Annotated in this window: 58 protein-coding genes (2 of these 58 cut by a window edge); 39 read left to right on the top strand and 19 right to left on the bottom strand. The window is 73.4% G+C overall.

The genetic code is table 11. From position 1 onward, the window contains the following. Positions 1–235, top strand: partial view of a winged helix DNA-binding domain-containing protein gene (locus JQT67_RS04425; RefSeq protein WP_208063682.1) — the final stretch only. The gene continues 815 nt to the left of window position 1, outside the view; the window shows 235 of its 1,050 coding nt (coding positions 816–1,050); the start codon falls outside the window, past its left edge; its stop codon occupies positions 233–235. 6 nt (positions 236–241) lie between these two features. Here the strand turns inward: JQT67_RS04425 and JQT67_RS04420 are convergent, their stop codons facing one another. The 4 genes from JQT67_RS04420 to JQT67_RS04405 are packed head-to-tail and all read right to left on the bottom strand — an operon-like array spanning position 242 to position 3,146. Further along, positions 242–1,000, bottom strand: a complete 759-nt coding sequence (locus JQT67_RS04420; RefSeq protein WP_208063681.1) for an anti-sigma factor — start codon at positions 998–1,000, stop codon at positions 242–244. After that, positions 984–1,553 carry an RNA polymerase sigma factor gene (locus JQT67_RS04415; RefSeq protein ID WP_208063680.1) on the bottom strand — a complete coding sequence of 190 codons (570 nt, stop codon included), beginning with the start codon at positions 1,551–1,553 and terminating at the stop codon, positions 984–986. The genes JQT67_RS04420 and JQT67_RS04415 overlap by 17 nt, the downstream gene beginning before the upstream one ends. A 29-nt stretch (positions 1,554–1,582) precedes the next feature. Beyond that, a complete protein-coding gene (locus JQT67_RS04410) occupies positions 1,583–2,335 on the bottom strand; it encodes a class F sortase (RefSeq protein ID WP_208063679.1) in 753 nt (250 codons plus the stop codon). 1 nt (position 2,336) lies between these two features. Further along, entirely contained in the window at positions 2,337–3,146 is an 810-nt protein-coding gene (locus tag JQT67_RS04405) for a DUF4397 domain-containing protein (protein ID WP_021011032.1), read from the bottom strand. A 177-nt stretch (positions 3,147–3,323) separates the two neighbouring features. Here JQT67_RS04405 and JQT67_RS04400 point away from each other — a divergent pair, with 177 nt between their 5' ends. The 4 genes from JQT67_RS04400 (at position 3,324) to JQT67_RS04385 (ending at position 6,640) form a co-directional block, all read left to right on the top strand. After that, positions 3,324–3,887: an A24 family peptidase gene (locus JQT67_RS04400; RefSeq protein ID WP_208063678.1), complete on the top strand. Its 564-nt coding sequence runs from the start codon at positions 3,324–3,326 to the stop codon at positions 3,885–3,887. Between the two features lie 82 nt (positions 3,888–3,969). Then, positions 3,970–4,878, top strand: a complete 909-nt coding sequence (locus JQT67_RS04395; protein WP_021011034.1) for a MetQ/NlpA family ABC transporter substrate-binding protein — start codon at positions 3,970–3,972, stop codon at positions 4,876–4,878. 74 nt (positions 4,879–4,952) lie between these two features. Continuing rightward, positions 4,953–5,984, top strand: coding sequence for a methionine ABC transporter ATP-binding protein (locus JQT67_RS04390; RefSeq protein WP_208063677.1), 1,032 nt, complete (start codon positions 4,953–4,955; stop codon positions 5,982–5,984). After that, positions 5,981–6,640 carry a methionine ABC transporter permease gene (locus tag JQT67_RS04385; RefSeq protein WP_021011036.1) on the top strand — a complete coding sequence of 220 codons (660 nt, stop codon included), beginning with the start codon at positions 5,981–5,983 and terminating at the stop codon, positions 6,638–6,640. The genes JQT67_RS04390 and JQT67_RS04385 overlap by 4 nt, the downstream gene beginning before the upstream one ends. Positions 6,641–6,675: 35 nt before the next feature. Here JQT67_RS04385 and JQT67_RS04380 read toward each other — a convergent pair whose 3' ends face one another. Genes JQT67_RS04380 through JQT67_RS04370 form a run of 3 tightly spaced genes read right to left on the bottom strand, consistent with a single transcriptional unit; the run spans position 6,676 to position 10,185 of the window. After that, entirely contained in the window at positions 6,676–7,176 is a 501-nt protein-coding gene (locus tag JQT67_RS04380; RefSeq protein ID WP_208063676.1) for a tetratricopeptide repeat protein, read from the bottom strand. Continuing rightward, positions 7,173–9,227, bottom strand: a complete 2,055-nt coding sequence (locus tag JQT67_RS04375; RefSeq protein ID WP_208063675.1) for a prolyl oligopeptidase family protein — start codon at positions 9,225–9,227, stop codon at positions 7,173–7,175. The genes JQT67_RS04380 and JQT67_RS04375 overlap by 4 nt, the downstream gene beginning before the upstream one ends. Before the next feature lie 37 nt (positions 9,228–9,264). Further along, the gene (locus tag JQT67_RS04370) at positions 9,265–10,185 is read right to left on the bottom strand and encodes an Lrp/AsnC family transcriptional regulator (RefSeq protein WP_021011039.1); all 921 of its coding nucleotides are present in this window, start codon (positions 10,183–10,185) and stop codon (positions 9,265–9,267) included. Between the two features lie 238 nt (positions 10,186–10,423). Between JQT67_RS04370 and JQT67_RS04365 the strand changes: the two genes are divergently transcribed. From JQT67_RS04365 to JQT67_RS04350, 4 genes are read left to right on the top strand one after another with little or no spacing between them, the layout of a single operon-like run. After that, a complete protein-coding gene (locus JQT67_RS04365) occupies positions 10,424–11,773 on the top strand; it encodes an MFS transporter (RefSeq protein ID WP_021011040.1) in 1,350 nt (449 codons plus the stop codon). A gap of 1 nt (position 11,774) precedes the next feature. Continuing rightward, entirely contained in the window at positions 11,775–13,442 is a 1,668-nt protein-coding gene (locus JQT67_RS04360; protein WP_208063674.1) for an amidohydrolase, read from the top strand. Continuing rightward, complete coding sequence (locus tag JQT67_RS04355; protein ID WP_307864210.1) at positions 13,439–15,070, top strand: thiamine pyrophosphate-binding protein; 1,632 nt, start codon at positions 13,439–13,441, stop codon at positions 15,068–15,070. Before JQT67_RS04360 ends, JQT67_RS04355 begins: the two co-directional genes overlap by 4 nt. Then, positions 15,067–16,635 (top strand): amidohydrolase, encoded by a 1,569-nt coding sequence (locus JQT67_RS04350; RefSeq protein ID WP_208063673.1) that lies wholly within the window; start codon positions 15,067–15,069, stop codon positions 16,633–16,635. Before JQT67_RS04355 ends, JQT67_RS04350 begins: the two co-directional genes overlap by 4 nt. 61 nt (positions 16,636–16,696) lie before the next feature. On the opposite strand, the gene JQT67_RS04345 is transcribed toward JQT67_RS04350, so the two are convergent. Genes JQT67_RS04345 through JQT67_RS04335 form a run of 3 tightly spaced genes read right to left on the bottom strand, consistent with a single transcriptional unit; the run spans position 16,697 to position 19,024 of the window. Beyond that, a complete protein-coding gene (locus JQT67_RS04345) occupies positions 16,697–18,100 on the bottom strand; it encodes a class II fumarate hydratase (protein WP_208063672.1) in 1,404 nt (467 codons plus the stop codon). 49 nt (positions 18,101–18,149) lie between these two features. Next, positions 18,150–18,791: a DUF4245 family protein gene (locus JQT67_RS04340; RefSeq protein ID WP_208063671.1), complete on the bottom strand. Its 642-nt coding sequence runs from the start codon at positions 18,789–18,791 to the stop codon at positions 18,150–18,152. After that, positions 18,788–19,024 (bottom strand): exodeoxyribonuclease VII small subunit, encoded by a 237-nt coding sequence (locus JQT67_RS04335; protein WP_021011046.1) that lies wholly within the window; start codon positions 19,022–19,024, stop codon positions 18,788–18,790. Before JQT67_RS04335 ends, JQT67_RS04340 begins: the two co-directional genes overlap by 4 nt. A gap of 102 nt (positions 19,025–19,126) precedes the next feature. On the opposite strand from JQT67_RS04335, the gene argE reads away from it, so the two are divergent. Together argE and JQT67_RS04325 are read left to right on the top strand one after the other, a co-directional pair. Continuing rightward, positions 19,127–20,317 (top strand): acetylornithine deacetylase, encoded by a 1,191-nt coding sequence (argE, locus tag JQT67_RS04330; protein ID WP_307864209.1) that lies wholly within the window; start codon positions 19,127–19,129, stop codon positions 20,315–20,317. Beyond that, a complete protein-coding gene (locus tag JQT67_RS04325) occupies positions 20,314–21,585 on the top strand; it encodes an MFS transporter (protein WP_208063670.1) in 1,272 nt (423 codons plus the stop codon). The genes argE and JQT67_RS04325 overlap by 4 nt, the downstream gene beginning before the upstream one ends. 13 nt (positions 21,586–21,598) lie before the next feature. On the opposite strand, the gene xseA is transcribed toward JQT67_RS04325, so the two are convergent. Next, a complete protein-coding gene (gene xseA, locus JQT67_RS04320; RefSeq protein WP_208063669.1) occupies positions 21,599–22,822 on the bottom strand; it encodes an exodeoxyribonuclease VII large subunit in 1,224 nt (407 codons plus the stop codon). An 83-nt stretch (positions 22,823–22,905) separates the two neighbouring features. Between xseA and JQT67_RS04315 the strand changes: the two genes are divergently transcribed. The 3 genes from JQT67_RS04315 to JQT67_RS04305 are packed head-to-tail and all read left to right on the top strand — an operon-like array spanning position 22,906 to position 24,465. After that, positions 22,906–23,928, top strand: coding sequence for a 4-hydroxy-3-methylbut-2-enyl diphosphate reductase (locus tag JQT67_RS04315; protein ID WP_374222118.1), 1,023 nt, complete (start codon positions 22,906–22,908; stop codon positions 23,926–23,928). A 44-nt stretch (positions 23,929–23,972) separates the two neighbouring features. Further along, entirely contained in the window at positions 23,973–24,284 is a 312-nt protein-coding gene (locus tag JQT67_RS04310; protein WP_021011051.1) for a hypothetical protein, read from the top strand. Positions 24,285–24,288: 4 nt separating this feature from the next. Continuing rightward, positions 24,289–24,465: a hypothetical protein gene (locus JQT67_RS04305; protein WP_208063668.1), complete on the top strand. Its 177-nt coding sequence runs from the start codon at positions 24,289–24,291 to the stop codon at positions 24,463–24,465. Between the two features lie 59 nt (positions 24,466–24,524). Here JQT67_RS04305 and fbaA read toward each other — a convergent pair whose 3' ends face one another. After that, on the bottom strand, positions 24,525–25,550 hold the full coding sequence (gene fbaA / locus JQT67_RS04300; RefSeq protein ID WP_208063667.1) for a class II fructose-bisphosphate aldolase: 1,026 nt from the start codon (positions 25,548–25,550) through the stop codon (positions 24,525–24,527). Between the two features lie 117 nt (positions 25,551–25,667). Here fbaA and JQT67_RS04295 point away from each other — a divergent pair, with 117 nt between their 5' ends. The 17 genes from JQT67_RS04295 (at position 25,668) to JQT67_RS04215 (ending at position 40,843) form a co-directional block, all read left to right on the top strand. Further along, positions 25,668–26,273 (top strand): DAK2 domain-containing protein, encoded by a 606-nt coding sequence (locus tag JQT67_RS04295; RefSeq protein WP_208063666.1) that lies wholly within the window; start codon positions 25,668–25,670, stop codon positions 26,271–26,273. A gap of 106 nt (positions 26,274–26,379) precedes the next feature. Continuing rightward, on the top strand, positions 26,380–27,366 hold the full coding sequence (glpX, locus tag JQT67_RS04290) for a class II fructose-bisphosphatase (protein ID WP_243755681.1): 987 nt from the start codon (positions 26,380–26,382) through the stop codon (positions 27,364–27,366). 133 nt (positions 27,367–27,499) lie between these two features. Continuing rightward, complete coding sequence (locus JQT67_RS04285; RefSeq protein WP_208063665.1) at positions 27,500–28,660, top strand: heparan-alpha-glucosaminide N-acetyltransferase domain-containing protein; 1,161 nt, start codon at positions 27,500–27,502, stop codon at positions 28,658–28,660. A 69-nt stretch (positions 28,661–28,729) separates the two neighbouring features. Then, the gene (locus JQT67_RS04280; RefSeq protein WP_208063953.1) at positions 28,730–29,086 is read left to right on the top strand and encodes a helix-turn-helix transcriptional regulator; all 357 of its coding nucleotides are present in this window, start codon (positions 28,730–28,732) and stop codon (positions 29,084–29,086) included. Further along, entirely contained in the window at positions 29,083–29,574 is a 492-nt protein-coding gene (locus JQT67_RS04275; protein ID WP_208063664.1) for an SRPBCC domain-containing protein, read from the top strand. Before JQT67_RS04280 ends, JQT67_RS04275 begins: the two co-directional genes overlap by 4 nt. Before the next feature lie 237 nt (positions 29,575–29,811). Further along, on the top strand, positions 29,812–31,023 hold the full coding sequence (locus JQT67_RS04270; protein WP_208063663.1) for a substrate-binding domain-containing protein: 1,212 nt from the start codon (positions 29,812–29,814) through the stop codon (positions 31,021–31,023). 13 nt (positions 31,024–31,036) lie between these two features. Further along, a complete protein-coding gene (locus JQT67_RS04265; RefSeq protein ID WP_208063662.1) occupies positions 31,037–31,792 on the top strand; it encodes an ABC transporter ATP-binding protein in 756 nt (251 codons plus the stop codon). Then, on the top strand, positions 31,789–32,496 hold the full coding sequence (locus tag JQT67_RS04260; RefSeq protein WP_026373955.1) for an ABC transporter ATP-binding protein: 708 nt from the start codon (positions 31,789–31,791) through the stop codon (positions 32,494–32,496). The genes JQT67_RS04265 and JQT67_RS04260 overlap by 4 nt, the downstream gene beginning before the upstream one ends. Continuing rightward, a complete protein-coding gene (locus JQT67_RS04255; RefSeq protein ID WP_026373956.1) occupies positions 32,493–33,371 on the top strand; it encodes a branched-chain amino acid ABC transporter permease in 879 nt (292 codons plus the stop codon). Before JQT67_RS04260 ends, JQT67_RS04255 begins: the two co-directional genes overlap by 4 nt. Before the next feature lie 9 nt (positions 33,372–33,380). Continuing rightward, positions 33,381–34,490 (top strand): branched-chain amino acid ABC transporter permease, encoded by a 1,110-nt coding sequence (locus JQT67_RS04250; protein ID WP_307864208.1) that lies wholly within the window; start codon positions 33,381–33,383, stop codon positions 34,488–34,490. Between the two features lie 4 nt (positions 34,491–34,494). Next, entirely contained in the window at positions 34,495–36,006 is a 1,512-nt protein-coding gene (locus JQT67_RS04245; RefSeq protein WP_208063660.1) for a class I adenylate-forming enzyme family protein, read from the top strand. Beyond that, complete coding sequence (locus JQT67_RS04240; RefSeq protein ID WP_208063659.1) at positions 36,003–36,668, top strand: TetR/AcrR family transcriptional regulator; 666 nt, start codon at positions 36,003–36,005, stop codon at positions 36,666–36,668. Before JQT67_RS04245 ends, JQT67_RS04240 begins: the two co-directional genes overlap by 4 nt. Continuing rightward, positions 36,665–37,411: a 3-hydroxybutyrate dehydrogenase gene (locus JQT67_RS04235; RefSeq protein WP_208063658.1), complete on the top strand. Its 747-nt coding sequence runs from the start codon at positions 36,665–36,667 to the stop codon at positions 37,409–37,411. Before JQT67_RS04240 ends, JQT67_RS04235 begins: the two co-directional genes overlap by 4 nt. Then, on the top strand, positions 37,408–38,352 hold the full coding sequence (locus JQT67_RS04230; RefSeq protein ID WP_307864207.1) for an alpha/beta fold hydrolase: 945 nt from the start codon (positions 37,408–37,410) through the stop codon (positions 38,350–38,352). Before JQT67_RS04235 ends, JQT67_RS04230 begins: the two co-directional genes overlap by 4 nt. Beyond that, positions 38,352–39,122, top strand: a complete 771-nt coding sequence (locus JQT67_RS04225; protein ID WP_208063657.1) for a CoA transferase subunit A — start codon at positions 38,352–38,354, stop codon at positions 39,120–39,122. Before JQT67_RS04230 ends, JQT67_RS04225 begins: the two co-directional genes overlap by 1 nt. A 27-nt stretch (positions 39,123–39,149) precedes the next feature. Then, entirely contained in the window at positions 39,150–39,779 is a 630-nt protein-coding gene (locus JQT67_RS04220) for a CoA transferase subunit B (protein ID WP_208063656.1), read from the top strand. Further along, positions 39,776–40,843, top strand: coding sequence for an alpha/beta hydrolase (locus JQT67_RS04215; protein WP_208063655.1), 1,068 nt, complete (start codon positions 39,776–39,778; stop codon positions 40,841–40,843). The genes JQT67_RS04220 and JQT67_RS04215 overlap by 4 nt, the downstream gene beginning before the upstream one ends. A 119-nt stretch (positions 40,844–40,962) precedes the next feature. Here JQT67_RS04215 and JQT67_RS04210 read toward each other — a convergent pair whose 3' ends face one another. From JQT67_RS04210 to JQT67_RS04195, 4 genes are all read right to left on the bottom strand, one after another. Then, complete coding sequence (locus JQT67_RS04210; protein ID WP_208063654.1) at positions 40,963–41,880, bottom strand: glycine betaine ABC transporter substrate-binding protein; 918 nt, start codon at positions 41,878–41,880, stop codon at positions 40,963–40,965. A gap of 64 nt (positions 41,881–41,944) precedes the next feature. After that, a complete protein-coding gene (locus tag JQT67_RS04205) occupies positions 41,945–42,904 on the bottom strand; it encodes a proline/glycine betaine ABC transporter permease (RefSeq protein ID WP_208063653.1) in 960 nt (319 codons plus the stop codon). After that, the gene (locus JQT67_RS04200) at positions 42,894–44,180 is read right to left on the bottom strand and encodes a glycine betaine/L-proline ABC transporter ATP-binding protein (protein WP_208063951.1); all 1,287 of its coding nucleotides are present in this window, start codon (positions 44,178–44,180) and stop codon (positions 42,894–42,896) included. The genes JQT67_RS04205 and JQT67_RS04200 overlap by 11 nt, the downstream gene beginning before the upstream one ends. Before the next feature lie 379 nt (positions 44,181–44,559). Then, positions 44,560–45,198 carry a 3'-5' exonuclease gene (locus tag JQT67_RS04195; protein WP_208063652.1) on the bottom strand — a complete coding sequence of 213 codons (639 nt, stop codon included), beginning with the start codon at positions 45,196–45,198 and terminating at the stop codon, positions 44,560–44,562. 75 nt (positions 45,199–45,273) lie between these two features. Here JQT67_RS04195 and JQT67_RS04190 point away from each other — a divergent pair, with 75 nt between their 5' ends. After that, on the top strand, positions 45,274–45,633 hold the full coding sequence (locus JQT67_RS04190; protein WP_208063651.1) for an SseB family protein: 360 nt from the start codon (positions 45,274–45,276) through the stop codon (positions 45,631–45,633). On the opposite strand, the gene JQT67_RS04185 is transcribed toward JQT67_RS04190, so the two are convergent. Both JQT67_RS04185 and JQT67_RS04180 read right to left on the bottom strand, forming a co-directional pair. Beyond that, a complete protein-coding gene (locus JQT67_RS04185; RefSeq protein WP_208063650.1) occupies positions 45,630–45,959 on the bottom strand; it encodes a hypothetical protein in 330 nt (109 codons plus the stop codon). The genes JQT67_RS04190 and JQT67_RS04185 overlap by 4 nt on opposite strands. A 19-nt stretch (positions 45,960–45,978) precedes the next feature. Then, positions 45,979–46,437, bottom strand: a complete 459-nt coding sequence (locus JQT67_RS04180) for a DUF3515 family protein (protein ID WP_208063649.1) — start codon at positions 46,435–46,437, stop codon at positions 45,979–45,981. Between the two features lie 154 nt (positions 46,438–46,591). On the opposite strand from JQT67_RS04180, the gene thiL reads away from it, so the two are divergent. After that, a complete protein-coding gene (gene thiL, locus JQT67_RS04175; protein WP_208063648.1) occupies positions 46,592–47,584 on the top strand; it encodes a thiamine-phosphate kinase in 993 nt (330 codons plus the stop codon). Positions 47,585–47,599: 15 nt separating this feature from the next. Here thiL and rsmD read toward each other — a convergent pair whose 3' ends face one another. Next, a complete protein-coding gene (rsmD, locus tag JQT67_RS04170; RefSeq protein ID WP_208063647.1) occupies positions 47,600–48,190 on the bottom strand; it encodes a 16S rRNA (guanine(966)-N(2))-methyltransferase RsmD in 591 nt (196 codons plus the stop codon). A 56-nt stretch (positions 48,191–48,246) separates the two neighbouring features. On the opposite strand from rsmD, the gene JQT67_RS04165 reads away from it, so the two are divergent. The 6 genes from JQT67_RS04165 to JQT67_RS04140 all read left to right on the top strand — a co-directional run. Then, positions 48,247–50,442, top strand: coding sequence for an ATP-dependent DNA helicase RecG (locus tag JQT67_RS04165; protein ID WP_307864206.1), 2,196 nt, complete (start codon positions 48,247–48,249; stop codon positions 50,440–50,442). A 134-nt stretch (positions 50,443–50,576) separates the two neighbouring features. Beyond that, positions 50,577–51,059 (top strand): pantetheine-phosphate adenylyltransferase, encoded by a 483-nt coding sequence (gene coaD / locus JQT67_RS04160; RefSeq protein WP_021011079.1) that lies wholly within the window; start codon positions 50,577–50,579, stop codon positions 51,057–51,059. After that, the gene (gene cofE, locus JQT67_RS04155; RefSeq protein WP_208063646.1) at positions 51,056–51,850 is read left to right on the top strand and encodes a coenzyme F420-0:L-glutamate ligase; all 795 of its coding nucleotides are present in this window, start codon (positions 51,056–51,058) and stop codon (positions 51,848–51,850) included. Before coaD ends, cofE begins: the two co-directional genes overlap by 4 nt. After that, complete coding sequence (locus JQT67_RS04150) at positions 51,840–52,820, top strand: AAA family ATPase (RefSeq protein ID WP_208063645.1); 981 nt, start codon at positions 51,840–51,842, stop codon at positions 52,818–52,820. The genes cofE and JQT67_RS04150 overlap by 11 nt, the downstream gene beginning before the upstream one ends. Then, entirely contained in the window at positions 52,820–53,932 is a 1,113-nt protein-coding gene (locus JQT67_RS04145; RefSeq protein ID WP_208063644.1) for a DUF58 domain-containing protein, read from the top strand. Before JQT67_RS04150 ends, JQT67_RS04145 begins: the two co-directional genes overlap by 1 nt. After that, positions 53,929–55,275, top strand: the 5' portion of a protein-coding gene (locus tag JQT67_RS04140; protein ID WP_208063643.1) for a transglutaminaseTgpA domain-containing protein. Its footprint extends 897 nt past the window's final position; 1,347 of the gene's 2,244 nt are visible here — the first part of the coding sequence; the start codon lies at positions 53,929–53,931; the stop codon falls past the right edge of the window. The genes JQT67_RS04145 and JQT67_RS04140 overlap by 4 nt, the downstream gene beginning before the upstream one ends.

Raw genomic sequence — 55,275 nt, 5'->3', positions numbered from 1 at the left:
GGGCTACGAGGCGCGCTCGCGCGACGTGAGCGAAGCGGTGCTGCGCGCCGCGGTGCCGGGCGGCAACGGCGTCTTCCGGCCGCTCGTGCTCGTCGACGGCGTCGCGGTCGGCACGTGGCGCATCCCCGTCGCGCGAGGCCGCGCGGCAGAGCCGCTGCTCGAGCTCGTCGAGCCGGTGCCGGATCGAACGCGCGCGGCGATCGCGCGGGCGCTGGAGCGCTGGCCGCACCGCTGACGCGGCTCAGCTCTCGAGCGCTCCCCGCCAGAGGCTGTCGCCCGAGTGCGTCGGGTCGCCGTCGAAGGGCTCGACCGAGACATCGACGATCGGGAACGCGTCGAGGTCGAGGCCGCCCGGCAGCGCGAGCTGCGTCGTCGAGGCGTCCATGACGCCGAGGCTCACCATCTGCTGCGCGTCCGGGTCGAGCAGCCACACGTCGAGGTAGCCCTCGACCTCGGGCAGCTCGTCGACGTCGACGACGAGCAGCCGCTGCCCGTCGCGCTCGACGACCTCGGCGCGGGCCGCCCCGACGGTCGTCGCGAGGGGGTCGAGCGTCGCCTGGGCGACGTTCGTCGACCGGGGGTCGCTGCCGAGCTGCGTGACGACGAGCACGGCGATGCTCGCCGCGACGGCCGCGGAGGCGAGCGATGCCGCGGCGAGCGCGCCGACGCCGAACCTGCGCCGCCGACGGCGCGCGACGTCGATCGAGGTCACGGGAGCGCCGGTCGATGCGGGCGCCTCGAGCGAGGCGGCGGATGCGTCGCTCGCGCTCGACGGCGCGGCGCCCGTCGCGCTCGGCTCGTCGAGCTCCGCCGCGATGCGGTCCCACACGCCGGCGGGCGGCGCGGCCGGCACGACGTCGGCGGCGCGGACGCGCTGCGCCGCGGCGCGGAACGCAGCGACCTCGGCGCTGCACGTCGCGCACCCCGCGGCGTGCTCGCCGCCCTCGACGGCTTCCCCGAGGGCGAGCGCGACGAGCGACTCCTCAGGCAGATGCTGCATGCGACTCCTCCCATCGGTCTCGCAGTCGTCGCAGTCCTCGCGACAAGTGGCTCTTCACGGTGCCGGCCGGCATGGCGAGGCGCTCGGCGATCCAGGCGGTGGAGCGGTCCTCGACGACGGCGAGCCGCACGATCGTGCGCGCCGGCTCACCGAGCCGCTCGAGCTCCTCCTGCACCGTGAGGGCGTCCTCGACCGCGTCCGACACCGGATCCCCCTCACCGGCCTCGAGCGCCCCGTGCAGCGTCTCCGGATCGACGGCGAGCTCGCTCGCCGAGCGGGAGCGCCAGTGGTCGGCGATCCTGCGGCGCGCGATCGCGACGATCCACGCCCCGAGGGGTCCCGCATCCGGGTCGTACGACTCGCGCGAGCGCCACACCGAGACGAAGGTCTGCTGCACGACGTCCTCGGCGTCGTGCGGCGCCATCGCGCGGCACGCGATCGCGTAGACCATGCCGCCCCAGCGCTCGTACGCCTGGCGCAGCGCCTCGGGGGAGGGATCGTGGGCGAAGGCTCGCGAGAGGCGCTCGGCCTCCACCGTCTCCTCGCTCGACACCGCCAGAACGTATCACCCCTCCGGCTCGGTCACGGCGCATCGGGCACTGCCGTGACGACGATGTTGTCCTCGTAGGCCCCGGCCGCGGCATCCCACTCGCCGCCGCACGTGATGAGCCGCACGAGCGGGTCGCCGTCGCGCGCGAAGATCGCGTCGAGCGGCAGGTCGTCCTTCGAGAACCGCTCGACGGCGACGATGCGGAACCGCAGGTCGGCGCCCGAGGCGGTCGCGACCTCGACGCTCTCGCCCGCGCGGGCGCCCAGCAGCTCGGCCATCGGCGCTCGGCCGCGGTCGCTGTCGACGTGGGCCGAGAGCACGGCCGAGCCGCGGTCGCTGCCCGGCGCGGGGCCGAACCGGTACCAGCCGACCTCGCGCACGAGCTCGGGCACGTCCATCTGGCCGTCCTCGCGCACCCCGACCGGGATGACCTCGAGGTCGATGCCGACGGAGGGCACCTGCACGCGCGTCGGGGCGTCGACCGCGGTCGTGGCGGCGCCGATCGAGGCGTCGCGCGCGCCGACCGCGGTCGGCACGGGCGCGGCCGTCGCGGCCGCGTCGGGAAGGGCGGATGCGCTCGGCGCGCTCGTGGGGGTCGGCTCGGCCAGCGGCGTCATCGACGCCGTCGGCGAGGCCGGCTCGAGCGAGTCGGGCAGCAGGAGCCACACGCCGAGAGCGGTGGCCGCGGCTGCCGCGATCGCGGCGAGCACGGCTGCCGGCCGCCACGCGCGCCGAGCGGGCTCCCGCCGCGCGGTGCGCGGAGGGAGCCCGTCGGTGGTGCGCATGTCAGCCGCGCTGCTTCGCGAGCTGCTGCTGCCGCACCGCGATGGTGGTGAGCCCGAGCGCGCCGGCGAGGGCGAGCAGGAGCGCGAGGGCCGACGGCGACGCCGCGCCGCCGTTGCCCGAGGGGACGCCGCTCGGGGCGCTGTGCGCCTCGACGGTCTGCACCGCGAGCGCGAGGTTGCCGTCAGCGGCCGAGCCCCACGCGGTCACGATCGTGTGGACGCCCTCGGCGAGCTCGAGCTCGGCCGGGCCGATCGCGACGTCGGTCGTGCCGGCGAGCACGACATCCGCCGACACCGTGCCGGCCGTCGTGACGAGCGAGGCCTCGTTCGGGTTCGTGAGTCCGGGGGCGACGACCGTCTCGTTCGCGCGGATGTCGACCGCGGGAGCCGCGGCGAGGTGGCGGACGGTGAGGCGGGCCTCGCCGGCGGCGACGGGCTCGGTGCTGTTCGCGAAGGCCGCGAGCGCGGGCTCGCCGGCCTCGGTCAGGTGGGCGTAGAGCGTCAGGTTGGCGTTCGCGGGCACCTCGACGCCCATCGCCTCGATCGCGGGCTCGGCCGTGTCGGGCGTGCCGCCGTCGGCGAAGACCTGGATGTCGTAGCTGCCGGCGGGCAGCATCATCGGGTCGGTGAGCGTGCCCGGCGCGAAGTCGCTGATGGCCTCGTCGCCGTTGATGAAGACGTCGACCGTGAGGCCAGGCACGCCGTGCAGGACAGACACGGTCGAGTCGCCCTCGGCGGCGAACGCGGGGGCGCCGCCGAGCGTGGCGAGAGCGAGAGCGGCGCCGGCGCCGATCGCGAGCTTGCGCTTCATGGTGTTCTCCTTGATGTCTGGTCGGGCACTCGGTGCGCCCTCTCTGCCCCCATATCGGCGGAGAGCCCCGGATCGGTTGCAGGTAGTTCGAAATCGAACATCCCGGGCGTGTCGCGGCGCCGTGGTGGTTGTGGAGAGCGGCCGCGCGCTGCGCTCCGCCGCGGCTACCGTGACCGCGTGACGACCGCAGCGACCGCACCGACGGCGACCCTGCCGCCGCCGCTGCGGCTGCGGCCGGTCGATGCGCTCGGTGTGCCCCTCGCGCTCGCGACCGCGTGGTCGCTCATCACCGCGGGCCTCGACGCCGCCGCGGTCGTGCCGCTCGCCGCGGCAGCGCTCGCCGCGCCGCTCCTGTGGCGCGTCGACGTCGCCGAGCACCGGCTGCCGAACGCGGTCACGCTCCCGCTCCTGCTCGTCGGCGCGGTCGGCGCCGCCGCGCGCCTCGCGACCGGCGACCTCGCGCCGGTCGCGGCGCTCGCGAGCGCGGGCGTGCTGCTCGTGATGGCGGTCGCGGGCGGGATGGGGATGGGCGACGTCAAGCTCGGCGCGGGCCTCGCGCTCGCGACCTCGACGCTCGGCTGGACCGCGCCCCTCGCCGGACTCGCCGCATCGGTCGTCGTGGGCGGACTCGCGGGCCTCGTCGCGCTCGCGGCGGGGCGCCGCTCGCTCGCCTTCGGGCCCTCGCTGCTCGCGGGGCACGCGCTCGCGGGCGCGCTCGCCGTCGCGTCGCCGGCAGTGTGACGATCCGTGACGGCGCCGCTGGCGGCCGGTGCTGTCTGATGCCTACCGTGGAGGCAGTCCCACCCCACGAAGGAGTCCGCCCATGTCCACCCGACGCATCCGCCCGCTCGCCATCGCCGGTTCGCTCGGCCTCGCCGCCGCCCTCGTCGGCTGCAGCGCGAGCGCCGGAGCCGGCGACGCCTCCGCAGCCCTCGGCTCGGCCGACAACCCCGTGCAGCTCGGCGTCGTCGGCGCCGCCGAGCCGTACTGGGCCGCCTACGAGGAGGCCGTCGAGGCCGAGGGCATCGAGCTCGAGATCGTCGACTTCACCGACTACAACCAGCCGAACCCCGCCGTGAGCGAGGGCGAGCTCGACATCAACCAGTTCCAGCACATCATCTACCTCGCGAACTACAACGTGCAGGCGGGCGACGACCTGCAGCCGATCGGCTCGACCGCGATCTACCCGATCGGGCTCTACTCCGACAAGCACCAGTCGCCCGACGAGATCCCCGACGGCGCCGAGGTCATCGTGCCGAACGACGACACGAACCAGGCGCGTGGCCTGCTCGTGCTGCAGTCGGCCGGCCTCATCGCGCTCGAGGGCGGCGGCAGCCCCTACTCGACCGTCGAGGACGTCATCGAGGGGGAGTCGCGCGTCACCGTGCGCGCCGTCGACGCCGCGCTCACCGCGACGTCGCTGCCCGATGTCGCCGCGGCGATCATCAACAACGACTTCATCACCGACGCGGGCCTGAGCCCCGAGGACGCGATCGCGCAGGACGACCCGAACGACCCGGCCGCGGCGCCCTACATCAACATCTTCGCGACGACGGCCGAGAACGCCGACGACGAGGTGCTGAACCGCCTGGTCGAGATCTACCAGACGAACGAGGAGGTCCAGGCGGGTGCGCTCGAGGCCTCGGGCGGCTCCGGCATCTTCACCGTCACGCCGAAGGCCGACCTGCAGGCGGCGCTCGAGGCCGTGCAGGCGGAGCTCGAGGCGAACTGACCGATCCGGACGGGCGGGGGATGCGTCCCCCGCCCGTCCGCGCGGGTCCGGCAGGCAGAGCGAGAGGAGGCGGCATGGCGCAGCACATCGTGCTCGACCGGGTGTCGAAGCGGTTCCCGCCCGCGAAGCGGGGCGGCGAGGAGATCGTCGCGGTCGACGACGTGTCGCTCTCGATCGACCGGGGCGAGGTCTTCGGCATCATCGGCTACTCGGGCGCCGGCAAGTCGACGCTCGTGCGGCTCATCAACCAGCTCGAGCCCGTCTCGGCCGGCCGGATCACGATCGGCGACGTGCCGATCACCGAGCTGCGGGGGCGGCGACTCCGCGAGCAGCAGACCGGCATCGGCATGATCTTCCAGCGCTTCAACCTGCTCACGTCCCGCACGGTCGCGGGCAACGTCGCCTACCCGCTCGAGGTCGTCGGCGTCGAGCGGGCGGAGCGGAAGCGCCGCGTCGCGGAGCTGCTCGAGTTCGTGGGCCTCGCAGGCCGGGCCGACGCCTACCCCGAGCAGCTCTCGGGCGGGCAGCAGCAGCGCGTCGGCATCGCCCGCGCACTCGCGACCAACCCGCAGGTGCTGCTCGCCGACGAGGCGACGAGCGCGCTCGACCCCGAGACGACCGTCGAGGTGCTCGACCTGCTCGCGCGCGTCAACCGCGAGCTGGGCGTGACGATCGTCGTCATCACGCACGAGATGGAGGTCATCACCCGGATCGCCGATCGCGTCGCGGTCATGGAGGCGGGCAGGGTCGTCGAGGTCGGCGCGACCTACGACGTCTTCACCCGTCCCTCGACGCCCGTCGCGAAGCGCTTCGTGCAGACCGTCGTGCGGGCGCTCCCGCAGGGCGACGAGCTCGAGCAGCTGCGCGCGAAGCACGAGGGCCGCCTCTTCACGATCTCGTTCACCGACGAGGGCGCCTCCGAGGCGCGCGTCTTCTCGGCGCTCGCGAAGGCGGGGATCGACTTCAACCTCGTGCACGGCGGCGTCGACGACATCCAGGGCCGGGTCTACGGGCTGCTGACGATCGCCGTGCGCGGCGACGCCGACGCCGTCGCGTGGGCGCTGCAGCAGGTGGGCGGCGGCGTGCGGGTGGAGGAGCAGCGATGAGCGAGCTCGCGGGCATCCTCCCGACCCTGCTCGAGCAGACCGCGATCATGCTGTGGATCGTGGCGGTCTCGCTCGTCTTCGGCGGCTTCGGCGGCCTCGTCATCGGCACGGGCCTCTACGTCACCCGCCGCGGCGGCATCCTGCAGCAGCCGGTGATCTGGTGGGTGCTGGGCGTGCTCGTCAACACCTTCCGACCCATCCCGTTCATCATCTTCCTCGCGGCGATGCAGCCGATCGGACGGCTCGTCGTCGGCAAGGGCATCGGCACCGAGTACGCGATCTTCGCGATCGCGCTCGCCGCGACCTTCGGCATCGCCCGCATCGTCGAGCAGAACCTCGTCTCGATCCCGACGGGCGTCATCGAGGCGGCGCGCTCGACCGGTGCGAGCCCGTGGCGCATCATCCGCACCGTCATCCTCCCGGAGGCGCTCGGGCCGCTCGTGCTCGGCTACACCTTCGCGGTCATCGCGATCGTCGACATGTCGGCCGTCGCGGGCCTCGTCGGCGGGGACGGGCTCGGCAACTGGGCGATCACCTACGGCTACCGCCAGTTCGACCCGCTCGTGACGTGGTCGGCGCTGCTCGTGATCGTCGTCGTGGTGCAGCTCATCCAGGCGCTCGGCAACTGGCTCGCGCGCCGCATCATGCGCCGCTGAGAGCAGCCCTGCCTCAGCAGCGGGCGGCGCGCCCGTCAGGCGGGCGGATGCGTGAGGTCGGCTGCGTAGGCGAGCACCGACCGGCGGTAGATCGGCAGCGTCGGCGCGAGCGCTTCGAGCGCGACCCGGAGCGCCTCGTCGTGCCGGCCGGCGCCGTGGAGCGCGAGCGCGAGGAACGCGTCGCGCGCCGCTCCCGTCGAGGGATGCTCGGGCGCCGCCTCGAGCATCGCGATCGCCTCGTCGACGTGCCCGAGGTTGCGGAGCGTCGACGCGTGCTGGATCACGAGCTGCGCGGCCCGCGCGGGATCGGCCTCGGCGAGCCCGGCATCGGTCGCCGCGCGGTACAGCACGTCGGCGTCCGCCTCGAGGCCCGCCGCGTCGTGCGCGCCCGCGAGCTCGAAGAGCCCGATCGCCACGACCGGCGCGCGCTCGGCCAGCGCCGCCATCGGTGCGATGCGCGCCTCGTCGTCGAGCGACTCGTCGTCCCACAGCGCCGCGACCTCGTCCTCCCAGGTCGCGGCCGACGCATCCGTCATCGCACGTCCAGCCCGGTGTGGTGCGCCGCGAACGCGAGCTGGTCGGCGAACTCGAGCGCCGCCGCGTCCTTCGGCTTGCCCATGCCGTGCCCGGCGCGCGTGTCGACCGAGAGCAGCACCGGCGCATCCGCCCCCGTCGCCGCTTGCGCGCGCTGCAGCTCGGCGGCGAACTTGAACGAGTGCGCGGGCACGACGCGGTCGTCGTGGTCGCCCGTCGTGATGAGCGTCGGCGGGTAGGCGACGCCGTCGCGCACGTTGTGGAGCGGCGAGTAGGCGCGCAGGTACGCGTGCGCCTCGGCGTCGTCGGGGTCGCCGTAGTCGCTCGCCCACGCCCAGCCGATCGTGAAGCGGTGGTAGCGCAGCATGTCGAGCACGCCGACGCCCGGCAGGACCGCGGCCCACAACTCGGGCCGCTGCGTGAGCGCGGCGCCCGCGAGCAGGCCGCCGTTCGAGCGGCCGTGCAGCGCGAGCTGCTCGCGCGTCGTCACGCCCGTCGCGATGAGGTGCTCGGCGATCGCGAAGAGGTCGTCGAAGACCTGCTGCTTGCGCTCCTTCGTGCCGCCCTTGTGCCACTCGGAGCCGAACTCGCCGCCGCCGCGCAGGTTGGGCACGACGAGCACGCCGCCCGCCTCGACCCACGCCGCGAGCACGGCGCGGAAGGCGGGGTTCATCGGGATGTTGAAGCCGCCGTAGCCCCAGATGAGGGTGGGGCGGGGCGCGTCGCCCGCGGCGCCTGCGGGCCGCACGAGGAACGCCGGCACCTGCTGCCCGTCGCTCGAGGCGGTGCGGATGCGGTGGGTCGCCGCGCGCGGTGCGGCCGGGCCGGGCGCGGGGAGCGCGCGGTGCTCGACGAGCCGGGCGCCGTCGACCACGATCACGTGGCGCGTGCCGCGGTCGACGAAGCTCGACGTGGACGCGAAGACGGTGCCGGTGCCGCTCGACGCCTCGGAGCCGGTGATCGAGACGCCGTCGCCGAGCGGCACGGCGTCGCCGAGCTCGCCCTCAAGGCTCGCGAGCTGCATGCGGTGGCTCGCGTCGTGCGAGTACTCGAGCACGAGGCCCCGCTCGGTCAGGCTCGCGTCGAGGAGCACGTCCTCCTCGTGCTCCGGCACGATCGTCGACTGCTCGCCCGTCTCGAGGTCGAAGGCGGCGAGCCGATAGCGCGGCGCCGACTCGTCGGTCACAGCGAAGAGGCGGCCGCCGTGGATGCCGATCGCGCTCCACTCGTGCTCGTGCCCCTCGACGAGCTGGCGGAGCGCGGCCGCCTCGTCGCCGTGGCGGCGCACCGCGAGGTCGTTGCCGCTCGACGAGCCCGTGTCGGTCGAGAGCACGAACCACTCGTCGTCGCGCGGCCAGTGGCGCGCGAAGAGCCGCGGCTCGTCGGGCCGGGCGAAGAGCACGGCGTCGGTCGAGGGGTCGGCGCCGATCTCGTGGCGCATGAGCCGGCCCGCGCCCATCTCGTCGGTGAGCGCGTCGCCCGTCGGGGCGTCGTAGGCCCAGTAGCTGAAGGCGCGGCCGCCCGGCAGCCACACGGGCGGGTTCCACTTCGTCCACGGGATCTCGTCGGCGAGGTCGTCGCCCGTCGCGACGTCGCGCACCCGGATGGTGCGCCAGTCGGAGCCGCCGTCGGAGACGCCGTAGGCGAGCAGCGCGCCGTCGGGCGAGACGCTCGCGACGTTGACGGCGACGGTGCCGTCGGCCGAGAGCGCGTTCGGGTCGAGCAGCACCCGGCCCCGCTCGAGCTCGTCGACGGCGTCGGCGACCACGAGCACCGGCTGGTTCTGCTCGCCGCCGTGCCACGCGAAGACGCGGCCGCCGCGCTCCCACGGGCAGCCGCGCGTCGGCGCCGTCAGCAGCGCCGCGACCCGCTCGCGGAACGCCTCCCGGGCCGGGAGCGCCGCGAGGATCGGCTCGGCGAACGCGTTCTGCGCCTCGATGAATGCGCGCGTCTCGGCGGCGTCGCCGTCCTCGAGCCAGCGGTACGGGTCGGGGATCGCCTCCCCGTGGACCGTCTCGACCGTGCCGTCTCTTCTCACCTCGGGGTAGCGCATCCGGCCACCCTACGACTCGGTCGGGCCTGTGCCCGCGTCAGCGCGCGAGGATGCGGCCGAGCGTGCGGGCGTAGTCCTCCTTGATGACGTCGTAGTGCGTCCACGACTCGAGGGCGCTGACCTGCTCGATGCTGCGCAGCTCCTCGATGACGTCGAGCAGCGGACCGGAGGCGGGGCCGGCGACGGTAGCGATGAAGTCGAAGACGCCGTGCGAACGGGCCGCGAAGTCGATCGCCGCCGACTCGAGCAAGTAGTCGCGGATGGGGGCGGTGTCGCCGACCGCGGTGATGCCGAGGCCGATCGCGAGCCGGTTGGGGGAGGGGCCGCCCGCCTGGATCGCCGAGATGCGCAGCACGCCCGCGTCGATGAGCCGGTGCACGCGCGCCCGCGCCGAGGAGGGGGAGAGGTGCACCGCGTCGGCGAGCGCGCGGTAGCTCGCGCGCCCGTCCTGCTGCAGGTGCGCGATGAGCGCCCGGTCGAGCGCGTCGAGCACGACCTCGTCGCGGCGCTTCGAGACGAAGAATCCCTTGAGCACCTCCGCGTAGGTCGACACGCGCACGCGCCGCACGCTCGGCAGGCTGCGCATGACGTCGAGCGCCTCGTGCAGCTCGGTCACGCTCCCGTGGCGCGACTCGACGACGAGCGGGAGCGCGCCGCTCGTCATCGAGACGAAGACGGCGTCCGGCAGCTCGGCCACGAGCTGCGCGACCGGCCGCACGGGCCCGTCGACCGCGAGCATCGTGTGCACGAGCACGTGGTGCCCGACGACGCCAGGATCGAGCGCCGCGACGACGCGCAGCCCGTCGCGGTGCAGGCGCTGGAGCCGCTGCGAGACGAGGTCGCGGCTCGCGCCGACCGTCGCGGCGAGCTCGCTGATGCTCGCGCGACCGTCTGCCTGCAGCGCGCGCGCGAGCGCCGCATCGATTCGGCTGCCGTCCCTGCCGGGCTCCGTGGCCATGCTCGCTCCTCGTCGGTGTGGCGAAGTCCGCGCATCTGCGGCGCAGGCGACGCAGATCGCCGGTGCTCACCATCGTACGTGACGCATCCTCGGCCCGATGCCGTCGACCGGCACGCACATCGTCGGTCGACGCCCCGGTCCCGCCGCAGATCTGGGGTCGCGGCCGTGCGCCGGCTGGCCTATCGTCGTCGCATCGCCGCACGCAGTGCTGGCGCATCCACTGAGCGAGGGAGCTCTCATGACCACCGCCGCCGCGCACCCCAACACGCACCGCCGCGCGCTGAAGTCCGGCACCGCAGCAGCGGTCGGCACCACCATCGAGTGGTACGACTTCTACGTCTACGCGACCGCCGCCGCGATCGTGTTCCCGACCGTCTTCTTCCCCGACGCCGACCCCGCGATGGGCACGCTCGCATCCTTCGCGACCTACGCCGTCGCGTTCTTCGCCCGCCCGCTCGGCGGCATCATCTTCGGCCACGTCGGCGACCGCCTCGGCCGCAAGCCCGCGCTGACGATCACGCTGCTCCTCATGGGCATCGCGACCGTGCTCGTCGGCCTCGTGCCCGACTACAACACGATCGGCATCGCAGCCCCGATCCTGCTCATCGCGCTGCGCATCTGCCAGGGCCTCGCGGTCGGCGGCGAGTGGGGCGGCGCGAGCCTCATGTCGGTCGAGAGCGCCCCGCCGAAGTGGAAGACCTTCTACGGCGGCTTCACGCAGCTCGGCAACCCGCTCGGCGCCCTGCTCGCGACCGGCGCCTTCTGGATCCTCGCCGCGATGGGCGACGACGTGCTCATGACGTGGGGCTGGCGCGTGCCGTTCCTCGCGAGCATCGTGCTCATCGGCGTGGGCCTGTGGGTGCGCTGGCGCGTCGAGGAGACGCCCGTGTTCGAGGAGAAGGTGCAGGAGCGCCAGCAGTCGACGCCGCTCGTGTTCGCGCTCAAGAACAACTGGTACCCGATGCTGCTCGGCTTCGGCATGGTCGGCATCGCGTCGGGCGGCTACTACCTCGCCACGACCTACGTGCAGAGCTACGCGACCTCGCCCGACGTCGGCCTCGACGCCGAGATCATCCTCGGCGCCATGACGGTCGCCTCGTTCGTCGAGGCGCTCGTGACGCTGCCGCTCGCCTACCTCGGCGACAAGTTCGGCCGCAAGCGCCTCATGTACCTCGGCATCGGCCTCTCGGTGCTGCTCGTCGTGCCGCTCATCCTCGCGATCGGCGCGCACGAGGTCGCGCTCATCTACGTGCTCGTCTCGGCCATCCGCCTGACGATGAGCGGCACGTGGGCCCCGCTGTCGGCGCTCATGTCGCAGATGTTCCGCCCGCAGTCGCGCTACACCTCGATGTCGCTCTCCTACGGCGTCGGCGCGGCGGTCTGGGGCGGGCTCTCGCCCGTCGTCGCGGCCGCGCTCTTCGCCGCGACCGGCAACATCTGGACCGTCATCGGGCTCTACGCCTTCCTCGGCGTCGTCGCGTGGGTCTCGACCGCGCTCGCGCCGCAGCACTCCGACGAGGCGCCCGTGACGAAGTCGTTCGAGCCGCGGCTCGACACCACCGCCGTCCAGCGACCGAAGGGGGAGTGACGTGCGCCGCCTCGCGACCTTCGACGACCGGGACTCGCGCCCAACGATCATCACCGCCGACCGCATCCTGACCGTCGACGACGGGCAGCCCGAGGCGCGCGCGATGCTCACCGCGGGCGGCCGGATCCTCGCGATCGGCGAGGTCGCCGAGGTCGAGGCGGCCGCGGCCGGGATGGACGCCGAGCGCGTCGACCGGCCGGGGACCACGATCGTGCCGGGCTTCATCGACGCCCACGCGCATCCGCTCATGTACGGGCAGCTGCTCACGTGGATCGACGTGTCGCCCGCGAAGGCCGGCTCGATCCCCGAGATCGTCGAGCTGCTCCGCGAGGGCGCGAAGCGGCTGCCGGCCGGCGTGCCGATCCGCGGCTACGGCTACGAGCAGCGCAACCTCGCCGAGCGCCGCCACCCCACGCGGCACGAGCTCGACGAGGTGGCGCGCGACCGCGAGGTGTACATCATGAACGCCTCCGGCCACGGCGGCGTCGTCAACTCGTTCACGCTCGAGCGCTACGGCGTCACGCGCGACACCCCGAACCCCGAGGGCGGCGAGTTCTTCCGGGATGCGTCGGGCGAGCTCACGGGGGAGCTCTCGGACGCCGCGTGCAACGTGCTCACTGGCCTCCACGGCGTGAAGATCGGCCACCACGGCCCCAACTTCCACCTCGCCGACGAGCCCGCCGAGCACCAGCGGCAGCTCGACCTCGTGCAGCGCGAGTTCCTCGCCGGCGGCGTCACCGCGATCGGCGACGCGCAGGTGTCGAAGCGCGAGCTCGCCGCCTACCTCGAGATGGCCGACCGCGGCGCCCTCTCGATGCGCGTCTCGATGTACTTCCTCTCCCACCTGCTCGACCAGGTGATCGAGCTCGGCATGACCGGCCCGTTCGGCAACGCCTTCCTCTCGGCGACCGGCATCAAGCTCTACGCCGACGGCACGCTCGGCGGGTGGACCGCCTACTTCCCGGAGGGCTACGTCGGCGACCCGTGCCGCACGGGCCAGCTCTACCACGACCCCGAGGAGTACGCCGGGCTCGTGCGCCGCGCGCACGCCGCGGGGCTGCAGACCGCGACGCACGCGCAGTCGCCGACCGCGATCGCGATGGTCGTCGACGCGCTCGAGGCGGCGCTCGCCGAGCGGCCCGACGCCGACGCGCGCCACCGCATCGAGCACTGCGGCCTGCCCACCGAGGGCGACATCGCCCGCATGGCCGAGCTCGGCATCCGGCCCGTCAACCAGCCGCAGCACCACTACAACTGGGGCGAGGGTGTCGAGCAGGCGATCGGCACGCCCGGCGAGCGCTTCAACCCGCTCGGCGAGTTCGTCGCCGCGGGCGTGCCCGTGACGATCTCGTCCGACGCGCCCGTCGCCGAGCCGCGCCCGCTCGAGGCCATGCAGGCCGCCGTGACGCGCGTCACCCGCCGCGGCACGAAGCTCGGTCCCGACGCGCTGCGGATCGACGCGGCGACGGCGCTCCGCGCCCACACCCTCGAGGGCGCCGTCTCGATCGGCCGCGAGCACGAGCTCGGCTCGCTCGCGGCCGGCAAGCGCGCCGACTTCGCGGTGCTCTCCGCCGACCCGCTCGCGGTGCCGGGGGAGGAGCTCGCCGCGATCCGCGTGCTCGAGACGTGGGTCGACGGCTCGATGCGGTTCTCGACGGAGCAGCCGTGAGCACGGTCGGCCACGCGGTCATGGCGACGCTGCGCGCCTATGGCGTCGACACCGTCTTCGGCATCCCCGGCACGCACAACCTCGAGCTCTACCGGCCGCTCGCCGAGCTCGGCATCCGCCCTGTCACGACGAGGCACGAGCAGGGCGCGGGCTACGCGGCCGACGGCTGGTCGCAGCGCACGGGCCTCCCCGGCGTCGTCGTCACGACGAGCGGCCCTGGCCTGCTCAACGCGCTCTCGGCCGCCGGCACGGCGTTCGCCGAGTCGCGGCCGATGCTGCTCATCGCGCCGGGCCCCGAGCGCGGCCGCGAGTTCGCCGACGCGGGCACGCTCCACGAGACGAAGGACCAGCTGGGCGCCGCGAGCGCGATCGTCGAGCGCGCCGTCCGCGCGCAGTCGCCGGCCGAGGCCGTCGAGGCCGTGCACGACGCCTTCGCGCTCTTCGCGACCGGCCGGCCGCGGCCCGTCTACCTCGAGCTGCCGCTCGACCTGCTCGCGGAGGAGGCGGGGCTCACGGCAGCCGCGCTCGCCGCGCGCGAGCCCGCCGCCCGCCCGGCGATCGACGCCGGCCTCGTGACCGCGGCCGCGGCGCTGCTGCGCGAGGCGACCGATCCCGTGATCCTCGCGGGCGGCGGCTCGCGCGGCGCGCGCGAGGAGCTGCGCGCCCTCGCCGAGCGCCTCGGCGCGCCCGTCGTCACGACGCTCAACGCGAAGGGCGTGCTCGACGAGCGCCACGAACTCTCGCTCGGCGCGAACCTCCGCCTCGCCGCCGCCCGCGACCGGGCTCGGGATGCCGACGTGCTGCTCGTCGTCGGCTCGAAGCTCGGCGAGGCCGAGCTGTGGGTCGATCGCCTCGAGGCGCGCGGCCGCGTCATCCGAGTCGACGTGCTCGAGTCGCAGCTGCAGCGCAACCAGGCGGCCGAGATCGGCATCGTCGGCGACGCGCGCGCCGTGCTCGCGGCGCTCGTCGCCGAGCTCGGCGAGGGCGAGCCGCGCGACGCGGCCGCCGGCGTCGCGGCGACGCTCGAGCGCGTGCGCGCCGAGTCGATCGAGCTGTCGGCCGAGAACACCGCGATCGCGGAGGCGATCGCCGCGGCGCTCCCCGCCGACGCGATCGTCGCGACCGACTCGTCGCAGATCGCCTACTGGGGCCTCGTCAACGCGCTGCGCGCGAGCGAGCCCGCCACCGCGCTCTACATGGCGACCTACGCGACGCTCGGCTACGGCCTGCCCGCGGCGCTCGGCGCCCGCATCGCGAGCCTCGAGCGGCCGACCTTCGCGGTCGTCGGCGACGGCGCGCTCATGTTCTCGGTGCAGGAGCTCATGACGATCGTCGAGCAGCGGCTCGATGTCACGGTCATCGTGGTCGACAACGGCGGCTACGCCGAGATCAAGCAGAACGAGCTCGACGCGGGCATCGCGCCCGTGGGCGTCGACCTCGCGCAGCCCGACTGGGCGAGGCTCGCGGATGCGTTCGGCGGCACGGGCCGTCGGGTCGCCGACGCCGCGGGGCTCGGCGAGGCCGTCGACGCGGCGCTCGCCGCCGGCGGGCTGCAGCTCATCCACATCGAGCAGTCGGCGTTCGACGCCCGCCTCGGCTCGACCGACGACGCAGGGGAGCAGGCATGACGACGCAGCTGACCGCCGAGGCGAAGGCGACCGCGCAGGCCTGGATCGACGAGCACCTCGAGCAGCTCACCGAGTGGCACTCGCACATCTGGGAGCTCGCCGAGCCCGCGTGGCGCGAGTACCGCTCGCAGCGCTGGTACGTCGAGCTGCTGCGCGCCGAGGGCTTCGAGGTCGAGGACGGCTCCGCGGGCATGCCGACCGCCTTCAGCGCCCGCTGGTCGAACGGCGCCGGCCCCACGCTCCTCACCTACGCCGAGTACGACGCCGTGCCCGGCAACAGCCAGGCGGCATCGACGAGCGAGCAGCCGCGCGAGGGCCTCTCGCGGTTCGCGCCCGGCCACACCGACCCGCACTCCGCGCTCGGCATCTCGACCCTCGCGGGCCTGCTCGCGACGAAGCACGCGATGCAGCAGCACGGCATCGGCGGCACGCTCCACTACACGGGCGAGCCCGCCGAGAAGATGCACGGCTCGAAGGTCGTGCACGGCCTGCGCGGCTACTACGACGACGCCGACGCGATCGTCTCGTTCCACCCCTTCTACATGCTGCCGCTGTGCAACACGGCCCGGTGGGACACGCAGTGCGGCGCGTACTACTCGAAGGTCTACTCCTTCGTGTGCGACCACCCCGAGTCGTGGCAGCTCTCGAGCGCCGATCCGAACTCGCCCATCCCCGCGTCGCACTCCGCCGCGAGGGCGCCGGGCGCGAACGTCTCGCTCATGCAGATGTACACCGCCTCGCGCACGATGCTCGACTCGATGCTGCCCGCGACGGGCGGCTGGAGCTTCTCCGACGCGATCCTCACCGACGGCCAGGCGACGGCCGACAACCTGCCGCAGCGCGTCGCGCGCATCCAGTTCTCGTGGCGCACGCCCGACGTCGAGATGGCCGAGCACATCCTCGCCGTGCTCGACCGCAACGCGCAGGCGGCGGCGATGATGGGTCACTGCGAGGTCGAGGAGTGCTGGGTCGCCCGCAGCCGCCCCGGCCGCACGAACCACGCGATGGCCGAGGTGCTCTACGCCAACCTCGAGCGGGTCGGCGCCCCGCGCTACGGCGACGAGGCGATCGCGGTCGCGCAGGAGATCCAGCGGAGCCTCGGCCTCGAGCCGAGCGAGCGGCCGTTCCTCGCCGAGACCGAGCAGCTCATCGCGCCGCAAGAGGCGGAGCGGCTGCTCCGCGAGCACATGCCGGCGTGGCAGCGCAACTGGACGAGCGACGACTACGTCGAGATGTCGCACTACGCGCCGCTCGTGCGCTTCTACGTCTCGCGGCCCGCGCTGCAGCCCGTCGAGGGCGCGGGTCCCTACCCCGCGTGGGTCATGAACGCGCTCGGCGGCATCCCCGCGACGATCGCGCCGACGATCGTGACGGCGGGCAAGACGGTCGCCGGCACCTTCCTCGACCTCCTCACGCGGCCCGAGCTGCTCGCGGCGGCGAAGGCAGAGTTCGACGAGCGGGTCGCGGCCGAGCCGATGCCGGCCCTCCTGCCCGCCGACTTCGAGCCGCCGATCGACCTGCCGTGGCCCGACTACGCCGGCGCGGGGGACGACCGCCGCTGGTGACGACTGCGGCAAGCGACGAGGGGCACCCGCCGCGGCGGGTGCCCCTCTTCGTGGGGGTCGGCTACTTCGCGACGCCCGGGTGCGTCATCGAGAGCAGGTCGAGCGCCTTGTCGAGGTCGGCCTCGGTGAGCTCGCCGCGCTCGACGTAGCCGAGGTCGATGACGGCCTCGCGCACCGTGATGCCCTGCTTGACCGAGTGCTTCGCGATCTTCGCCGCCGCCTCGTAGCCGATGAGGCGGTTGAGCGGGGTGACGATCGAGGGGCTCATGCCCGCGAGTGCCGCGGCGCGCTCGACGTTCGCCTCGAGGCCCGCGATCGTCTTGTCGGCGAGCACGCGCGACGCGTTCGAGAGCAGCCGAATCGACTCGAGCAGCGCCGTGCCCATCACCGGGATCTGCACGTTGAGCTCGAACGAGCCCGACGCGCCGGCCCACGCGATCGTCGCGTCGTTGCCGATGATGCGCGAGGCGACCATGAGCACGGCCTCCGGCACGACCGGGTTGACCTTGCCCGGCATGATCGACGAGCCCGGCTGCAGGTCGGGGATCGCGACCTCGCCGAGGCCCGTGTTGGGGCCCGAGCCCATCCAGCGCAGGTCGTTGTTGATCTTCGTGAGCGACACCGCGATCGTGCGGAGCGCCCCGGATGCCTCGACGAGGCCGTCGCGGTTGGCCTGCGCCTCGAAGTGGTTGCGCGCTTCGGTGATCGGCAGACCGCTCGATGCGGCGATCTCGGCGATGACCTTCTCGGGGAAGCCGAGCGGCGTGTTGATGCCCGTGCCGACCGCCGTGCCGCCCTGCGGCACCTCGGCGACGCGGGGGAGCGCCGCCTCGATGCGCTCGATGCCGTAGCGGATCTGCGCGGCGTAGCCGCCGAACTCCTGGCCGAGCGTGACGGGCGTCGCGTCCATGAGGTGCGTGCGGCCGGGCTTGACGGCGTCGGCCCAGAGCGCCGCCTTCTCCTCGAGCGCCTCGGCGAGGTGCTCGAGCGCGGGGATCGCCTGCTCGACGAGCGCGCCGGTGACGGCGATGTGCACGGAGGTCGGGAAGACGTCGTTCGACGACTGCGACGCGTTGACGTGGTCGTTCGGGTGCACGGGCTCGCCGCGGTGCTTCGTCGCGAGGGTCGCGAGCACCTCGTTCATGTTCATGTTCGAGGAGGTGCCGGAGCCGGTCTGGTACGTGTCGACCGGGAACTGGTCGTGGTGCGCGCCGCCGATGACCTCGTCGGCCGCGGCCACGATCGCGTCGGCGATCGACGCCTCGAGGATCCCGAGGTCGCGGTTGGCGATCGCGGCGGCGCGCTTGATGCGCGCGAGCGCGACGATCTGCGCGGGCTCGAGGCCCGAGCCCGAGATGGGGAAGTTCTCGACGGCGCGCTGCGTCTGCGCGGCGTAGAGCGCGTGCTTCGGCACCCGCACCTCGCCCATCGTGTCGTGCTCGATCCGGTACTCGACGTCGTTCACTGCGCTGTGCCTCTCACTCGGGTTCGCCCTGCCGGGCTCGGTTCTCTCGTCACTCGACGGCCGTCAGCGCTGCGCTGACGGCCTCGACGAACGTCTGGATCTCGTCGTCGGAGGCGGTGCCGGCGACGACGACGGTGGATGCGTCGTGCTCGGTCGTGAGCACGAACGCGAAGTTCCCGGGGTCCTCGGCGTCGCGCTGGTCGTGCTCGGTCCACGTGAGCCCGCCGACCGTGCGCTCGCCCGACTGGACGGCGACGGCCCCGTCGGTCGCGGCGAGCAGCCACGTCGGGTTGGCGTCGAGGGCCTGCGTGAAGGAGACGAACTGCTCGGCGGGCGTCACGTAGCCCGCGTACCAGGTCGTGACGCCATCGGCGCCGACGCGGATCTCGGCCGCGTTCGAGTCGAAGCCCTCCGGCAGCTCCGGCGCGATGAGCGGTGCGCCGACGCTCGGCTCGGCCGAGGCGGCGGCAGCGGCGACGTCGATCGGCTCGCGGGGCGGCGGCGAGGGCCGCAGCACGACGAGCACCATGACGAGCACGACGCCGAGGCACGCGACGATCGCGACGATGAGGTTGGAGAAGGTCTGGTTCTCGCGGTGCCGCCTCGACGCGGCCGCCTTGCGCGCGGCCGCCTCCTCCGGCGTCTCCGGGCGGCCGAGCTCGGCGACGACCCGGGGCTGCTTGGGGCTCATGCCTCGGCAGCCCCCTCGGCGGGCGCGGTCGCGCGCGCGGCGTCGAGTCGCGCCTTCGCGCCCTGCAGCCACTGCTCGCAGCGCTCGGCGAGCGCGTTGCCGCGCTCCCACAGCGCGAGCGACTCCTCGAGCGACGCCCCGCCCGACTCGAGCGCCTGGACGACGCGCACGAGCTCGTCACGGGCCTGCTCGTAGCTCAGCTCTGCGACAGCGTCGCTCGCGGGGGTGGTCACGGTGCCAGTCTACCGTCGGGCCGCCGACGTCGAGCGCTCATGCAGGCGCGATCGGGGGACGCCTGCGAGGATCGATCCATCCCCACCGCCGACCGTCAGGACGTGTTCACCGTGCCCTCCGCATCCGCCGCGACCATGGCCGAGATCGAGCGACTGCTCCGCTTCGACACCACGAGCCGCGACTCCAACCTGCCGCTCATCGACCACGTCGCCGCCGTGCTCGGCGACCTCGGCATCGAGTCGACGCTCGTGCCGAGCCCCGATGGCGCGAAGGCGAACTTGCTCGCGACGATCCCCGCCGCCGACGGCAGCGTGCGCGGCGGCATCGTCCTCTCGGGCCACACCGACGTCGTGCCGGTCGACGGCCAGGCGTGGTCGAGCGCGCCGTTCGAGCCCGAGGTGCGCGACGGTCGGCTCTACGCGCGCGGCAGCGCCGACATGAAGTCGTTCCTCGGCGTGCTGCTCGCGAAGGCGCCCGCGATGGCGTCCGCGCGGCTCGCCGAGCCCATCCACCTCGCCCTCTCGTACGACGAGGAGGTGGGCTGCGTCGGCGCGATCGACCTCGTGGCCGAGATCGAGCGGCGCGGCATCGAGCCGCGCGGCTGCGTCGTGGGGGAGCCGACGAGCATGCGCATCGTGCGCGGCCACAAGTCGATGAACGTCTTCCGCGTCGACGTGCGCGGACTCGCCGCGCACTCCTCGCTCACGCCGCAGGGCGAGAACGCGATCGTCGCGGCGGCCGAGCTCGTGCGCTTCGTGCAGGGCGTCGCCGACGAGCTGCGCGCCGAGGGGCCCTTCGACGAGGGCTACGTCGTGCCGTTCACGACCGTGAGCGTCAACCGCATCGACGGCGGCATCGCGATCAACACGATCCCCGCCGAGTGCACGGTGCACTTCGAGTTCCGCGCGCTCACGACCGTCGACCACGAGGCGCTCGTCGAGCGCTTCCGCGCCGAGTGCCGGCGCATCGAGGCGGGCATGCGCGAGCGCCACCCCGGCGCGAGCGTCACGCTCACGACCACCGCCGCCGCGCCGGGCGTCGACACGCCCGCAGACGCCGACATCGTCGCGCTCGCCGCCGCGTGGGGCGCCGAGCCGAGCGACGACAAGGTCACCTACGGCACCGAGGCCGGGCTCTTCGCCCAGGCCGGCATCCCCACCGTCGTGTGCGGCCCCGGCGACATCGCCCAGGCGCACGCGCCCGACGAGTTCATCGAGCTCGAGCAGATCGCGCGCTGCGAGGCGTTCGTCGACCGGCTCATCGCCGCCCTCAGCACGCAGGAGACCGCATGACCGCCACCGCCCAGGCCACTCCCGAGCGGCTCGCCGCCGCGCGGAAGGCCGTCATCTCGAGCTCGATCGGCGCCGCCCTCGAGTGGTTCGACATCATCGTCTACGCGTCGTTCGCGGTCGTCATCACGCGCAACTTCTTCCCCGACGCGGGCGAGTACGGGCTCATCTACACGTTCGCGACCTTCGCGACGACCTACCTCATCCGCCCGCTCGGCGGCATGATCCTCGGCAGCTACGCCGACCGCAAGGGCCGCAAGAACGCGCTGACGCTCACGCTCATGCTCATGATGGTCGGCACGCTGCTCATGGCCGTCGCGCCGACCTACGCCGTGGTCGGCGTGTGGGGCGGCGTCATCATCCTGCTGTCGCGGCTCATCCAGGGCTTCTCGGCGGGCGGCGAGTTCGGCACCGCCACGACGTTCCTCATCGAGACCGCGCCCCACAAGAAGATGTTCTACGCCTCGTGGCAGATCGCCGCGCAAGGCGCGTCGATGCTGCTCGCCTCGGCGTTCGGCTTCGCGCTCAACACGTGGCTCACCGAGGAGGCGCTGAACGACTGGGGCTGGCGCGTGCCGTTCTTCGTCGGGCTGCTCATCGGCCCCGTCGGCCTCTACATCCGCGCGCGGCTCGCCGAGCCGGAGGAGCTCGGCGTGCAGGAGCGCCGCAAGTCGCCGCTCGGCGCGCTGCTGCGCGAGCACTGGGGCCGGCTGCTCGCCGGCTCGGCGGTCATCGGCGTCGCGACGATCTCGGTCTACATGATCCTGTACATGCCGACGTTCGCGATCACGAACCTCGACATCCCGCCGACCGCCGCGTACCTCGGCGGCGTCGTCGCCGGCACGATCACGATCTTCGGCTCGCCCTACGTCGGCCGGCTCGCCGACCGGGTCGGCCCCGCCCGGATCATGACGTGGGCGGCGGTCGCCGCGCTCGTGCTCGCGTGGCCCATCTTCCAGATCATCGTGAGCCTCCGGAGCGTCGCGGGGCTCGTCATCGCGATCGGCCTGCTCGGCATCATCATGACGTTCTACTTCGCGCCGCTGCCGGGGCTGCTCTCGAACATGTTCCCCGCCGAGGTGCGCGGCACCGGGCTCTCGGTCACCTACAACGTCGGCGTCACGGTGCTCGGCGGCATCGCGCCGCTCGTGCTCACGTGGCTACTCGAGGTCTCCGGCAACCTCAACACGCCGAGCGTCTACTACATGGCGATCGCGGTGCTGTCGCTCGTGGGCCTGTACTTCGTGCGGAAGCGCTACCGGCTCTCGTGAGGGCCAGCGCCGCTCACGCCTCGGCGTGGGCGGCGCGCACCTCCGCGTCGAGCGTGCCGCGCGCGAGCGTCACGAGCAGCGCGTCGCCCGCGCCGAGCTCGACCGCGTCGCGCGCGACCGAACCCGATGCCGTCTGCACGACCGCGTAGCCGCGATCGAGCGTCGCCTGCGGGCTGAGCGCCCGGAGCGTCTGCTTCAGGTGGTCGAGCCGCTGGTGCGCGACGTCGACGAGGCGCGCGGCGAGCTCGTCCGAGCGCGCCGTGAGCCGCGCGAGGTCCTCCTCGCGCGCGTCGACGATCGACTCGGGGCGCGCGAGCGCCGGGCGCGAGCGCACGGCCTCGAGCCGCTCCGCCTCCCGCGCGACGAGCTGGGTGACGCGCTGCCGCAGCTGCGCGCGTGCCTGCGCGATGCGGGCGAGCTCCTCGGCGACGTCCGGCACGACGCGCTTCGCCGCGTCCGTCGGCGTCGATGCGCGCAGGTCGGCGACGTCGTCGAGGAGCGGCCGGTCGGCCTCGTGGCCGATCGCGGAGACGATCGGCGTCGTCGCCGCCGCGACGGCGCGCACGAGCCGCTCGTCGCTGAAGCCCAGCAGGTTCTGGAAGTCGCCGCCGCCGCGGGCGATGATGATGACGTCGACGTCGGGGTCGGCCTCGAGCCGCTCGAGCGCGGCGAGCACGGTCGGCACGGTCGCATCGCCCTGCACCGCGGCGTGCTCGACGCGGAACTCGACGCCGGGCCAGCGCAGCTGGGCGTTGCGCAGCACGTCCTTCTCGGCGTCGGAGTCGCGGCCGGTGATGAGGCCGATGCGCCCGGGGAGGAAGGGGAGCGGGCGCTTGCGCGACGCGTCGAAGAGCCCCTCGGCCGCGAGCGAGCGGCGCAGCGCCTCGAGCCGCGCGAGCAGGTCGCCGAGCCCGACGTGGCGGATCTGCTGGGTGATCATCGAGAGCGTGCCGGCGCGCGGCCAGAAGTCAGGCTTGACGAGCAGCACGACGCGGTCGCCCTGGCCGAAGTCGCCCTCGATCCGCGCGAGCGTCGAGCTCCACACGTTGAACGCGACGGTCGAGTCGCCCGAGACGTCCTTGAGCTTGCCGAAGACGTTGCCGCGCGAGGCAGACCACTGCGTGATCTCGCCCTCGACCCACAGGTGGCCGAGCCGGCCGATGTAGCCCTTGAGCTCGGCGCCGAGCCGGTCGACGCTCCAGGGCTCGTCCGGCGTGCCCGTGATCCGCTCGGCCATCCCGCTCCTCTCGCGGCCGCCCCGCGGAGAACCGGAGGACCGGGGCAGCCCATAGGTCGGCATCGTAGACTGGCCCGGTGACCATCACGAACGGCAGAGTGCCCCTCGACGCCCCGCGTCCGGTGCTCCGTCGGGGTCGCCTGCAGGCCGTCCCGACCGACGAGCCCAAGCGCATCCTGCTCGCGACGCCGCGCGGCTACTGCGCCGGCGTCGACCGCGCGGTGCTCGCCGTCGAGAAGGCGCTCGAGCAGTACGACGAGCCCATCTACGTGCGCAAGGAGATCGTGCACAACAAGCACGTCGTCTCGGCGCTCGAGGCCGAGGGCGCGATCTTCGTCGACGAGGTGGATGCGGTGCCCGAGGGCGCGCGGGTCATCTTCAGCGCGCACGGGGTGAGCCCCGCCGTCGTGCAGGCCGCCGAGGACCGCGGGCTCTCGGCGATCGACGCGACGTGCCCGCTCGTGACGAAGGTGCACCGCGAGGCCGTGCGGTTCAGCCGCGACGACTTCGAGATCCTGCTCGTCGGCCACGAGGGCCACGAGGAGGTCGAGGGCACCGCGGGCCACGCGCCCGACCGGGTGACGATCGTCAACAACCCCGACGAGGCCGACACCGTGCAGGTGCGGAACCCCGACAAGCTCGTGTGGCTGAGCCAGACGACGCTCTCGGTCGACGAGACGATGGAGACGGTGCGGCGGCTGCGCGCGCGCTTCCCCAACCTGCAGGACCCGCCGAGCGACGACATCTGCTACGCGACGCAGAACCGCCAGGTCGCGGTCAAGAAGATCGCGCCAGAGGCCGACCTCGTGATCGTCGTCGGCAGCGCCAACTCCTCCAACTCGGTGCGGCTCGTCGAGGTCGCGCTCGAGCACGGCGCGAAGGCGGCGCACCGCGTCGACTTCTCGACCGAGATCCAGCAGGAGTGGCTCGAGGGCGTGCGCACGATCGGCGTCACGAGCGGCGCGAGCGTGCCGGAGGGGCTCGTGCGCGAGGTGCTCATGGAGCTCGAGGACGCGGGCTTCGGCGACGTCACCGAGGTGCGCACCGCCGAGGAGGACCTCATCTTCTCGCTCCCGAAGGAGCTGCGGCCGAGCCGTCGCCGCTGACCGGCTTCCTGGCGTCGTCCAGCATGCGTGGATACGCTCGCCGCATGGCAGACGTGCAGCAGGACGACCAGTGGGCCGAGCAGATGGCTGACGGCGAGGACTTCGACGAGTCGATGGGCGACCCGGCGGACGACGACCGCGTGCTCGCCACCGACGAGCTCGACGAGATCGGCGACGACGACGCCCCGGAGGGCGCCGAGTCGCGCGACGAGGAGTGGGAGGGCGACGACCCCGCCGACATCCCCGACGAGCACGGCGGCACGCAGGCCGGTGTCGACACCGACGACAACGGCGTCGACGACACGACCCTCCCGGAGGGCACGGACAGCATCATCGACGCGGGAGATTGGGAGTAGGACCATGGCGGAGCGACGAGGCTTCATGGCACGGCTCACGCGGTTCTGGCAAGGGCTGACGGGCTCGGGCGTGCGCACGTACGACGAGCCGGGGCCGGCGGGCGCGGAGGATTCGCGCGACCAGCAGCCGGGCACCGACACGGGCCTGCGCAACCAGCTGCGCGGCAGCGCAGGGATGTAGCAGGACGCTCGATGCGACGACGAAGGGCCCCGCCGCGGCGGGGCCCTTCGCACGACTGCCTACTTGCTCGACCAGCCGGCCGAGCCGAGCTGCTGCGTCGCCTCGACGACGCGCTGCGCCATCGCCGACTCCGCGGCCTTGCCCCACGAGCGGGGGTCGTAGACCTTCTTGTTGCCGACGTCGCCGTCGACCTTGAGCACGCCGTCGTAGTTCGCGAACATGCTGTGCGCGATCGAGCGCGTGTACGCGTACTGCGTGTCGGTGTCGATGTTCATCTTGACGACGCCGTTGCGCACCGCCTCGGCGATCTCCTCGTCGCTCGAGCCGGAGCCGCCGTGGAAGACGAGGTCGAGCGGCTTCGCATCCGTGCCGTACTTCTCGGCGAGGCCCTGCTGGATCTGCCCGAGCAGCTCGGGGCGCAGCTTGACGTTGCCCGGCTTGTAGACGCCGTGCACGTTGCCGAACGTGAGCGCCGCCATGTAGCGGCCCTGCTCGCCGAGGCCGAGCGCCTCGACCGTCGCGATCGCGTCGTCGAGCGTCGTGTACAGCTGGTCGTTGATCTCGTGGCTGACGCCGTCCTCCTCGCCGCCGACGACGCCGATCTCGACCTCGAGCACCTGGCCGAGCGCGTGCGTGCGGGGGAGCAGCTGCTTCGCGATCTCGAGGTTCTCCTCGAGCGGCACGGCCGAGCCGTCCCACATGTGGGACTGGAAGAGCGGCGCACGACCGGCCCGCACCTCCTCCTCGCTCGCCTCGAGCAGCGGCATGACGAAGCCGTCGAGCGCGTCCTTCGGGCAGTGGTCGGTGTGGAGCGCGACCGTGATCGGGTAGGCCTTCGCGACCTCGGTGACGAAGCGCGCGAACGCGATCGCGCCACCCGCGCGGTTCTTGACGCTCTGGCCGGCGAAGTAGTCGGCGCCGCCCGTCGTGACCTGGATGATGCCGTCGGAGCCGGCCTCGGCGAGCCCCTGCAGCACCGCGTTGATCGTCGAGGACGACGAGACGTTGATGGCGGGGTAGGCGAAGGCGTTCGACTTCGCCTTGTCGAGCATCTCGGCGTACTGCTCGGGCGTTGCGACGGGCATCGTGCGACTCCTGACTCGTCTGTGGCGCGAGCCGCTCGGCGCGGCATCGCGGGATCGGTCTCAGTCTAGGCTTCAGGCAACCGCCGGGGTGAGCCCCGCGGCTCGAGGAGGGTCAGCATGCAGCACGACGACATCGTCCGCGCGGCGCTCGACCGCATCGTCGCGGCGCTCGAGGAGGCGAGCGACGACCTCGACGGGCTCGACGCGGTCGCGAGCGACGGCAACCACGGCCAGCACATGGTGTCGGGCGCGACCGCCGCGCGCGACGCCGCCGTCGGGGCCCCCGCGGGCTCGGCGCTCTCGGCCGCCGCCGAGGCGTGGCGCACGGGCGCGGGCTTCTCGAACCCGCTGTGGGGCACGGTGCTGGGCGCCGCCGCCTCCGTCGAGCGGCAGGGTCCGGTCGCCATGATCGACGCGGCGCTCTCAGCGCTCCACGGGATGACCGACGCGAACGTCGGCGACAAGTCGGTCGTCGACACGCTCGTGCCCGCGCTCGACGACGCGCGCGACCACCTCGTGCGCGGCGAGACCGTGACGGTCGCCGCGGCGCGCGCCGCCGACATCGCCGAGGAGGCCGCGCTCGAGACGGCCGCGCTCGAGGCGCGCTTCGACGCATCCAACCCCGACATCGGCTACCCCGACCCCGGCGCGACCTCGTCGGCCGTCATCCTCGGGGCGCTCGCCGCGACGATCGCCGAGCTGAGCGACGACGCCGACGCGTGACGCGCAGTCGCGCCGCGCCCGCATGGCCTGGCCCAGGCATCCGCATCACTAGGCTCGAGGGCAAGGCCAACCGATGGAGGACACCGTGGCGACCAGCTCCGATTCGATGACGGCACCGGTCTTCGAGCACCCAGACCGCAACCTGGCGATGGAGCTCGTGCGAGCCACCGAGGCAGCGGCGATCCGCGCGGTGCCGTGGATCGGGCGCGGCGACAAGAACGCCGCCGACGGCGCCGCGGTCAACGCGATGCGCACGTTCCTCGCGACCGTCGCGTTCGACGGCGTGGTCGTGATCGGCGAGGGCGAGAAGGACGAGGCGCCGATGCTCTTCAACGGCGAGCACGTCGGCAACGGCCGCGGCCCCTCGTGCGACATCGCCGTCGACCCCATCGACGGCACGTCGCTCACGGCGGCCGGGCGCCAGAACGCGCTGAGCGTCATCGCGGTCGCCGATCGCGGCACGATGTACGACCCGGTCGACGCCTTCTACATGGACAAGCTCGTCGCCGGCCCCGAGGCGCACGGCGTCATCTCGCTCGAGCAGTCGATCGGCGACAACCTCCGCGAGCTCGCGCGCGCGAAGGGCAAGGACGTCGGCGAGATGGTCGTCGCGATCCTCGACCGGCCGCGGCACGCGCAGCTCATCGACGAGATCCGCTCGGCGGGCGCCGGTACGCGCCTCATGCGCGACGGCGACGTCGCGGGCGGCATCAACGCCGCGCGCTGGGAGACCCGCATCGACATGTGCGTCGGCGCGGGAGGCACGCCCGAGGGCGTCATCACCGCGTGCGCGATCAAGGCGCTCGGCGGCTTCATGGAGGGCCGCCTCGCGCCGCAGAGCGACGAGGAGCACCGCAAGGTCGTCGCGGCGGGACACGACCTCGGCCGCGTGCTGGGGCTCAACGACCTCGTCGCGAGCGACAACACCTACTTCGTCGCGACCGGCGTCACCGACGGGCAGCTGCTCGACGGGGTGCGCCGCAAGGGGCCGCTCATCCGCACCGAGTCGCTCGTGCTGCGCTCGAAGACCGGCACCGCGCGCCGCGTCATCGCCGAGCACCGCAGCGACAAGTGGCTCGAGTCGAAGGCCTGATCGCCTGATTGCCTGAGCGCCTGCGGGCGCTGAGGCGAGGGCGGACGCCGAGCGACTCGCCCCGGCATCGCCGCCGTGCTGGAACAGGGCGGATGCAGTGGGCTCGGCGAGGCGGGTGCGGCACGATGGTGCCGTGGCCGGCACGCGACTCGTGGGCATCGACCTCGCGCGGCTCGCGGCCGTCGCGGGGATGATGGCGGCGCACACGGTGCTGTGGGACGACCCGGCGCCGGGCGTCGTCGCGCTCGTCGACGGACCGCCCTCGACGCTCTTCGCGGTGCTCGGCGGCGTGAGCGTCGTGCTCGCCGCGCGGCAGCGGCTCGCGGCAGGGGAGCGCCGGGGCGCGATGCGGTCGACCCTCGCGCGGGGCGCGGTCGTCGCCGTGCTCGGCATCGTCATCGCGCCGCTCGCGACCGCGGTCTTCGTCGTGCTCGTGCCCTTCGGCGTCTCGATCGCGCTCGCGGGCCTGCTGCTGGCGCTGCCGTCGTGGGCGCTCGCCGCGCTCGCGGCGGTGCTGTGGGCGGCAGGCGGCTCGCTCGCGGCGATCGCGCGCGACCGCTTGCCCGCCGCGCTCGACGATCCGGCGGGGCCGGGTGACGCGCTGCTCGGCGCTGCGGTCGACGTCGTGCTCACGGGCGTCTACCCGGTCGTGACGTGGCTCGCGTACCTGCTCGTCGGGATGCTCCTCGCTCGCGCGCTGCTCGCGGCCCGTGCGCGCGGCCGGGAGCGGCGGGCGCTCGCCACCGCCGGCGTGGCCGGTGCGGCGCTCATCGCCGCGGCCGTCGCGGCGAGCGAGCTCGGCGTGCGGCTCGTCGCCGAGGCGGTGCTCGAGCAGCCCGCCGAGGCGATGCGCGACTCGATCCTCATGAACGCCTATGGCGCCGCGCAGGGCACCGAGCCCGCGTGGCAGCTCGTCGCCGCGCCGCACTCGGGCACGCCCACCGACATGGCGCGCACGGTCGGCATCGGGCTCGTCGCGATCGCCCTCCTCGGGCTGCTCGCCGCGTCGCTGCCGCCGCGCGCGCTGCGCGTGCTCGAGCCGCTCCGCGCGGCGGGCGCGGCGCCGCTCACGATCTACGTCGTGCACGTCGTGCTGCTCTCGACGCTCGCGCTCGCCGCCCCTGAGCTCTCGACGGGGTGGGGAGCGTGGGCCGCGCAGCTCGCCGTCGCGATCGCGATCGGGGCGATCCTCGTCGCCTCGCGCGCCCGCGGGCCGCTCGAGCGGCTCGTCGGCGCGGCTGCGACGCGCGCCGCGGGCCCGCGCGAGCCGACCGCGCCCGCCCGGGCCGAGTGAGCGCATCCGCCCCTTGACACGCCATCCGCGTCGTCGTACATTGCCAGATGGTTATAGAACTGGGTGGTGATGAAGATGCGAGCGCAGCGACTCGACGACGAGCAGCTCGACCGCATCTTCGCCGCGCTCTCCGACCGCACGCGCCGCCGCATCCTGCTGCGGCTGCGGTCGGGGCCCGCGACCGTCACCGAGCTCACCGCGCTCGCCGGGCTCAGCCAGCCGGCCGTCTCGAAGCACTGCAAGGTGCTCGAGGAGGCCGGCCTCGTCCGGCCCGAGCGCGACGCGCAGCGCATCCACCGCATCATCGAGCTCGCGCCGCTCATCCGCGCTGCCGTCTTCGTCTCGCAGTTCGAGGTCCAGGTCGACGCCCGACTCGACCGCCTCGAGGCGCACCTCCAGTCGGGAACCGATGAGGAGAGACCATGAAGACCCGATTCACGATGCCCGACGACACGTCGATCGCCTACGAGCGCGACTTCCGCGCCCCGGCCGCCGAGGTCTGGCGGGCCTACACCGATCCCGAGGTCGTCCGCACGTGGCTCCTCGGCCCCGACCCCGACACCGAGTTCCCCGTGTGCGAGATGGACATGCGCACCGGCGGCTCGTTCCGCTGGGTGTGGGTCGACGCCGAGGGCGAGCTCGAGATCGCCGGCGAGGTGCTCGAGGCCGACGAGCCCCGCCGGCTCGTCTCGACCGAGCGGATGGGCGGCTCGGCGATGGGCGGCATGGACCTGCCGCCGACGCACAACGTCGTCACCTTCGCGGAGGCCGACGGCGTGACGACGATGCGGACCGTGATCACGTACGCGTCGAAGGAGCACCGCGACGGCGCCTACGCGAGCGGCATGGCCTATGGGATCGAGGCGGGCTTCGACCGCCTCGACCCGTACTTCGCGAGCCTCGCGGCGCGCTGACGGCGGGCTGCGGGCGGCGCCGGCGAGAGCCGGTCGCCGCCCGCTCTCGCGCGCCGCGAGCATCACGATCCGGTCACGGAAGCGGCACCGGTTTGACATGCGCGCACGCCTCTTGCATGCTCGAACCTGAAACCTGAACCACCTGTCAGGTTTGGAACCGTGAAGCCGCACGAGGGAGTGCTGTCTCGCCAGTCGAGCAGCGCCCTGACGGGGCTCGCACCGCTCGAAAGGCAACTCATGCGCAGGACAACGAAGTTCGCCGGCGTGGGCGTCGCCCTCGCCGCGCTCGCGCTCACGGCGTGCGCGCCGACCGCGTCGACCACCTCGCCCTCCACCGCCGGCTCCGAGGGCGCGGAGGAGACCGTCGCCGTCAACGTCGGCATGATCACCTCGATCACCGGCCCGCTCGCGGCGTACGGCGCCGCCTACCAGCAGGGCTTCGAGGCGGGCCTCGACTACGCGACCGACGGCACCGGCGAGATCGACGGCGTCGAGCTCACGATCGAGTGGGTCGACGACCAGGGCAACCCCGACACGGCCGTCACGCAGGCCAAGGACCTCATCGGCCAGGGCTTCCAAGTGCTCGGCGGTTCGGCCGCCTCGGGCGTCGCCCTCGCGGTCGCCGAGCAGGCGGCGCAGAACGACGTGCTCTTCCTCTCGGGCCCGGCCGCCGCCGACGCCATCACGGGCATCAACGAGCAGACGTTCCGCTCGGGCCGCCAGACGCTGCAGGACGTCGCGACTGCCGCGACCTTCCTCGACAGCGTCGAGGGCTCGAACATCGTCGTCTTCGCGCAGGACAACGCGTTCGGCCAGGGCAACGTCGCCTCGGTCGAGGCCGTGCTCGGCGCGGAGGGCGCGAACGTCACGCCCATCCTCGTCGCCGAGGACGCGACGGAGTTCACCCCATTCGCGCAGCAGATCTCGGCGGCCTCGCCCGACCTCGTCTTCGTGGCGTGGGCCGGCGCGACGACCGGTGCGATGTGGGAGGCGCTCGCGCAGCAGCAGGTGCTCGCCTCGACGACCGTCGTCACGGGCCTCGCCGACCGCGCCTCGTACCAGGCCTACGGCCCGGGCTCGGGCGACATCCAGTTCCTCAACCACTACTTCCCGCAGGCGACCGACACCGAGGCGGCGCAGGCGATGGATGCGTTCCTCGAGGCCGAGGGCCAGGAGGCCGACCTCTTCACCGTCGACGGCTTCGTGGGCGCGCAGATGCTCGTGCACGCGATCGCCGAGGGCAAGGGCGACACCGCCGCGATGATCGAGGCGCTCGAGGGCTGGACCTTCGAGTCGGTCAAGGGCGAGCTCACCATCCGCGCCGAGGACCACGCGCTCATCCAGCCGATGTTCCAGGTGCGGCTCGTCGACGAGGCCGGCACGTGGGTGCCGGAGCTCATCGAGGTCGCCGACGCCGAGGCCGTCGCGCCGCCGGTCGCGGGCGAGTGAGGGTGACGCACTGATGTTCGACCGACCCGCGCTCCAGCTGGACGCCGTCGGCCTGCAGATCGGCGGCGCGCGCATCCTGCACGACGTCACGATGCAGGTCGGCACCGGCGAGATGGTCGGGGTCATCGGCCCCAACGGCGCTGGCAAGACCACGCTGTTCAACATCATCTCGGGCGTCATGATCCCCACGAGCGGCACCGTCCGCCTCGCAGGGAACGACGTCACCGGTCACAAGGTGCACCAGCGGGCGCGGGTCGGTCTCGGCCGCACGTTCCAGACCTCGAGCGTCTTCGCCGGCCTCACGGCGGGCGAGAACGTGCGCCTCGCGGCGCAGTCGAAGCTCGGGGGAGCGACGAGCCCCTGGAGGTTCCCCCGCGAGGGCGACGAGGCGGCGGGCGTCGCCCGGCGCTGCCTCGAGGAGGTGGGCCTCGTCCACCACATCGGCACGAAGGCAGGCGTCCTCTCGCACGGCGACAAGCGCAAGCTCGAGATCGCGATGCTCATCGCGACCGAGCCGGAGGTCGTGCTGCTCGACGAGCCCATGGCCGGCGTCGGCTCCGGCGACGTCGCGGGCCTCGTCGAGGTCATCCGCCGCCTCCACGCCTCGGGCCGCACCGTGCTCATGGTCGAGCACCACATGGAGGTGCTGCTCGGCCTCGTCGACCGCGTCGCGGTCATGCACCACGGCGAGCTGCTCGCGATCGACACGCCCAAGGCCGTCATGGCCAACCCGCAAGTTCAGCAGGCCTACCTCGGGGAGACCGTGTGACCGCCATCCTGACCGTCCGCGGCCTCGACGCGCGGATCGCCGGCCAGCAGGTCGTCGAGGGCGCCTCCTTCGAGGTCGCCGAGCACGGCGTCACCGCGCTGCTCGGCCGCAACGGCGTCGGCAAGTCGTCGACGATCAAGGCGCTGCTCGGCCTCTACGAGCGCTCGGGGGAGGTGACGTTCGCCGGCGAGCGCATCGACCGGCTCATGACGCACCGCATCGTGCAGCGCGGCATCGCCTACGTGCCCGAGGACCGCGAGGTCTTCGGCGGCCTCACGGTCGAGGAGAACCTGCGGCTCGCCGAGCGCGGCGGCGCCCCGAACCGCGGCATCGTCGCCGAGCTCTTCCCCGAGCTCATCGAGCGCGCGAAGCAGCAGGCCGGCACCCTCTCGGGCGGCCAGCAGCAGATGGTCTCGCTCTCGCGCGCGCTCATGAACGACAACCGGCTGCTGCTCGTCGACGAGCCGACGAAGGGCCTCGCGCCCCTCATCGTCGGCACCGTCACGAAGGCCCTCGAGGCCGCGGCCGAGCGCACGCCCATGCTGCTCGTCGAGCAGAACCTGCAGGTCGTGCGCGCGCTCGCGCACACGGTCATCGTCCTCTCCGGCGGCCGCGTGGTCCACACGGGCCCGGCCGCCGACTTCCTCGACTCCGACCTCGTGCACCGGCACCTCGGCGTCTCGACCGACGAGGAGGCAGCGTGAGCACCGTCCTGCTCCTGCTCATCACCGGCATCGGCCTCGGCGCCCTCTACTTCCTCGTCGCGAGCGGCCTCTCGCTCATCTACGGCCTCATGGGCGTGCTGAACTTCGCGCACGGCTCCTTCCTCACCCTCGCCGGCTTCCTCGGCTGGGAGGTCGGGCGTCGCATCGGCGACGGCAGCTGGGCGGGCCTCCTGACGGGCATGCTCGTCGGCCTCGTCGTCGGCGCGGTCGTCGCGGCGCTCACCGAGCTGATCTTCATCCGGCCGCTCTACAACCGCCACATCGAGCAGGTGCTCGTCACGGTCGGGCTCGGCCTCGCCTCCGTCGCGCTCTTCGAGGGCATCTGGGGCACCGACCCCATCCAGATCCGCCTGCCCGAGTGGCTCGGCGGCACGACGGACGTGCTCGGCGCCAACATCCCGAACGACCGCTGGCTGCTCATCGCCACGGCGGTCGTCGTGCTCGGCCTCATCGTGCTCTTCCTGCAGAGGACGAGCTACGGCCTCGTCATCCGCGCGGGCGTCGAGAACCGCACGATGGTGACCGCGCTCGGCATCGACGTGCGCCGCGCGTTCACGATCGTCTTCGCGATCGGCGGTGCCGCGGCCGGCCTCGGCGGCGTGCTCGCCTCGGTGTACTACGGCCAGGTCGGCGCGCACCAGGGCACGAGCCTGCTCATCTACGCGTTCATCGTCACCGTCATCGGCGGCCTCGGCTCCCTCACGGGCGCGGCCATCGCATCCGTGCTCGTCGCCGTCATCCAGCAGTTCGCGAACTTCTACCTCGGCGGCACCGGCGACCTCGCCATCGTGCTCGCGCTCGCCGCGGTGCTGCTCGTCCGACCGACCGGCCTCATGGGCAAGGTCAAGCACTAGGAGATGAGCGTGCGCACCTTCTTCACCTCCGTCTGGGGCAAGCTCGTCGTCGGGGCCGTCATCGTCGGCGTCGCCGCGATGCTGCCGCTGCTCGCGATCGACATCCCGGGCATCCTCCCGGGCCCGACCTACACGCCCGGCACCCTCACGGTGCTCGCCTACGCGATGCTCATCGCCGCGCTCGCCCTCAGCTACCACCTCATCTTCGGCGTCGCGGGGCTGCTCTCGTTCGGCCACGCGATGTTCTTCGCCGCCGGCGCCTACGGGCTCGGGATCATCCTCAAGCTGCTCGCGCCGAGCGGCATGCCGGCCGAGGCGGTCTTCCTCGTCGCGATCGTGCTCACGCTCGTCATCGCGCTCGTGCTCGGCAACCTCGTCGGGGCGCTCGCGCTGCGCGTCTCCGGGATCTCGTTCGCGATGGTGACGCTCGCGGTCGCCCAGGCGATGAACGTCATGATCCGCCGCAACGTCGGCGGCCTCACGGGCGGCGAGGAGGGCGTGCGGCTGCCGGTCGACGTCGTGCCCGACGTCCTCGTCGGCGTCGTGAACACGCGCAACCTCTACTGGCTCGCGCTCGCGATCCTCGTGCTCGTCTACCTCGCGTGCGTGTGGATCGAGCGCTCGCGGCTGGGTCACGTCGTCGCGGCGGCGCGCGAGAACGAGCTGCGCGTGACGGTGCTGGGCCTGCGCCCCTACTTCGTGCGGCTCTTCCTCTTCGCGGGCGCCGCGGTGCTCGCCGCGGTCGCCGGCATCGGCTTCATGCTGCTGCAGTCGAGCGCGACGCCGCGCATCTCGACGAGCGACTTCACGCTCACGCTGCTCGTCATCGTCGTGCTCGGCGGCGTCGGCTACCGCTGGGGCGCGATCGTCGGCGGCATCGTGTACACGCTCCTCGACCAGCGCCTCGCGGCGCTCGCCTCGGCCGACTGGATCCAGGGGCTGCCCGACGTGCTGCGCATCCCGCTCTCGGAGCCGCTGTTCATCCTCGGCATGCTCTTCGTGCTCGTCGTGATGTTCGCGCCCGGCGGCATCGTCGGGCTCGCGCACCGCGTGACGCAGCGCCGCGGCAGCAAGCGCGACGTCGCGGAGCCCAAGGCGCTCCAGGACATGGAAGCCTAGGACGATGGCACCCGATGCGCTGACGCTCGGCCGCTGGACCACCGACCGCGCCGCGATCGACCCGGCCCGGCCGGCGATCGTCGACCGCGGCGTCGCGGTCTCGTACGGCGAGCTCGAGGCGCGCGCGACCGCGCTCGCGCACGCGCTCGGTGAGGCGGGCCACGGCCGCGGTGCGCGTATCGCGACCGTGACGGGGTCGACCGCCGACCAGGTCGTGCTGCTGTTCGCGTGCGCGAAGGCGGGCGCGATGCTCGTGCCGCTCTCGTGGCGGCTCACGGCGGGCGAGCTCGCCGAGCAGCTGCGCATCGCCGACCCCTCGCTCCTGCTCGTCGAGGACGACCACCGGCCCGTCGCCGAGGCGGCGCTCGAGCGCCTGACCGGGCACCGCATCCCCACGACGGCGCTCGGCGCCGCGGGCGTCGAGACGGCGGTGCCGGATGCGTCGGTGCACCTCGGGCACGGAGCCCCGGTCGACGACGACGGCCTGCTCATGCTCTTCACCTCCGGCACGACGAGCGCCCCGAAGGCGGTCGTGCTGAGCCACGCGAACTGCGCGTGGAGCAACCTCTCGCTCTCGCGCGCGACGCCCATGACCCCCGACGACGTCGTGCTGCAGGTGCTGCCGCAGCACCACGTCGCGGGCTGGAACATCCAGCCGCTGCTCGCGTGGTGGGTGGGGGCGCGCGTCGTGCTCGAGCGCACCTTCGACGCCGGCCGCGCGCTCGCGCTCATCGAGCGGCACCGCGTGACCGCAACCATGGGCGTGCCGACGACCTACCGCGCGCTCGTGCAGCACCCCGACTTCCTCGCGCGCGACCTCTCGAGCCTCACGACCACGATCGTCGGCGGCGGCATGCTCGACCCGCGCACGACCGAGCTGCTGCGCCGCCAGGGCGTGCCCGTGCGGCAGGGCTACGGGCTCACCGAGGCGGCGCCCAACGTGTCGCTCGCGCGCGACGAGAGCGACGACGGCACCGCCGGCCGCCCCTACCCCCACGTCGACGTCGCGCTGCTCGTCGACGGCCGCGTACACCACGCCCCCGGTCGCGGGGAGCTGCTCGTGCGCGGACCCGCCGTGTTCCAGGGCTACTTCCGCGACCCCGAGGCGACCGCCGACGCGCGCTTCGGGTCGTGGCTGCGCACCGGCGACCTCGTCGAGCGCGACGCGGCCGGACGCATCCGGGTCGTCGACCGCATGAAGGACATCGTGCGCTCGGGCGCCGAGTCGATCGCGCCCATCGAGGTCGAGCTCGCGCTGCTGGAGCACCCCGCGGTCGCCGAGGCGGCCGTCGCCGGTGTGCCGAGCGAGCGCTGGGGCGAGGAGGTCGTCGCGTGGCTCGTGCTGGGCGGCGAGGCGACCGAGGCCGAGCTGCGCGCGCACCTCGACGGCCGCATCGCCGACTTCAAGCACCCGAAGCGCTTCGTCGTCGTCGACGGCATCCCGCGCACGAGCACGGGCAAGCCGCTCCGCCGCGCGCTCACCGCTTCGCTCGAGCAGCAGGGAGCGGCGTCGTGAACCAGCCGAGGACGAAGCGCGGCGAGCAGACGAAGGCGAAGCTGCTCGCGGCGGCCGAGGGCGTCTTCGCCGAGCAGGGCTACCAGGCCGCGTCGATCGCGCGCATCACCGAGCGCGCGAGCGTCGCACAGGGCACCTTCTACCTGTACTTCGAGTCGAAGCTCGACCTCTTCGAGCAGCTCGTCGACGACCTCAACCGGCGCGTGCGCAAGGCGATGAGCGACGGCGCCGCGCGCGGCTCGAACCGCGCCGAGGCCGAGCGCGAGGGCTTCCGCGAGTTCTTCGCGTTCACGGCCGAGCACCCCGCGCTCTACCGCGTCGTGCGGGAGGCGGAGTTCGTCTCGCCCGGCGCGATGCGCGCGCACTACGAGCGCATCGTCGAGGGCTACCGCGAGGGCCTCGAGCGCGCCCGCGCCGCCGGCGAGATCGGCGACGTCGACCCCGAGGTCGCCGCGTGGGCGCTCATGGGCGTCGGCGAGATGATCGGGATGCGCTACGTGCTGTGGCCGACGGGCGACGACGGCGCCTACGGCACCGGCGCGACGCCCGTGCCCGACGATGTGTTCGACGAGATGGTGGCCTTCGTGCAGCGCGCGCTCGGCACCGCCCCGTCGAGGATGACCGCTGCCGCCACCGCGGCTCGAACCCAGGAGGACTCATGAGCACGCTCTCCGGCCGCAGGGCCGTCATCACGGGCGGCGCCGCGGGCATCGGCGCCGCGATCGCCCGCTCGTTCGCCGCGGAGGGCGCGCACGTGGTCATCGCCGACCGCGACGCGGCCGCCGCCTCGGCGCTCGCGAGCGAGCTCGGCGGCGAGTCGTGGGAGGTCGACCTCCTCGACGTCGGCTCGCTCGAGTCGCTCTCGCTCGAGGCCGACATCCTCGTGAACAACGCGGGCATCCAGCGCGTCGCGCCCATCCACGAGTACGAGCCGGAGATGTGGCGCCGCATCCACACGCTCATGCTCGAGGCGCCGTTCCTGCTCATCCGCGCGGCGCTCCCGGGGATGTACGAGCGCGGCTTCGGCCGCATCCTCAACCTCTCGAGCGTGCACGGCATCCGCGCATCCGCCTTCAAGTCCGCCTACGTCGCCGCGAAGCACGGGCTCGAGGGGCTCTCGAAGGTCACGGCGCTCGAGGGGGCCCCGCACGGCGTCACCTCGAACTGCATCAACCCCGGCTACGTGCGCACCGCGCTCGTCGAGGCGCAGATCGCCGACCAGGCGAAGACGCACGGCATCCCCGAGTCCGATGTGCTCGAGAAGGTCATGCTCACCGAGGCCGCCGTCAAGCGGCTCGTCGAGCCCGAGGAGGTCGCGTCGCTCGCGACCTGGCTCGCGGGGCCGCACGCGGGCATGGTCACGGGCACCTCGTACGTCATGGATGGCGGCTGGAGCGCCCGGTGACGACCGCGACGGATGCCCCCACCTCGGCAGAGCGGCCGCTGCGCGTCGCCGTCGACGGCGGCGAGCTCGCCGCGACCGTGTGGCGGGCGGATGCGCCGGGCACGCCCGTCGTCGCCATCCACGGGATCACGGCGAACCACCGCTCCTTCTCGCCGCTCGCCGAGCGCCTGAGCGCGCCCGTGCTCGCCGTCGACCTGCGCGGTCGCGGCGGCTCGCGTGCGCTGCCCGCGCCCTTCGGCATGGTGCAGCACGCCGACGACGTCGCCGCGGCGATGCGCGCGGCGGGATTCTCGCGCGCCGTCGTCGTCGGCCACTCGATGGGCGCCTACGTCGCCACCCGGCTCGCGAGCGCGCACCCCGAGCTCGTCGCCTCGCTCGTGCTCGTCGACGGCGGACTGCCGCTGCGCCCCGCGCCCGAGGGCTCGGACCTCAGCCCCGAGGACGTGCTGGGGCCGGCGATCGAGCGGCTGCGGATGACGTTCCCCGACACCGCCGCCTACCGCGATTTCTGGCGGCAGCACCCGGCCTTCGGGCCCTATTGGAGCCCGGCGATCGAGGAGTACGTCGACTACGACCTCGTGCCCGACCAGCGGGAGGAGTCGGAGGGCTCCGCGCTCCGCCCCTCGGCGAACCCCGACGCGGTGGTCGCGAACCTCGTCGAGCTCGACGGGCGCGGCGGCTACACCGAGGCGCTCGAGGCGCTCGAGGTGCCGATCGCGCTGCTGCGGAGCCCGCGCGGCCTGTTCGACGAGTCGCCGGGCCTCTACGATGACGAGTGGCTCGCGACATGGCGGTCGCGGCTGCCCGGACTCGAGGTCGACGACGTCGAGGACACCAATCACTACACGATCCTGATGGGCTCGGGCGTCGACGCGGTCGCGGCCGTCGTCGCGCGCCTGCAGGCAGCGGGGCAGGGATCCCGCACGGAAGGGGCACGCTGATGGCGATCGACAAGACCTACGGCTCGGCGGCGGAGGCTGTCGCCGACATCCGGGACGGGGCGACCCTCGCGGTCGGCGGCTTCGGCCTCTCCGGCAACCCGATGGCGCTCATCGGCGCGATCGAGGAGCGGGGCGTCAAGCACCTCAAGGTGGTCTCGAACAACTGCGGCGTCGACGACTGGGGCCTCGGGCTGCTGCTCCGCAACGGCCAGATCGACAAGATGACCTCCTCCTACGTCGGCGAGAACAAGGAGTTCGAGCGCCGCTACCTCACCGGCGAGCTCGAGCTCGAGCTCACGCCGCAGGGCACGCTCGCCGAGAAGCTCCGCGCGGGCGGCTCCGGCATCGCGGCGTTCTACACCCGCACGGGCGTCGGCACGCAGGTGCAGGAGGGTGGACTCCCGCAGCTGTACAACCCCGACGGCACGGTCGCCAAGGCATCCGCCCCCAAGCCGACCGCGACGTTCGACGTGAACGGCGAGCCGAAGGAGTTCGTGCTCGAGGAGGCCATCACGACCGACTTCTCGCTCGTGCACGCGCTCCGCGGCGACCGGCACGGCAACCTCGTCTTCAACAAGGCCGCCCGCCAGTTCTCGCCGCCCGCGGCGATGGCGGGGCGCATCTGCATCGCGCAGGTGGAGGAGCTCGTCGAGCCGGGCGAGATCGATCCGGATGCGGTGCACCTGCCGGGTGTGTTCGTGCACCGCATCGTCGAGGTGGGCACCGACATCGAGAAGCGCATCGAGCGCCGCACGGTGCGCGAAGACTGACGCGCGAGAGGACTGAGGAGACCAGCCATGGCACTGACCCGCAACGAGATGGCCGCTCGCGCAGCGAAGGAGCTCGAGGACGGCATGTACGTCAACCTCGGCATCGGGCTGCCGACGCTCGTGCCGAACTACGTGCCCGACGACGTGACCGTCGTGCTGCAGAGCGAGAACGGCATCCTGGGCGTCGGCCCGTACCCGACCGAGGACCAGGTCGACCCCGACCTCATCAACGCCGGCAAGGAGACCGTGACGACGCTGCCGGGCACGTCGTTCTTCGACTCGGCGACGTCGTTCGCGATGATCCGCGGCGGCAAGATCGACGCCGCGATCCTCGGCGCGATGCAGGTGTCGGCCTCGGGCGACATCGCCAACTGGATGATCCCCGGCAAGATGGTAAAAGGCCCCGGCGGCGCGATGGACCTCGTGCACGGCGCGGCGAAGGTCATCGTGCTCATGGAGCACACCGCGAAGGACGGCTCCGCGAAGATCCTGAACGCGTGCTCGCTGCCGCTCACGGGCAAGGGCGTCGTCGACCGCATCATCACCGACCTCGCCGTGCTCGACGTCACGCCGGAGGGGCTGCGGCTCGTCGAGCTCGCCCCCGGCGTGACGCTCGAGGAGCTGCGCGAGAAGACCGAGCCGGAGATCCTCGCGTGACGACGATCCTCGCGGGGATCGAGCAGTCGAGCGTCCGCACGGAGCGGCTCACCGCATCCGTCCTCCGCCGCGACGTCGCAGGCGCCGAGGGCCGGCGACCCGTCGTGCTCATCCACGGCAACGTGTCGTCGTCGCTCTTCTTCCAGCCGCTCATGCTCGCGCTGCCGCGGCCGTCGATCGCGATCGACCTGCGCGGCTACGGCGACAGCGAGACGCTGCCGGTCGACGCGACGCGGGGCCTCCGCGACTTCGCCGACGACGTCGCCTCGGTCCTCGATGCGCTCGGCCTCGCCGACGCGCACCTGCTCGGCTGGTCGATGGGCGGCGGCGTCGTCATGCAGCTCATGCTCGATAGGCCCGACCTCATCCGCTCGGTGACGCTCATGGCGCCCGTGCCGCCGCACGGCTTCGGCACGCGGCTCGACGGCTCGCTCTGCACGCCGGATGCGGCGGGCACGGGCGGCGGGGGAGCGAACCCCGACTTCATCGCGCGGCTCGCGGCGGGCGACGCGAGCGACGAGGCGCCGACGAGCCCGCGGAGCGTCTTCCGCTCGAGCTACGTCGCGCCGGGCTTCAGCGACGAGCACGAGGACCTCTGGGTCGAGTCGATGCTCTCGACGAAGACGGGGCCCGACAACCAGCCGGGCGACGGGGCGCCGTCGGAGTCGTGGCCGGGCTTCGCGCCAGGCACGCGCGGCATCCTCAACACGATGTCGGCCGCCCACCTCGACCTCACCGGCATCGTGGGGGTCGAGCGGAAGCCCGCGATCCTCTGGGTGCGGGGCGCGCATGATGCGATCGTCTCGGACGAGTCGTTCTTCGACTTCAACACGCTCGGCAAGCATGGCGTCGTGCCCGGCTGGCCCGGCGAGGAGGCGGCACCGCCGCAGCCGATGGTGTCGCAGACGCGGCGGGTGCTCGACGAGTACGCCGCCGCGGGCGGCGCCTACGAGGAGATCGTGTTCGAGACTGCGGGCCACTCGCCCCACATCGAGGAGCCGGAGCGCTTCCGCGAGGCCTTCTTGCGCCACATCGAGGCGAACGACGGCCCCTCCGCCGGCTGAGTCGCCTCCCGCCGGCTGAGCCGCTGCGCGCCGCAGGCGCACAGCGTGTCGAAGCCCGCCGCGCACGACGAAGGCCCCGCATCCGTCACCCGGATGCGGGGCCTCGATCGCTCGCTCGGCTACTCGGTCGCGGTGAGCGAGTCGACGTACTCCTGGTTCTCCGAGATCCAGGTCGCGACGACCTCGGGGTAGTCGCTCTGCGACGCGTCGCTGTTGAACATCGCGTTCTCGAGCGAGAAGAGCAGCTCCGAGTCCATCTCGAAGGCCTGCAGCCACGCGGTCAGCTGCGGGAAGTCCTCCTCGAAGCCCGTGCGGGCGATCGAGTGGATCCCCTCGGCGTCGCCGAGCGTGCCCTCCGGATCCTCGAGGTCGCGGATGGGGAACTCGTCGTAGGCCCAGTGGGGGCGCCACAGCGTCACGACGATGTTCTCGCCGGCGTCGATCGCGCCGCTCAGCTCGGCGAGCATCGCGGGCGTCGACGACGTCACGAACTCCATGCCCTCGAGGCCGTAGGTCGGGATAACGCTGTCCTGCGTCGCGCCCGTGAGGCCCGCGCCCGGCTCGATGCCGACGATGCGGTTGCCGAACGCGTCCGCGTTGTCGGCGAGCTCCTCGATCGACGTGATGGGCGCATCCTCGTTGACCGCGAGGGTCAGCACGGCGTCCTCGTTCCACGCGCCGAGGTCGACGAGGTCGTCGCCGAACTCGGTCATGTAGTCGGCGTGCGTCATCGGCAGCCAGCCGTCGAGCGTGACGTCGTAGTCGCCGCCCGCGACGCCCGCGAAGACGGGGCCGGCGTCGGCGTACTCGAGCTCGACGTCGTAGCCCTGCTCCTCGAGGATCGCCTCCCACAGGTAGGAGACGGCCTCGCCCTCGGGCCAGCCGTTGAAGACGCCGATGGTCAGGTCGGTCTGGTCGCTCGTCGACGCGGCGTCGCCCTCGGGCGCCTCCGCCTCGGAGCCGCTCGATGAGCAGCCGGCCAGGGCCAGCGCTCCGACGGCAGCGACGGCCGTCGCGCGGATGAATCGCTTGTGCATGCTGTGTCCTCTCTCGTTCCGTATCTTCCGTCCGTCGGCGGCCGCCGGAGCGGCCGCCGAAGTCTCAGCGGCCGCTGCCGGCCGGTGCCGTCTCGACGCTCGCCACCGCGGCGACGTCGTGCGGCGAGGGCGCGCTCGCCGCGGCGGCCGCGGCGCTCCGCCGCCGCGAGCGCAGCTTCGCGACGGGGCTGTGCGCCTGCAGGCTGCCGAGCGCGTTCGTCACGCGGTCGAGCACGATCGCGAGGATCACGACCGAGAGCCCGGCCTCGAAGCCGAAGCCCACGTCGATGCGCTGCAGCGCCTGCACGATGTCCTGCCCGAGCCCGCCCGCGCCGACCATCCCGGCGATGACGACCATCGAGAGCGACAGCATGATGATCTGGTTGACGCCCGTCATGATCGTCGGGAGCGCGAGCGGCAGCTGGATCTGCCGCAGGATGCGGCCGGGGGAGGCGCCGAAGGCGGCGCCCGCCTCGACGATCTCGCGGTTGACGCCACGGATGCCGAGCTCGGTCAAGCGCACGCCGGGCGCCATCGCGAACGCGATCGTCGCGATGATGCCGGGCACGACGCCGATGCCGAACAGGAGGATCGCCGGGATGAGGTAGACGAACGCGGGCATGGTCTGGAGGAAGTCGAGCACCGGGCGCACGATCGCCGACACGGTGTCGGAGCGCGCCGCCCAGATCCCGAGCGGGATCGCGAGCAGGAGCGCGAGCAGCGCCGCGACGACCGTGAGCGCGAGCGTCGCCATCGCGTTGTCCCACTGGTCGACGAGCGCGATCACGACGAGCCCGAGCACCGTGCCGAGGCCCATCCGCACGCCGCGCACGAGGAGCGCGACCAGGGCGAGCACCACGATCATGACGATCGCGGGCGGCTCGGTGAAGGCCATCTCGACGACGTCGAAGATGCCGCCGACGATCGAGCGGATGACGTCGAAGAGCACGGCGAGGTTGTCGGTGATCCAGTCGACGCCGGTCTCGACCCAGTCGCCGAGCGGCAGGCGGATGTCATCGAGCATCGGAGACCTCCTGGGAGTCGAAGCGAGCGGTCGCGGCGTCGAGCGTCTGCGCGACGATCGCGGGGTCGAGCGCCGGCGGCAGGTCGACGATCGCCATCTCTGAGGTCTCGGTCGGCACGTTGCCGAGCGCGGCGAGCAGCATCACGCGGGGGATGACGCCGAGCAGGCGATCGCCGCCGTCGACGACCGCGATCGGCAGGCCGCTCGTGACGGCGAGCTCGGGCAGCTCGGCGAGGCTCGTGTCGGGCGAGACGCGGTGCACGTCGGCGTCGACGAGCGGGCGCAGCTCGCGGTGCCCGCGCTGCACGGCGCGCAGCACGTCGCGGTCGCGCACGGCGCCGAGCACGGTGCGGCCGGGGCCCGTGACGAGCAGCGTCGAGCTCTGCACGTCGCGCATCGCGCGCAGCGCGCCGCGCGGTCCGACGGTGACGGGCACGGATGCGGCGGGCGGCTCCATCACGCTCGCCGCGGTGAGCACGCGGGTGCGGTCGACGTCCTGCACGAACTGCGCGACGTAGTCGTTCGCGGGGTCGGTGAGGATCTCCTCGGGGCTGCCGATCTGCACGATGCGGCCGTCGCGCATGACGGCGATGCGGTCGCCGAGGAACATCGCCTCGTTGAGGTCGTGGGTGATGAAGACGATCGTCTTGCCGAGCTCGGCCTGCAGCTCGACGAGCTGCTCCTGCATCTCGCGGCGGATGAGCGGGTCGAGCGCGCTGAACGCCTCGTCCATGAGCAGCACGGGCGTGTCGGCGCACAGCGCGCGGGCGATGCCGACGCGCTGCTGCATGCCGCCGGAGAGCTCGCTCGGGAACCGCTCCTCCCAGCCGGAGAGTCCGACCTTGCCGACGACGTCGCGGGCGAGCTCGAGCCGGCGCTCTCGGTCGACGCCCTGGATCTCGAGCCCGTAGGCGACGTTGTCGAGCACCGTGCGGTGGGGCAGGAGCGCGAAGTGCTGGAACACCATCGACACCTGCGAGCGACGCACGGCGCGCAGCCGCTTCGCGTCGATGCCCGTGACGCGCTCGCCGTCGATCTCGACGATGCCATGCGTCGCGTCGAGCAGGCCGTTGAGCATCCGGATGAGCGTCGACTTGCCTGAGCCGGAGAGGCCCATCACGACGAAGATCTCGCCGCGCCGCACCTCGAAGGAGGCGTCGATGACGGCGGCGGTGCCGAGCTTGGCGACGTCCTCTCGGGAGGCGCCGGCGGCGAGGCGGTCGGCGGCCTCGAGGGCGCGGCGGCCGAACACCTTCGTGAGGTGCTCGACGCGCACGGCGATGTCGTCGGCGCCACGGGTCTCATCGGCACCCCCGGGGCGCGCGATCACTTGCGGTTCGGTCACGGTCACTCCTGCCACGCCGCGAGGGCGTTCAGTCGAGGACGGGTGCCACCGCGCCGGCGGTGTGTCGTCTGCCGTCCATCGACGACGGAGGTCGTCTGCGAAGCGGCACCATACGCTCGTCGACAGCTGGGGGAGCCGACGGTCGCGTCCAATGCGAAGGCGGCCTGCCGTGGCCACCGCCAGTCGACGTTACCCGAGCCCAGAACGAGAGGTACGGGACGCCTCCGTCGTATTCCGCGGAATCACGCGGATCGCGACGGATCCTCACCGCGGAAACGTGATGGTTTCGTTATAGCCAGGCTCCGCCGAGCTACTGCCACCACGGCCGCTCGCGCTGCGCCGCGCGCCGGGCGGCTTCGAGCTCGGCGAGCTCCTCGTGCCGCTCGCCGATCTCGTGCACGGCCGACACGCAGCGCTTGACGAGCGCCTCGAGGTCGTCGAGCTCGTGGCGCTTCGCGGCGCCGATCACGATCGCCGCGCACGCCTCGGCGTCGCCACCGGCGTCGTGGTGGCGGAAGTCGTCGAAGCCCGCGGCGAGTGCCGCGACCGGCAGCCGGTACGACTCGAGCGCGAACGTCTTGCGGGCGATGCGCAGCGAGTCGGTCCAGCGCATGTCGGGCACCGGCAGCCGCGCGGCCTTCGCCGCCGCGCGCATGACGCCCTTGTCGAAGCCGGCGTTGTGCGCGACGTAGATGTCGTCGCCGCCGAACTCGAGGATGAGCCGCTGGGCCTCCGCCCAATCGGGCGCATCCAGCACCTGGTGGGCGTAGATGCCGTGGATGCGCGTGTTCCACTCCCAGAACTCGTCATGCGGGAAGGACGGCCGGATGAGCGTCGAGAAGCGCTCGACGATGAGCCCGTCCCGCACCTTCACGAGGCCGACCGCGCACGCGGAGGCGGCGCTGCCGTTGGCGGTCTCGAAGTCGATTGCCGTGAAGTCGAGCGCCATGTGACCAGTCTCCCAGTCGGCGCCCACACCGCTGGGCGACCCACGGCATCCGCCCCGGTCTGCCAGCATGGATGCGTGACCAACCCGACGCTCGACGCCCTGCACGACATCGACGCGACCGATCACGCCGGCGCGTGGGCGATCGTGCGCGAGGCTGAGCTCGTCGTGCCCGCGGTCGTCGAGAACCCGCGCGACCCGGGCTCTGGCCGGTTCCTCGTCGTGCCGCACGGCGAGCTGCAGCTCGTCGTCGCGTTCACGTCGACGAAGCGCATCGGCGGCTTCGTCACGAAGACGCGCCGCCACCTGAAGCTCACCGGGGCCGAGCTCGCGGCGGCGATCCCCGAGGGGCACGCCATCGTGCTCGACCCCGGCCACGACGACGGGCGCGTGTTCCTGCCCGACGTGCTCGACGCGGACGCCGACGCGGCCTCCTAGGCCAGCCGCTCCTCGATCGCCGCGCGGAGGCGCTCGAGGTCGGCGCCATCCTCCAAGCGCGCCCACCGGTCGAGCTGCGCGACGACCCACCGCCAGTGCTCGCGCTGCAGCAGGATCGCCAGCATCCGATCGGCCGGAGGCCAGCCGAGCGCGTCGTGCTCGTCGGCGAAGGCGGCGGATGCGCGCCAGCCGGCATCGCGCACGCACGCGCTCGTGGTCACCGAGCCGATGTCGAGATCCACCACATCGGTGGATGCGCTGTTGTCGGCGCACGCGTCGACGAGCTGCCAGTCGCGCACAGGCAGCTCGATCTGCACGTACTCCATCGGCGGCGGTCCCGATCGCTCAGGTGCACTCGCCGGTGCGCTCGATGCGGTCGACGGCGTTCGAGACGCCCTCGAGCGCGGTCACCGCGCTCACGACGTTCGTGTCGATGACGACCTCGGTCGCGGGGGAGCGGCCGTAGCTGACGAACGTCCAGACGTTCTCCTCCTGCGCGACCTCGAGCCAGTCGACGGGGCCGACCTGGATGCAGCGGTTCGCCGACGGCGCGGGCTCCGGCATGCCGCAGCGCAGCGTCACCGCGCTCGGGTCGCCCCACGCGGCCGTCGCCTGCGACGTCGTGTCGCGGCGCTCGAGCGGCTCGGGGAGGCTCGCGTCGCCGAGCTGCTCGGGGAGCGAGACGGAGACGCGCGCGCACCCGGGGTCGGATGCGTCGTCGGCGGCCGGGAGCGTCACCGCGCGAGCGCAGCCGGTTAGCGCGAGGAGCGCAGCGGCAGCGGCAGCGAGGGGGAGGAGGCGCACGCCTCGAGCCTACCGAGGGGCCTGCGGGTGCTGCCCGGCGCGGCTCCGCTGACGCGGGACCCCTCCCACCCAGCGGGACCCGGCGCACCGGGTCCCGCGCGGTCGAAGGGGTCCCGGACGGAGCCCATCGGCCTTCCCGGCTAGCGTTGCCGGCATGGACGACGTGACCCTGGCCGACGTCGGCGAGCTCGAGGCGCTCCGCCGCTTCCTGCCGCTGCTCCCGTCGGGCGACGCGACGATCGTCGGCCCGGGCGACGACGCGGCGGTCGTGCGGGCGCCCGACGGCCGCTTCGTCGTCACGACCGACACGATGCTCGAGGGCGCCGACCTGCGGCTCGACTGGTCGAGCTGGCACGACCTCGGCTGGAAGGCCGCCGCCTCCAACCTCGCCGACATCGCCGCGATGGGGGCCGTGCCCACCTCGCTCGTCGTGGCGCTCGCGGTGCCCCGCGCGACGCTCGTGCGCGACCTCGAGCGCTTCGCCGAAGGCCTCGCCGACGGCATCGCCGCGATGGCGCCCGGCTGCGGCGTGGTCGGCGGCGACCTCGGCACCGCCGAGCGCGTCACGATCGCAGTGACGGCGTTCGGCGACCTGCGGGGCGCGGATGCGGTGCTCCGCTCGGGCGCGCGGGCGGGCGACCGCGTCTGCGCCGTCGGCACCCTCGGCATGTCGGCGACTGGGCTCGGCCGCCTGCTCGCCGCGAGCGCCGAGGCCGGCGGCACGCTCGAGCCCGGCGCCGCCGAGCGACTCGCCGCCGACGATGCGACCGTGCGCATCCACCTCGCCCCGACCGCGCCCGTCGCGGCGGGGCCCGCGCTCGCGGCGATGGGCGCGACCGCGCTGCTCGACGTCTCCGACGGCCTCGCGCTCGATGCCGCTCGCGTGGCCCGCGCATCCGCCGCCCGCATCGCGATCGACGGCGCCGCCGTCGACGCGCTCGCGGCCCGGCTCGGCATCGCGCGCGACGCGGTGCTCCACGGCGGCGAGGACCACGCGCTGCTCGTGACGCTCCCGCCGAGCATCGACCTCCCGACCGAGGTCGCCGGCGCGCCGCTCACCGAGCTCGGCGTCGTCGAGGCGGGCGAGGGCGTCACGCTCGACGGCGCGCCGCTCGAGCCGCGCGGCTGGGACCCCTACCGCGCCTGAGGCGGCAGGCGCGGGTCAGCCGTCCACCGTCGTCCCCGCGGTCGCGAGGTAGTGCAGCGTCGTGTCGCCGTAGTCGCGCGCCCGCTCGAGCACGAGGTCGCCCGGCAGGTCGAGGGCGCCCGAGCGCTTCGACTGCTCGACGACGACGACCGCGGGGTGCGACAGCAGCGGCGCGAGCGTCGCGAGCACGAAGCCGATCTCGGCGGGCGGCAGGTCGTAGGGCGGGTCGATGAAGACGAGGTCGAACTGCCGCCCTGAGCGCTGCAGGAACTGCGCGACCGACACCGGCTCGACGACCGCGCGCACCGCGCCCGCCTTCGCGACGGCCGCGGCGTTGCGCTCGGCGACCTTCGCCGCCGAGCGGTCGCGCTCGACGAGCACGACGGCCTCCGCGCCGCGGCTCGCGGCCTCGAGGCCGAGCGCGCCCGAGCCGGCGTAGAGGTCGAGCACGTTCGCGCCGTCGCACAGCCCGCGCGCGTCGAGCGCGCTGAAGATCGCCTCGCGCACGCGCTCCGACGTCGGCCGCGTGCCCCGCAGCGGCACGTGCAGCCGCACGCCGCCCGCGAGCCCTCCGATGATGCGCGTCACGGACACATCCTGACGCATGGGAACTGAGTGGGGATGCGCCAGGGCGCGTGGGCGGGAGCGCCTACCCTGGGCGAGTGGTGTCGAAGGCAGCCGGCGGAGCGCTCCCCGAGGGGCTCGAGCGCCCGCTCGAGCGGCTGCTCGGGAAGGCGCAAGCGGGGAAGCTGCATCGCGCGTTCGGGCTCGAGACGGTCGGCGACCTGCTGTGGCACCTGCCGCGCCGCTACGCGAAGCGCGGCGAGCTCACCGAGCTGCGGAGCCTCGTGCCGGGCGAGCACGTCACGGTCGTCGCGAAGGTCCGCAGCGTCGAGACGCGCGACCTGCAGCGCGACGCGCGCGGCCGGCCACGGAGCCTCACGAGCATCACGATCACCGACGGCTCGAGCGAGCTCGAGCTCGCCTTCTTCAACCAGGCGTGGCGGAAGGCCGAGCTGCACCAGGGCGTCACCGCGCTCTTCTCGGGCGTCGTCGGCGACTACAAGGGCAAGCGGCAGCTGACCCACCCCGACTACGAGCTCTTCGACGAGGAGGCGGGCGTCGACGCCGAGCGGTGGGCGCAGCAGCCCGTGCCGATCTACCCGGCGACGCAATCGCTCGCGACGACGAAGATCCAGGCGATGGTCGCGCAGGCGCTCGACTCGCTCGACGTCGTGCGCGACCCCGTGCCGGCGGAGGTGCGCGCCGAGCACGGCCTCATGTCGCTGCTCGAGGCGCTCCGCATGGCGCACCAGCCCGAGACCGAGCGCGACGCCTACCGCGCCCGGCACTCGCTCGCGTGGCAGGAGGCGTTCCTGCTGCAGACCTACCTGCTCGCCACCCGTGACTGGTTCGACACCCTGCCCACCCAGCCGAGGCATCCGGGTGCCCTGCTCGAGCGCTTCGACGCGGGCCTGCCGTGGCAGCTGACCGATGACCAGCGCGCGGCGGGCGACGCGATCGCCGCCGACCTCGCGAGCGGCACCGCGATGCACCGGCTCGTGCAGGGCGAGGTGGGCTCGGGCAAGACCGTCGTCGCGACCCGCGCGATGCTCACGGTCGCCGAGTCGGGCGGCCAAGCGGCGCTCCTCGCGCCCACCGAGGTGCTCGCGGTGCAGCACCTCCGCTCGATCGTGCGCTCGCTCGGGCCCGAGCTCGCCGCCGAGCTGCAGCCGACGCTCCTCACCGGTCAGATGCCGGCCGCCGATCGCAAGCGCGCGGCGCTCGCGATCGCGGCCGGCTCCGCGCGCATCGTCGTCGGCACGCACGCGCTGCTGAGCGAGCGGACGACCTTCGCCGAGCTCGCGCTCGTCGTCATCGACGAGCAGCACCGGTTCGGCGTCGCCCAGCGCGAGGCGCTGCGCGCGAAGGGCATCCACCCGCACACGCTCGTGCTCACTGCGACGCCGATCCCGCGCACGATCGCGATGACGGCGTTCGGCGACCTCGACGTCTCGACGATCCGCTCGCTGCCGGCGGGCCGCAGCCCCATCAAGACGTTCGTCGTCGACCCCGTCGAGCGCCCGGGCCACTTCGCGCGCGTCTGGGAGCGCATGCGCGAGGAGCTCGACGCGGGCCGCCAGGCGTTCGTCGTGTGCCCCGCGATCTCGCCGGGCAAGCTCGAGGGCATCGACCGGAGCGACGACGAGGCGGATGCGTCGGCGGGCGCGCGGCCGCTGCCTCCCGTCGACGACGTGGTGACGACCCTCGATCGGCTGCGGAAGCATCCGGCGCTGCGCGGCAAGGAGCTCTCGCAGCTCACCGGCGCCGACACGACCGAGCAGAAGGACGCCGTCATGCGCGCGTTCCGCGACCGCGAGATCGACGTGCTCGTCGCGACGACCGTCATCGAGGTCGGGGTCGACGTGCCGAACGCGACGATGATGGTCGTCCTCTCCGCCGATCGCTTCGGCGTCTCGCAGCTGCACCAGCTGCGCGGCCGCGTCGGCCGCGGCGAGCACGCCGCCGTGTGCATGCTCGTCTCCTCCGTCGACCCCGAGAGCACGGCGCGCGAGCGGCTCGACGCGGTCGCCTCGACGCTCGACGGCTTCGAGCTCGCCGAGGTCGACCTCGAGCAGCGCGGCGAGGGCGACGTGCTGGGCGCCGCGCAGTCCGGCGGGCGGAGCGGCCTCAAGGTGCTGCGGGTCGCGCGCGATGTCGGCATCATCGAGGCGGCTCGCGACGCCGCGCGCGCGGTGCTCGACGCCGATCCGAAGCTGCTCGCGAACCCGGCCCTGCGGCTCGCGGTCGACCGGCGGCTCGACCCCGATGCGCGAGCGGCGCTCGTGACGGCGTGACCTCCGCTCCCTGAGCCGGTCCGCGCCGGAGGCGCGGACCGCGTCGAAGGGTCCCGCCCATGCCGCGCCTATGCATCCGCGCCCTCGCCCTCCGCGCGGCGCCAGCGCCCGCATCCGCCTTATAGGCTGGCGGCATGCCTCGCATCGCCGTCGTGCCCGGTTCGTTCGACCCTGTCACCCTGGGTCACCTCGACGTCGTCGCGCGAGCCGCGAGGATCTTCGACGAGGTGCACGTCGTCGTCACCCACAACCCCGACAAGCACGCGTTCCTGCCGGTCGTCGAGCGCGAGGCGCTCATCGAGCGATCGATCGAGGAGGCCCGCATCGAGGGCCAGATCCGCATCGCGAACTGGTCGATGGGCCTGCTCGTCGACTACTGCCAGCAGGTGGGGGCCGAGGTGCTCGTGAAGGGCATCCGCTCGTCGACCGACCTCTCGTACGAGACGCCGATGTCGATCGTGAACCGCAACCTCGCCGGCGTCGAGACGATCTTCATGCTCCCGAACCCCGAGAACGCGCACGTCTCGTCGAGCCTCGTGCGGCAGGTCTCGGAGCTCGGCGGCGACATCAGCCCCTACGTGCCGCGGGCGGTCGCCACCTTCCTGCAGTCGCGATGAGCGAGCCCGACCTCGAGCTGCGGGCCGTGCGGGGGATGGGCGAGATCCGTCCCGGCGACGACCTGCCGGCGCTCGTCGCTGACGCGATCGGGCCGCTCGAGCCGCGGGACGGCGACATCGTCGTCGTCACGAGCAAGGTCGTCTCGAAGGCCGAGGGACGCATCCGCCCCGCCGCCGAGCGCGAGCGGGCGATCACCGAGGAGTCGGTGCGGCTCGTCGCCTCGCGCGCGCACCCGGGCGGCATCACGCGCATCGTCGAGCACCGCTCGGGCCTCGTGCTCGCCGCGGCGGGCGTCGACGCGTCGAACACCGACGACGGCACGATCCTGCTCCTCCCGGAGGACTCGGATGCGTCGGCGCGCGCGATCGCCGAGCGGCTGCGGTCGCGCTTCGGTGCCGAGATCGGCGTCGTGGTGAGCGACACGCTCGGTCGCGCGTGGCGGGTCGGGCAGACCGACGTCGCGATCGGCGCCGCGGGCATCCGCGTGCTCGAGCCGCTCGCGGGCGCGCTCGACGCGAACGGCCGGCCGCTCACCGTCACCGCCCCGGCGATCGCCGACGAGATCGCGGGCGCCGCCGACCTCGTCGCCGGGAAGGCCGACGGCGTGCCGGTCGTGCTCGTGCGCGGCCTCGGCCGTCACGTGACGGGGCTCGACGAGCCCGGCGCGACGCGGCTCGTGCGGCGCGAGGGCGACATGTTCCACCTCGGCGCCGACGAGGCCTATCGGCTCGGGCGCGAGGCGGGCAGGATCGACGCACTGGCAGAGGCGGGAGCGGGGCATGACGGCTGAGGAGCGCGAGGCGCCGGTGCTCGAGCACGTGCCCGACCTGCCGATGGCCGCCGGCGAGCGCATCCAGCGCGCCGTGCAGAGCGTCATCTCGGGCAAGACCGACGAGATCCGCACCGTGCTCACCGTGCTGCTCGCCGAGGGCCACGTGCTGCTCGAGGACGTGCCGGGCGTCGGCAAGACGCAGCTCGCGCGCGCCTTCGCCGCCGCGATCGGCGGCACGGTGCGGCGCATCCAGTGCACGCCCGACCTGCTGCCGAGCGACATCACCGGCATGTCGGTGCTCGACCGCGCGAGCGGCGAGCTGCGCTTCCAGCCCGGCCCCGTCTTCGCCAACATCGTGATCGCCGACGAGATCAACCGCGCGAGCCCCAAGACGCAAGCGGCGCTGCTCGAGTGCATGGCCGAGGGGCAGGTGACGGTCGATGGCGTCACGCACCGGCTGCCGACGCCGTTCCTCGTCGTCGCGACGCAGAACCCGATCGACATGGAGGGCACGTACGCGCTGCCGGAGGCGCAGCGCGATCGCTTCATGGTGCGGCTCGAGCTCGGCTACCCGGACGAGGGCGCGGAGCTCGCGATGGTGCAGGCCCGCGAGACCGCGCAGCCGCTCGACGCCGTGCGACCCGTGACGACCGAGGAGCAGTTCTCGGCCGAGATCGCCGCCGCCCACGCGGTGCGCGCGCACGAGCTCGTCGAGCGCTACGCCGTGCGGCTCGCGCGCGCGACGCGCGAGCACCCCGACGTGCGGCTCGGCGCGAGCCCGCGCGCGACGCTCCAGCTCGTGCGCGCGGCGAAGGCGCGCGCCCGCCTCCTCGGCCGCGACTGGCTCTCGCCCGACGACGTCAAGGCGCTCGCGCAGCACGTGCTGCCGCACCACCTCGTGATGCACGATCCGCGCGCTCGCCACGACGACGCGCGCGCGGTCGTCGCGCACGCGATCGCCTCCACCGTCGCGCCCGTCATGCGCTGATGGCCGCGCGCGCGGGCCGGGCCGCGAGGGATCGGTCGAGGTCGAGGCTCACGCCTCGCGGCTTCGTGCTCGTGCTCGCGGGGCTCGGCCTCGTGCTCGCCGCCTACTGGGAGCGGCAGGTCGTGCTGCTCGTGCCCGCGGCGCTGTGCCTCGGCGTCGTCGCGCTCGGGCTCTGGTGGGCGATCGGCGCGGTCGGCCGCGTGCGGCTCGGCGTGCCCGGGGTCATCGCCGAGGGGCAGTCGGCGGCGCTCCGGATCGTCGGCGACGCGCGCCAGGTCGGCGCGCGCTGGTCGACGTGGGCGCCGGGTCCCGAGCGCTTCCTGCTGCTCGAGGGCGACCTCGGCGAGGGTGCGCAGGCGTCGGTCGAGCTCGGCTCGCACCCGCGGGGCCGCTGGCGGCTCGCGCCGGTCGAGGTGACGACGCTCGACCCGTTCCGCGTCGTGCGCACGACGCGCGCGATCGACCCGCGCGCGAGCCTCGTCGTCGGTCCCGAGGTGCTCGCGGTCGGCTCGAGCGAGCTGCGCTCGAACCGCACGGAGGGCCGGCTCGCGCAGTCGCGCACGGCCGACGAGGTCGACGCGATGGTGCGCGAGTGGCGGCCGGGCGATCCGCAGCGCCGCGTGCACTGGCGGCAGAGCGCCAAGCGCGGCGAGCTCATGGTGCGGCAGGAGGCGAACCCAGCGACCGACGACGACATCGTCGTCGTCGACACCGCTCGCGCCGCGGGCCGCGGCCGCGACGCCGAGGACCGGCTCGCGCGGGCCGCGTGCTCGATCGCGCTCGCCCTCGCGGGCCGCGACCGCGCGGTGCAGGTGCGGGAGACGGGCGAGCCGTCGCTGCCGGCGGCCGACTGGCGCGACCTCCGCTCGGCCCTCGCGGCGTTCGCCTCGTTCGAGGCGCACGCCGCCGACGAGCCGCGGCCGATGGACGCCGACGCGGCGCACGTCGTCGCGCTCGAGGAGGCGGCCCCGGAGGGGTGGTCGCTCGCTCCCGGCACGACGCTGTGGCTCGTCGCGCGCCCGGTCGACCCGCCGAGGCGCATCTCGGCCGGCTCCCGCGTCGCCGTGCACCGCTGGATCGATCGCGCCGGTCCGGTGCGGGAGCTCGCGTGAGCGCCCCCGTCCTCGAGCGCGAGCGGACGGCGAGCCCGCCCGCGCCGAGCGGTCGCGCACGGCGGCCTCGACGCATCCACGCCGGTCCGGTCGAGACGACCGCGCTCGCCGTGCTGCCGATCGCGTGGCTGTGGTCGACCGGCACCGTGCTGGGCGACGGCTGGCTGCTGCCCGCGCTCGGCGCGGTGCTGACGATGGCGCTCGCCGCGGCGCTCGCGCGCACGCTCATGCCCGCGTTCGTCGCGACCGGCGTCGTCGCGCTCGTCGGCGTCGGCTGGATCACGGCGACCTCCGCGCCCGACGAGGCGTTGCTCGGCGTCATCCCGACGCCGGAGTCGGCCGGCGCCTCGATGCGCGCGATCGGCGAGGGCGTGCAGGCGATCGCCTGGGCGCTCCGCACACCGATCGAGGTCGAGGGTGCCGTGCTGGCCGCGGTCGTCGCGGGCGCCGTCGTGCTCGCGCTCGGCGTCGACCTGCTCGGGCACGCGATGCGGCTGCCGGCGATCGCGGTGCTCATCGCCGCCGCGCCGCTGCTGCTGCCGATCGCCTTCCGCGCCGACATCCCGTGGTGGCACGCGCTGCCCGGCGCCGCGGCCGCGGCGCTCGCGCTCGCCGCCCCCGCGATCGACGAGCGCGTCGCGATCGGGCGCGGCTGGCTCGCGCCCGTCGCGCTCGTCGGCGTCGCCGCGGCGCTCGCGGCCGCCGTGCCGCTCGTCGCCCCGAGCCCTCGCGACGTCGCGCTCGACCTGCCGACGCTCGAGGAGCTGCTGCGCTCGCCAACGCCCGTGCTGCAGACCGACATCGACCTCGGCGACGAGCTGCGGCGGCCCGAGGCGAGGCAGGTCTTCACCTACTCGACGAGCGACGGGCTGCCGACCGTCACGCGCCTCATGACGCTGCCCGAAGCGGGGGAGGACGGCTTCCGCCAGGTGTCGCCGACCGCGGGCGACCCGGACCTGCTCGTCGAGGGCGCCGACCTCGGCGCGCCGATGCAGCTCACCGTGCGGATGAGCCCCGTGCGCGCCGAGAGCCTGCCGACGCCCGAGCGCGCCGCGGGCGCGACCGCGCCCGAGGGCGCGCACTGGGACGACGCGAACGACGCGCTGCGCATCGAGGGGAGCGTCGACACCGACGGGCTCGAGTTCACCTCCTCCGGCACGCGCTCGCCCGACCTCGCGAGCCTCGTCGGCGACGCGTCGACGGGGCACGAGGAGCTGCTCCTGCTGCCCGAGCGGGCTCAGGGCATCCGCGAGCTCGGGAGCTCGCTCGTGACCGAGGGGATGGGCGCGGCCGACCGCGTGCGCGCCGTGCACGCCTACATGACGACCGGCGTGTGGGACTAC

The sequence above is a fragment of the Agrococcus sp. TF02-05 genome (assembly GCF_017565345.1).
In the GTDB taxonomy this organism is placed as follows: domain Bacteria; phylum Actinomycetota; class Actinomycetes; order Actinomycetales; family Microbacteriaceae; genus Agrococcus; species Agrococcus pavilionensis.
This window is presented reverse-complemented; position numbering and strand designations above follow the sequence as displayed.

Bases quoted from the DNA above. Each gene is read 5' to 3' on its own strand.
- JQT67_RS04420 (WP_208063681.1), bottom strand. From the start codon at position 1,000: ATGCAGCATCTGCCTGAGGAGTCGCTCGTCGCGCTCGCCCTCGGGGAA.
- JQT67_RS04410 (WP_208063679.1), bottom strand. From the start codon at position 2,335: ATGCGCACCACCGACGGGCTCCCTCCGCGCACCGCGCGGCGGGAGCCC.
- JQT67_RS04405 (WP_021011032.1), bottom strand. From the start codon at position 3,146: ATGAAGCGCAAGCTCGCGATCGGCGCCGGCGCCGCTCTCGCTCTCGCC.
- JQT67_RS04395 (WP_021011034.1), top strand. From the start codon at position 3,970: ATGTCCACCCGACGCATCCGCCCGCTCGCCATCGCCGGTTCGCTCGGC.
- JQT67_RS04390 (WP_208063677.1), top strand. From the start codon at position 4,953: ATGGCGCAGCACATCGTGCTCGACCGGGTGTCGAAGCGGTTCCCGCCC.
- JQT67_RS04385 (WP_021011036.1), top strand. From the start codon at position 5,981: ATGAGCGAGCTCGCGGGCATCCTCCCGACCCTGCTCGAGCAGACCGCG.
- JQT67_RS04380 (WP_208063676.1), bottom strand. From the start codon at position 7,176: ATGACGGATGCGTCGGCCGCGACCTGGGAGGACGAGGTCGCGGCGCTG.
- JQT67_RS04375 (WP_208063675.1), bottom strand. From the start codon at position 9,227: ATGCGCTACCCCGAGGTGAGAAGAGACGGCACGGTCGAGACGGTCCAC.
- JQT67_RS04370 (WP_021011039.1), bottom strand. From the start codon at position 10,185: ATGGCCACGGAGCCCGGCAGGGACGGCAGCCGAATCGATGCGGCGCTC.
- JQT67_RS04365 (WP_021011040.1), top strand. From the start codon at position 10,424: ATGACCACCGCCGCCGCGCACCCCAACACGCACCGCCGCGCGCTGAAG.
- JQT67_RS04350 (WP_208063673.1), top strand. From the start codon at position 15,067: ATGACGACGCAGCTGACCGCCGAGGCGAAGGCGACCGCGCAGGCCTGG.
- JQT67_RS04340 (WP_208063671.1), bottom strand. From the start codon at position 18,791: ATGAGCCCCAAGCAGCCCCGGGTCGTCGCCGAGCTCGGCCGCCCGGAG.
- JQT67_RS04325 (WP_208063670.1), top strand. From the start codon at position 20,314: ATGACCGCCACCGCCCAGGCCACTCCCGAGCGGCTCGCCGCCGCGCGG.
- xseA (WP_208063669.1), bottom strand. From the start codon at position 22,822: ATGGCCGAGCGGATCACGGGCACGCCGGACGAGCCCTGGAGCGTCGAC.
- JQT67_RS04310 (WP_021011051.1), top strand. From the start codon at position 23,973: ATGGCAGACGTGCAGCAGGACGACCAGTGGGCCGAGCAGATGGCTGAC.
- JQT67_RS04305 (WP_208063668.1), top strand. From the start codon at position 24,289: ATGGCGGAGCGACGAGGCTTCATGGCACGGCTCACGCGGTTCTGGCAA.
- fbaA (WP_208063667.1), bottom strand. From the start codon at position 25,550: ATGCCCGTCGCAACGCCCGAGCAGTACGCCGAGATGCTCGACAAGGCG.
- JQT67_RS04295 (WP_208063666.1), top strand. From the start codon at position 25,668: ATGCAGCACGACGACATCGTCCGCGCGGCGCTCGACCGCATCGTCGCG.
- glpX (WP_243755681.1), top strand. From the start codon at position 26,380: ATGACGGCACCGGTCTTCGAGCACCCAGACCGCAACCTGGCGATGGAG.
- JQT67_RS04280 (WP_208063953.1), top strand. From the start codon at position 28,730: ATGAAGATGCGAGCGCAGCGACTCGACGACGAGCAGCTCGACCGCATC.
- JQT67_RS04275 (WP_208063664.1), top strand. From the start codon at position 29,083: ATGAAGACCCGATTCACGATGCCCGACGACACGTCGATCGCCTACGAG.
- JQT67_RS04270 (WP_208063663.1), top strand. From the start codon at position 29,812: ATGCGCAGGACAACGAAGTTCGCCGGCGTGGGCGTCGCCCTCGCCGCG.
- JQT67_RS04265 (WP_208063662.1), top strand. From the start codon at position 31,037: ATGTTCGACCGACCCGCGCTCCAGCTGGACGCCGTCGGCCTGCAGATC.
- JQT67_RS04245 (WP_208063660.1), top strand. From the start codon at position 34,495: ATGGCACCCGATGCGCTGACGCTCGGCCGCTGGACCACCGACCGCGCC.
- JQT67_RS04235 (WP_208063658.1), top strand. From the start codon at position 36,665: ATGAGCACGCTCTCCGGCCGCAGGGCCGTCATCACGGGCGGCGCCGCG.
- JQT67_RS04225 (WP_208063657.1), top strand. From the start codon at position 38,352: ATGGCGATCGACAAGACCTACGGCTCGGCGGCGGAGGCTGTCGCCGAC.
- JQT67_RS04220 (WP_208063656.1), top strand. From the start codon at position 39,150: ATGGCACTGACCCGCAACGAGATGGCCGCTCGCGCAGCGAAGGAGCTC.
- JQT67_RS04210 (WP_208063654.1), bottom strand. From the start codon at position 41,880: ATGCACAAGCGATTCATCCGCGCGACGGCCGTCGCTGCCGTCGGAGCG.
- JQT67_RS04205 (WP_208063653.1), bottom strand. From the start codon at position 42,904: ATGCTCGATGACATCCGCCTGCCGCTCGGCGACTGGGTCGAGACCGGC.
- JQT67_RS04195 (WP_208063652.1), bottom strand. From the start codon at position 45,198: ATGGCGCTCGACTTCACGGCAATCGACTTCGAGACCGCCAACGGCAGC.
- JQT67_RS04185 (WP_208063650.1), bottom strand. From the start codon at position 45,959: ATGGAGTACGTGCAGATCGAGCTGCCTGTGCGCGACTGGCAGCTCGTC.
- thiL (WP_208063648.1), top strand. From the start codon at position 46,592: ATGGACGACGTGACCCTGGCCGACGTCGGCGAGCTCGAGGCGCTCCGC.
- rsmD (WP_208063647.1), bottom strand. From the start codon at position 48,190: ATGCGTCAGGATGTGTCCGTGACGCGCATCATCGGAGGGCTCGCGGGC.
- coaD (WP_021011079.1), top strand. From the start codon at position 50,577: ATGCCTCGCATCGCCGTCGTGCCCGGTTCGTTCGACCCTGTCACCCTG.
- cofE (WP_208063646.1), top strand. From the start codon at position 51,056: ATGAGCGAGCCCGACCTCGAGCTGCGGGCCGTGCGGGGGATGGGCGAG.
- JQT67_RS04150 (WP_208063645.1), top strand. From the start codon at position 51,840: ATGACGGCTGAGGAGCGCGAGGCGCCGGTGCTCGAGCACGTGCCCGAC.
- JQT67_RS04145 (WP_208063644.1), top strand. From the start codon at position 52,820: ATGGCCGCGCGCGCGGGCCGGGCCGCGAGGGATCGGTCGAGGTCGAGG.